The 57,671-nt window shown below is 73.5% G+C and carries 53 protein-coding genes (1 of these 53 running past the window's edge); 9 read left to right on the top strand and 44 right to left on the bottom strand.

The window, feature by feature from the left end; all coding sequences use genetic code 11:
• The 11 genes from carB to DNL40_RS10315 form a co-directional block, all read right to left on the bottom strand.
• Nucleotides 1-2,361 carry the 5' portion of a carbamoyl-phosphate synthase large subunit gene (gene carB / locus DNL40_RS10365; protein ID WP_111251187.1) on the bottom strand. 981 nt of this gene lie to the left of the window's left edge, so the window shows 2,361 of its 3,342 coding nt (coding positions 1-2,361); it begins with the start codon at nt 2,359-2,361; its stop codon lies beyond the left edge, outside the window.
• Entirely contained in the window at nt 2,361-3,626 is a 1,266-nt protein-coding gene (carA, locus tag DNL40_RS10360) for a glutamine-hydrolyzing carbamoyl-phosphate synthase small subunit (RefSeq protein ID WP_111251186.1), read from the bottom strand. The genes carB and carA overlap by 1 nt, the downstream gene beginning before the upstream one ends.
• Complete coding sequence (locus tag DNL40_RS10355) at nt 3,623-4,222, bottom strand: PH-like domain-containing protein (protein WP_111251185.1); 600 nt, start codon at nt 4,220-4,222, stop codon at nt 3,623-3,625. The genes carA and DNL40_RS10355 overlap by 4 nt, the downstream gene beginning before the upstream one ends.
• Entirely contained in the window at nt 4,219-5,559 is a 1,341-nt protein-coding gene (locus DNL40_RS10350) for a dihydroorotase (protein ID WP_111251184.1), read from the bottom strand. The genes DNL40_RS10355 and DNL40_RS10350 overlap by 4 nt, the downstream gene beginning before the upstream one ends.
• Entirely contained in the window at nt 5,556-6,560 is a 1,005-nt protein-coding gene (locus DNL40_RS10345) for an aspartate carbamoyltransferase catalytic subunit (RefSeq protein ID WP_111251183.1), read from the bottom strand. The genes DNL40_RS10350 and DNL40_RS10345 overlap by 4 nt, the downstream gene beginning before the upstream one ends.
• On the bottom strand, nt 6,557-7,138 hold the full coding sequence (gene pyrR, locus DNL40_RS10340) for a bifunctional pyr operon transcriptional regulator/uracil phosphoribosyltransferase PyrR (RefSeq protein WP_111251182.1): 582 nt from the start codon (nt 7,136-7,138) through the stop codon (nt 6,557-6,559). The genes DNL40_RS10345 and pyrR overlap by 4 nt, the downstream gene beginning before the upstream one ends.
• 220 nt (nt 7,139-7,358) lie before the next feature.
• The gene (gene nusB, locus DNL40_RS10335; RefSeq protein ID WP_111251181.1) at nt 7,359-7,775 is read right to left on the bottom strand and encodes a transcription antitermination factor NusB; all 417 of its coding nucleotides are present in this window, start codon (nt 7,773-7,775) and stop codon (nt 7,359-7,361) included.
• A gap of 1 nt (nt 7,776) precedes the next feature.
• Nucleotides 7,777-8,340: an elongation factor P gene (gene efp, locus DNL40_RS10330; protein WP_111251180.1), complete on the bottom strand. Its 564-nt coding sequence runs from the start codon at nt 8,338-8,340 to the stop codon at nt 7,777-7,779.
• 81 nt (nt 8,341-8,421) lie between these two features.
• Nucleotides 8,422-8,805: a hypothetical protein gene (locus DNL40_RS10325; protein WP_245885835.1), complete on the bottom strand. Its 384-nt coding sequence runs from the start codon at nt 8,803-8,805 to the stop codon at nt 8,422-8,424.
• Nucleotides 8,802-9,464, bottom strand: a complete 663-nt coding sequence (locus DNL40_RS10320) for a SatD family protein (protein WP_111251179.1) — start codon at nt 9,462-9,464, stop codon at nt 8,802-8,804. The genes DNL40_RS10325 and DNL40_RS10320 overlap by 4 nt, the downstream gene beginning before the upstream one ends.
• 60 nt (nt 9,465-9,524) lie before the next feature.
• Nucleotides 9,525-9,983 carry a type II 3-dehydroquinate dehydratase gene (locus DNL40_RS10315; RefSeq protein ID WP_111251178.1) on the bottom strand — a complete coding sequence of 153 codons (459 nt, stop codon included), beginning with the start codon at nt 9,981-9,983 and terminating at the stop codon, nt 9,525-9,527.
• Between the two features lie 107 nt (nt 9,984-10,090).
• On the opposite strand from DNL40_RS10315, the gene DNL40_RS10310 reads away from it, so the two are divergent.
• Entirely contained in the window at nt 10,091-11,566 is a 1,476-nt protein-coding gene (locus tag DNL40_RS10310; RefSeq protein ID WP_245885834.1) for an MFS transporter, read from the top strand.
• A 66-nt stretch (nt 11,567-11,632) separates the two neighbouring features.
• Here DNL40_RS10310 and DNL40_RS10305 read toward each other — a convergent pair whose 3' ends face one another.
• Nucleotides 11,633-12,961, bottom strand: coding sequence for an alpha-hydroxy-acid oxidizing protein (locus DNL40_RS10305; RefSeq protein WP_245885833.1), 1,329 nt, complete (start codon nt 12,959-12,961; stop codon nt 11,633-11,635).
• Nucleotides 12,962-13,010: 49 nt separating this feature from the next.
• On the opposite strand from DNL40_RS10305, the gene DNL40_RS10300 reads away from it, so the two are divergent.
• Entirely contained in the window at nt 13,011-14,120 is a 1,110-nt protein-coding gene (locus tag DNL40_RS10300; protein WP_179951034.1) for an alpha/beta hydrolase, read from the top strand.
• On the top strand, nt 14,117-14,929 hold the full coding sequence (locus DNL40_RS10295; RefSeq protein WP_111251176.1) for a glycerophosphodiester phosphodiesterase family protein: 813 nt from the start codon (nt 14,117-14,119) through the stop codon (nt 14,927-14,929). Before DNL40_RS10300 ends, DNL40_RS10295 begins: the two co-directional genes overlap by 4 nt.
• A 49-nt stretch (nt 14,930-14,978) precedes the next feature.
• On the opposite strand, the gene DNL40_RS16605 is transcribed toward DNL40_RS10295, so the two are convergent.
• The 13 genes from DNL40_RS16605 to DNL40_RS10230 form a co-directional block, all read right to left on the bottom strand.
• Nucleotides 14,979-15,827 (bottom strand): excalibur calcium-binding domain-containing protein, encoded by an 849-nt coding sequence (locus DNL40_RS16605; RefSeq protein ID WP_146252071.1) that lies wholly within the window; start codon nt 15,825-15,827, stop codon nt 14,979-14,981.
• A gap of 157 nt (nt 15,828-15,984) precedes the next feature.
• Nucleotides 15,985-17,145: a 3-dehydroquinate synthase gene (gene aroB, locus DNL40_RS10285; RefSeq protein WP_111251175.1), complete on the bottom strand. Its 1,161-nt coding sequence runs from the start codon at nt 17,143-17,145 to the stop codon at nt 15,985-15,987.
• Entirely contained in the window at nt 17,142-17,660 is a 519-nt protein-coding gene (locus DNL40_RS10280; protein WP_179951033.1) for a shikimate kinase, read from the bottom strand. Before DNL40_RS10280 ends, aroB begins: the two co-directional genes overlap by 4 nt.
• A gap of 38 nt (nt 17,661-17,698) precedes the next feature.
• On the bottom strand, nt 17,699-18,916 hold the full coding sequence (aroC, locus tag DNL40_RS10275; protein ID WP_111251173.1) for a chorismate synthase: 1,218 nt from the start codon (nt 18,914-18,916) through the stop codon (nt 17,699-17,701).
• A gap of 82 nt (nt 18,917-18,998) precedes the next feature.
• Nucleotides 18,999-19,862 (bottom strand): shikimate dehydrogenase, encoded by an 864-nt coding sequence (locus DNL40_RS10270; protein WP_111251172.1) that lies wholly within the window; start codon nt 19,860-19,862, stop codon nt 18,999-19,001.
• 3 nt (nt 19,863-19,865) lie between these two features.
• Nucleotides 19,866-21,008 carry an endolytic transglycosylase MltG gene (mltG, locus tag DNL40_RS10265; protein WP_111251171.1) on the bottom strand — a complete coding sequence of 381 codons (1,143 nt, stop codon included), beginning with the start codon at nt 21,006-21,008 and terminating at the stop codon, nt 19,866-19,868.
• A 31-nt stretch (nt 21,009-21,039) separates the two neighbouring features.
• Nucleotides 21,040-21,561 (bottom strand): Holliday junction resolvase RuvX, encoded by a 522-nt coding sequence (gene ruvX, locus DNL40_RS10260; RefSeq protein ID WP_111251170.1) that lies wholly within the window; start codon nt 21,559-21,561, stop codon nt 21,040-21,042.
• Between the two features lie 7 nt (nt 21,562-21,568).
• Nucleotides 21,569-24,283: an alanine--tRNA ligase gene (gene alaS, locus DNL40_RS10255; protein WP_111251169.1), complete on the bottom strand. Its 2,715-nt coding sequence runs from the start codon at nt 24,281-24,283 to the stop codon at nt 21,569-21,571.
• Between the two features lie 212 nt (nt 24,284-24,495).
• Nucleotides 24,496-24,855 (bottom strand): hypothetical protein, encoded by a 360-nt coding sequence (locus tag DNL40_RS10250; RefSeq protein WP_111251168.1) that lies wholly within the window; start codon nt 24,853-24,855, stop codon nt 24,496-24,498.
• Nucleotides 24,855-25,235, bottom strand: a complete 381-nt coding sequence (locus tag DNL40_RS10245) for a DUF948 domain-containing protein (protein ID WP_111251167.1) — start codon at nt 25,233-25,235, stop codon at nt 24,855-24,857. The genes DNL40_RS10250 and DNL40_RS10245 overlap by 1 nt, the downstream gene beginning before the upstream one ends.
• 153 nt (nt 25,236-25,388) lie before the next feature.
• The gene (gene rpsD, locus DNL40_RS10240) at nt 25,389-26,015 is read right to left on the bottom strand and encodes a 30S ribosomal protein S4 (protein WP_111251166.1); all 627 of its coding nucleotides are present in this window, start codon (nt 26,013-26,015) and stop codon (nt 25,389-25,391) included.
• 225 nt (nt 26,016-26,240) lie between these two features.
• The gene (locus tag DNL40_RS10235; RefSeq protein WP_111251165.1) at nt 26,241-27,632 is read right to left on the bottom strand and encodes a replication-associated recombination protein A; all 1,392 of its coding nucleotides are present in this window, start codon (nt 27,630-27,632) and stop codon (nt 26,241-26,243) included.
• 156 nt (nt 27,633-27,788) lie between these two features.
• Nucleotides 27,789-29,864, bottom strand: a complete 2,076-nt coding sequence (locus DNL40_RS10230; protein WP_111251164.1) for a glycoside hydrolase — start codon at nt 29,862-29,864, stop codon at nt 27,789-27,791.
• A 156-nt stretch (nt 29,865-30,020) separates the two neighbouring features.
• On the opposite strand from DNL40_RS10230, the gene DNL40_RS10225 reads away from it, so the two are divergent.
• Complete coding sequence (locus tag DNL40_RS10225) at nt 30,021-30,671, top strand: nucleoside/nucleotide kinase family protein (RefSeq protein ID WP_111251163.1); 651 nt, start codon at nt 30,021-30,023, stop codon at nt 30,669-30,671.
• A gap of 3 nt (nt 30,672-30,674) precedes the next feature.
• On the opposite strand, the gene DNL40_RS10220 is transcribed toward DNL40_RS10225, so the two are convergent.
• The gene (locus tag DNL40_RS10220) at nt 30,675-31,574 is read right to left on the bottom strand and encodes a GNAT family N-acetyltransferase (RefSeq protein ID WP_111251162.1); all 900 of its coding nucleotides are present in this window, start codon (nt 31,572-31,574) and stop codon (nt 30,675-30,677) included.
• On the bottom strand, nt 31,571-33,349 hold the full coding sequence (gene aspS, locus DNL40_RS10215; protein ID WP_111251161.1) for an aspartate--tRNA ligase: 1,779 nt from the start codon (nt 33,347-33,349) through the stop codon (nt 31,571-31,573). The genes DNL40_RS10220 and aspS overlap by 4 nt, the downstream gene beginning before the upstream one ends.
• A gap of 100 nt (nt 33,350-33,449) precedes the next feature.
• Between aspS and DNL40_RS10210 the strand changes: the two genes are divergently transcribed.
• Complete coding sequence (locus DNL40_RS10210) at nt 33,450-33,917, top strand: PPOX class F420-dependent oxidoreductase (RefSeq protein WP_111251160.1); 468 nt, start codon at nt 33,450-33,452, stop codon at nt 33,915-33,917.
• A gap of 29 nt (nt 33,918-33,946) precedes the next feature.
• Here the strand turns inward: DNL40_RS10210 and DNL40_RS10205 are convergent, their stop codons facing one another.
• From DNL40_RS10205 to DNL40_RS10190, 4 genes are all read right to left on the bottom strand, one after another.
• Nucleotides 33,947-35,080, bottom strand: a complete 1,134-nt coding sequence (locus tag DNL40_RS10205) for an Rv2578c family radical SAM protein (protein WP_111251159.1) — start codon at nt 35,078-35,080, stop codon at nt 33,947-33,949.
• Complete coding sequence (locus tag DNL40_RS16445) at nt 35,077-35,664, bottom strand: hypothetical protein (RefSeq protein WP_111251158.1); 588 nt, start codon at nt 35,662-35,664, stop codon at nt 35,077-35,079. The genes DNL40_RS10205 and DNL40_RS16445 overlap by 4 nt, the downstream gene beginning before the upstream one ends.
• Nucleotides 35,665-35,795: 131 nt before the next feature.
• Nucleotides 35,796-37,178: a histidine--tRNA ligase gene (gene hisS / locus DNL40_RS10195; protein ID WP_111251157.1), complete on the bottom strand. Its 1,383-nt coding sequence runs from the start codon at nt 37,176-37,178 to the stop codon at nt 35,796-35,798.
• Between the two features lie 42 nt (nt 37,179-37,220).
• The gene (locus DNL40_RS10190; protein WP_111251156.1) at nt 37,221-37,907 is read right to left on the bottom strand and encodes an MBL fold metallo-hydrolase; all 687 of its coding nucleotides are present in this window, start codon (nt 37,905-37,907) and stop codon (nt 37,221-37,223) included.
• 159 nt (nt 37,908-38,066) lie between these two features.
• Here DNL40_RS10190 and DNL40_RS10185 point away from each other — a divergent pair, with 159 nt between their 5' ends.
• The 4 genes from DNL40_RS10185 to ligD all read left to right on the top strand — a co-directional run bounded on the left by DNL40_RS10185 (nt 38,067) and on the right by ligD (nt 42,534).
• A complete protein-coding gene (locus tag DNL40_RS10185; protein ID WP_111251155.1) occupies nt 38,067-38,870 on the top strand; it encodes a peptidylprolyl isomerase in 804 nt (267 codons plus the stop codon).
• Nucleotides 38,867-40,714, top strand: coding sequence for a DUF349 domain-containing protein (locus DNL40_RS10180; protein ID WP_111251154.1), 1,848 nt, complete (start codon nt 38,867-38,869; stop codon nt 40,712-40,714). Before DNL40_RS10185 ends, DNL40_RS10180 begins: the two co-directional genes overlap by 4 nt.
• A gap of 116 nt (nt 40,715-40,830) precedes the next feature.
• A complete protein-coding gene (locus DNL40_RS10175; protein WP_111251153.1) occupies nt 40,831-41,436 on the top strand; it encodes a hypothetical protein in 606 nt (201 codons plus the stop codon).
• Nucleotides 41,437-41,454: 18 nt separating this feature from the next.
• Nucleotides 41,455-42,534: a non-homologous end-joining DNA ligase gene (ligD, locus tag DNL40_RS10170; RefSeq protein WP_111251152.1), complete on the top strand. Its 1,080-nt coding sequence runs from the start codon at nt 41,455-41,457 to the stop codon at nt 42,532-42,534.
• Between the two features lie 24 nt (nt 42,535-42,558).
• Here the strand turns inward: ligD and DNL40_RS10165 are convergent, their stop codons facing one another.
• The 13 genes from DNL40_RS10165 to DNL40_RS10105 all read right to left on the bottom strand — a co-directional run.
• Nucleotides 42,559-43,722, bottom strand: coding sequence for an ATP-dependent DNA ligase (locus tag DNL40_RS10165; protein ID WP_245885832.1), 1,164 nt, complete (start codon nt 43,720-43,722; stop codon nt 42,559-42,561).
• 81 nt (nt 43,723-43,803) lie between these two features.
• Nucleotides 43,804-46,173: a RelA/SpoT family protein gene (locus DNL40_RS10160; RefSeq protein WP_111251150.1), complete on the bottom strand. Its 2,370-nt coding sequence runs from the start codon at nt 46,171-46,173 to the stop codon at nt 43,804-43,806.
• Nucleotides 46,174-46,261: 88 nt separating this feature from the next.
• Nucleotides 46,262-46,855 carry an adenine phosphoribosyltransferase gene (locus DNL40_RS10155; RefSeq protein ID WP_111251149.1) on the bottom strand — a complete coding sequence of 198 codons (594 nt, stop codon included), beginning with the start codon at nt 46,853-46,855 and terminating at the stop codon, nt 46,262-46,264.
• Nucleotides 46,852-47,940, bottom strand: coding sequence for a protein translocase subunit SecF (gene secF, locus DNL40_RS10150; RefSeq protein WP_111251148.1), 1,089 nt, complete (start codon nt 47,938-47,940; stop codon nt 46,852-46,854). The genes DNL40_RS10155 and secF overlap by 4 nt, the downstream gene beginning before the upstream one ends.
• Nucleotides 47,940-50,033, bottom strand: a complete 2,094-nt coding sequence (secD, locus tag DNL40_RS10145; RefSeq protein ID WP_342766645.1) for a protein translocase subunit SecD — start codon at nt 50,031-50,033, stop codon at nt 47,940-47,942. The genes secF and secD overlap by 1 nt, the downstream gene beginning before the upstream one ends.
• Before the next feature lie 82 nt (nt 50,034-50,115).
• On the bottom strand, nt 50,116-50,535 hold the full coding sequence (gene yajC, locus DNL40_RS10140; protein WP_245885846.1) for a preprotein translocase subunit YajC: 420 nt from the start codon (nt 50,533-50,535) through the stop codon (nt 50,116-50,118).
• Nucleotides 50,536-50,618: 83 nt separating this feature from the next.
• Nucleotides 50,619-51,734, bottom strand: a complete 1,116-nt coding sequence (ruvB, locus tag DNL40_RS10135) for a Holliday junction branch migration DNA helicase RuvB (RefSeq protein WP_111251146.1) — start codon at nt 51,732-51,734, stop codon at nt 50,619-50,621.
• A complete protein-coding gene (gene ruvA / locus DNL40_RS10130; protein WP_111251145.1) occupies nt 51,727-52,350 on the bottom strand; it encodes a Holliday junction branch migration protein RuvA in 624 nt (207 codons plus the stop codon). The genes ruvB and ruvA overlap by 8 nt, the downstream gene beginning before the upstream one ends.
• Before the next feature lie 116 nt (nt 52,351-52,466).
• Nucleotides 52,467-53,039, bottom strand: coding sequence for a crossover junction endodeoxyribonuclease RuvC (ruvC, locus tag DNL40_RS10125; protein WP_111251144.1), 573 nt, complete (start codon nt 53,037-53,039; stop codon nt 52,467-52,469).
• 227 nt (nt 53,040-53,266) lie between these two features.
• Nucleotides 53,267-54,025, bottom strand: a complete 759-nt coding sequence (locus tag DNL40_RS10120; RefSeq protein WP_111251143.1) for a YebC/PmpR family DNA-binding transcriptional regulator — start codon at nt 54,023-54,025, stop codon at nt 53,267-53,269.
• 26 nt (nt 54,026-54,051) lie between these two features.
• Nucleotides 54,052-54,690, bottom strand: a complete 639-nt coding sequence (pdxT, locus tag DNL40_RS10115; RefSeq protein WP_111251142.1) for a pyridoxal 5'-phosphate synthase glutaminase subunit PdxT — start codon at nt 54,688-54,690, stop codon at nt 54,052-54,054.
• 38 nt (nt 54,691-54,728) lie between these two features.
• Nucleotides 54,729-55,370: a DUF11 domain-containing protein gene (locus DNL40_RS10110; protein ID WP_111251141.1), complete on the bottom strand. Its 642-nt coding sequence runs from the start codon at nt 55,368-55,370 to the stop codon at nt 54,729-54,731.
• The coding region (locus DNL40_RS10105; RefSeq protein WP_111251140.1) for a DUF11 domain-containing protein at nt 55,367-57,671 on the bottom strand (2,305 nt) is incomplete at its 5' end. The genes DNL40_RS10105 and DNL40_RS10110, both read right to left, overlap by 4 nt.

Below are 57,671 nucleotides of genomic sequence, written 5' to 3'. Positions count from 1 at the left end.
GCCGCCCAGGAACAGGTCCTGCCCGTCGTACAGGGCGTCGACGTCGATCTCGATCGCGTCGTCGAGGAACCGGTCGATGAGCAGCGGCGCGGCCAGCGTGGTGCTGCCGCTCGATGCGGCGGCGTCCGCCAGCGCCCGCTCCACGTACGTGGTCAGCTGCTCCCGGTCGTAGACGATCTCCATCCCGCGGCCGCCGAGCACGTACGACGGGCGCACGAGCACCGGGTAGCCGATGCGGTCGGCGACGTCGACGGCCTGCCCCAGGCTGCGGGCCGTGCCGAACGCCGGGGCGGGCAGGCCCGCCTCGACGAGGACCTCGCCGAACAGGCCGCGGTCCTCGGCAGCGTCGATCGCGTCCGGGCTGGTGCCCAGCACGGGCAGACCCGCCTCCTGGAGGCGCTTGGCCAGCGACAGCGGCGTCTGCCCGCCGAGCTGGACGATGATGCCCTTGACCGGGCCCGCGGCCAGCTCGGCCTGGTAGACCTCGAGCACGTCCTCGAACGTCAGCGGCTCGAAGTAGAGGCGGTCGGAGGTGTCGTAGTCGGTCGAGACGGTCTCCGGGTTGCAGTTGACCATCACGGTCTCGTACTTCTCGGCCAGCGTGAGCGTGGCGTGCACGCACGAGTAGTCGAACTCGATGCCCTGGCCGATGCGGTTGGGACCCGAGCCCAGGATGATGACCGCCTCGCGCTCGCGCGGGGCCACCTCCGTCTCGCTGTCGTAGGACGAGTAGTGGTACGGGGTCTTCGCCGCGAACTCCGCCGCGCACGTGTCGACAGTCTTGAAGACCGGCCGGATGCCCAGCGCATGACGGATCTCGCGCACGCTCTGCTCACCCGTGGGACCCATGCCGCGCAGCCGCGCGACCTGCGCGTCCGACAGGCCGTGGCGCTTCGCGCGGCGCAGCACGTCCTCGGTCAGCGTGCCGGCGTCCGCGACCTCGGCGGCCACCTCGTTCATGAGCTGGATCTGGTCGAGGAACCACGGGTCGATGCCGGTCGCCTCGAAGACCTGCTCGATCGTGGCTCCGGCCCGCAGGGCCTGCTGGACGCCCACCATGCGCTTCTCGGTGGGGCGCCGGATCGTCTCGAGCAGCTCGTCGAGCTCGGCCCCGGCGACGGGCTGGCCGTCCCAGTGGAACTGCACGCCCGCCTTGTCGATGCTCCGCAGGGCCTTGCCGAGCGCCTCGGTGAAGTTGCGGCCTAGCGCCATCGCCTCGCCCACCGACTTCATGGTGGTGGTCAGCGTGTCGTCCGCCGCCGGGAACTTCTCGAACGCGAAGCGCGGCACCTTGACCACGACGTAGTCGAGGGTGGGCTCGAAGCTCGCCGGAGTGACCTGCGTGATGTCGTTCGGGATCTCGTCCAGCGTGTAGCCGACGGCGAGCTTGGCCGCGATCTTCGCGATCGGGAAGCCCGTGGCCTTGGAGGCCAGCGCCGACGAGCGCGAGACGCGCGGGTTCATCTCGATCACGATGATCCGCCCCGTGTCCGGGTTGACGGCGAACTGGATGTTGCAGCCGCCGGTGTCCACGCCGACCTCACGGATCACCGCGATGCCGATGTCGCGCAGCTTCTGGTACTCGCGGTCCGTGAGCGTCATGGCCGGCGCCACGGTGACCGAGTCGCCGGTGTGCACGCCGACCGGGTCGACGTTCTCGATCGAGCAGACGACCACGACGTTGTCGTTCTTGTCGCGCATCAGCTCGAGCTCGTACTCCTTCCAGCCGAGGATCGACTCCTCCAGGAGCACCTCGGTGGTCGGGGAGTAGTGCAGGCCCTGGCCCACGATGCGGCGCAGGTCCGTCTCGTCGTAGGCGAAGCCCGAGCCCAGGCCGCCCATCGTGAACGACGGGCGCACCACCATCGGGTAGCCCAGGTCCTCGGCGGCGGCGACGGCCTCCTCGACCGTGTGCACGATGACGGAGCGGGCGGACTCGCCGCCGCACTTCTCGACGACGTCCTTGAAGCGCTGGCGGTCCTCACCCTTCTGGATGGCAGGGATGTTGGCGCCGATCAGCTCGACGTCGTACTTCTCCAGCACGCCCGCCTCGTCCAGCGCGATGGCCGCGTTGAGCGCCGTCTGACCACCCAGGGTGGGCAGCAGCGCGTCGGGGCGCTCCTTGGCGATGATGCTCGTCAGCACCTCGGTGGTGATCGGCTCGACGTAGGTGGCGTCGGCGAACTCCGGGTCCGTCATGATCGTCGCCGGGTTGGAGTTGACGAGGACGACCCGCAGGCCCTCCTCCTTCAGCACCCGGCAGGCCTGCGTGCCCGAGTAGTCGAACTCGGCGGCCTGCCCGATGACGATGGGGCCCGAGCCGATGACGAGGACGGAGCGGATGTCGGTACGGCGGGGCATCAGTTCTCCTTCGAGGCCGTGACGGCCGGCTCGGTGAAGGCACCGGCCGGGACCCTCACGGGCGTGCGCGTGCTCATGAGCTCGACGAAACGGTCGAACAGGTAGGCCGAGTCGTGCGGACCGGCCGCGGCCTCCGGGTGGTACTGGACGGAGAACGCCGGGATGTCGAGGCACGTCAGGCCCTCGACCACCTGGTCGTTGAGGCCCACGTGCGCCACGACCACGCGGCCGTAGCGCACGTCGTCGGTGCGCTCGGCGTCGTAGGGCGCGGTGCTGACCGCATCCACCGGGGCGTCGACGGCGAACCCGTGGTTGTGCGCCGTGACCTCCACCTTGCCGGTGGTGCGGTCGAGCACGGGCTGGTTGATGCCGCGGTGGCCGTAGCCCAGCTTGTAGGTGCCGTACCCCAGGGCCCGGCCCAGGAGCTGGTTGCCGAAGCAGATGCCGAAGAAGGGGATGCCGGCGTCCAGCACGCGGCGCAGCAGCTCCACCTCGTGGGTCGCCGCGGCGGGGTCGCCCGGGCCGTTCGAGAAGAACACGCCGACCGCCCCCTCGGCCGGCAGCGCGGCCACCACGTCCTCGAACGTCGAGGACTGGGGCAGCACGTGCACCCGCACCCCGCGCTCGGCGAGACGGGCGGGCGTCATGGCCTTGATGCCGAGGTCCACGGCCACGACGGTGGCCACGGGCTCCTTGCCGGCCCACTCGCCCTGCGGCTCCACCGTGTACGCCGTGGTCGTCGACACCTCGCGGGCGAGGTCGGCGCCGGCCATCAGCGGGGCCTGGCGCACCCGCTCGACCAGGTCGGCCACCGGCAGCTCGCGGCCCGAGGCGTCCAGCAGGTCGTCGCCGGAGAAGATGCCGGCGCGCATCACGCCGAGCTCGCGCAGGTGCCGGGTGAGGAACCGGGTGTCGACGTCGCTGATACCCACGACGCCCTGGGCCGCGAGCTCCTCGTCGAGGGTGCGCGAGGACCGCCAGGAGGACACGCGGCGTGCGGGGTCGCGCACCACCCAGCCGGAGACCCAGATCTTGCCCGACTCCGGGTCCTCGTCGTTGACGCCCGTGTTGCCGATGTGCGGGGCCGTCATGACGACGATCTGGCGGTGGTACGAGGGGTCGGTCAGCGTCTCCTGGTACCCGGTCATGCCGGTCGAGAAGACGATCTCGCCGAGGGTGGTCCCGCGGGCGCCGTAGGCGCGGCCGCGGGCGGCGGTGCCGTCCTCGAGGACGAGGACCGCCGGTGCTGGCTGGGTTCCGGTCACGGGTTCTCCTTGGTGGGCACGTCGGCGGGGGCGTCGGGCTCGGCGGGATGCTCGCCGGCCTCCAGCTCGTCGGGCCAGGTCGGGGCGATCAGGTGGCGGACCGCGTCGACGAGGCGCGAGCGGTCGGCGGGGTATCGGGTGCGCAGGCCGGTGTCGAGGTCCACGGCGCGCACGTGGCCGTCCGAGGGGGCGAGCCAGGTGAGGACGACCAGGCCGTCCGCCCCGACGTACTTGCCCGCCATGCCGGGGGCCAGGCCGGCGTCGCGCAGGGCGGTGGCCGGCAGGAAGAGGTTGTCGGCGCCGGCGCGCTGGACGAGCACGCCCGCGTCGTGGACGCTCACCGTGGCCGAGGCACGGTCGCCCAGGCCGTGAGCCCCGACGCGGGCCAGCCAGTCGCCGGCCAGCGTCGTGGAGACGTAGGTGGCCTCGAGCGGGCCGAGGCGCAGGGCGCCCAGGTCGGACGGCGCCGCGGGAGGCGCGGGCACGAGGCGTCCGGTGCGCCGGGCGAGCCGTCGTCGACCGGTGAGGATGACGAGCAGGAGCAGGATGCCGAGCAGCACCCAGATCCCGACGGCGACAGGCATGGGGAGGTTCATGCGACCACCTCCGAGGTGGGGTCGACGGGCACGCCGTCGAGGACGGTGGCACGCCCGCGCAGGAACGTGGCCACGACGCGGCCCGGCAGCTGCGTGCCCTGGAAGGGGGTGTTGGACGAGGCGGTGACCTGGGCGGCGCCGTCGACCGTCCGTGACGCGGTCGGGTCGACCAGCACGAGGTTGGCGGGCTCGCCCTCCTCGACGGGACGCCCGTGGGCGCCGTCGATCCGGCCGATGCGGGCGGGGTTCGTCGACATCACGCGCGCGACGTCGGCCCACGTCATGCGGCCGGTGTCGACCATCGTCTGCTGGACGACGCTCAGCGCGGTCTCCAGACCGGTCATCCCGAAGGCCGCGGCGCCCCACTCGCAGTCCTTGTCCTCGCGGGTGTGCGGGGCGTGGTCGGTGGCCACGATGTCGATGGTGCCGTCGGCCAGGCCCTCGCGGACGGCCTCGACGTCCTTGGCCGTCCGCAGCGGCGGGTTCACCTTGAACACCGGGTCGTAGCCGCGGGCGAGCTCGTCGGTCAGCACCAGGTGGTGCGGGGTGACCTCGGCCGTGACGTCGATCCCCCGGGCCTTGGCCCAACGCACGATCTCCACCGACCCGGCCGTCGAGAGGTGGCACACGTGCAGCCGCGAGCCCACGTGCTCGGCCAGCAGCACGTCGCGGGCGATGATCGCCTCCTCGGCGACGGCAGGCCACCCGGCCAGGCCGATCTCCGCGGAGACCACGCCCTCGTTCATCTGGGCGCCCTCGGTCAGCCGCGGCTCCTGCGCGTGCTGGGCCACCACGCCGTCGAACGCCTTGACGTACTCCAGCGCGCGGCGCATGAGGATCGGGTCGTGGACGCACCTGCCGTCGTCGGAGAAGACGCGCACGCGGGCCTTGGAGTCGGCCATCGCGCCGAGCTCCGCCAGCCGTTCGCCGTCGAGACCGACGGTGACGGCGCCCACGGGGTGGACGTCGACCCAGCCGGCCTCCTGCCCCAGGCGCCAGACCTGCTCGACGACGCCGGCGGTGTCGGCCACCGGTGACGTGTTGGCCATGGCGTGCACCGCGGTGAAGCCGCCGGCTGCCGCGGCACGCGTGCCCGACAGGACCGTCTCGGCGTCCTCGCGCCCCGGCTCTCGCAGGTGCGTGTGCAGGTCCACGAGGCCGGGCAGCAGCACGTGCCCCTCGCCCTCGACGACGGCGGCGCCGTCCGGCACGCTCGCCGTCCCGGGTGCGGCGACCTGCCGGACCACGCCGTCGGCGAGCACGACGTCGGCGGGCTCGCCGCCCAGCGGACGGACGGACCGCAGCACCCAGGCCCCGGTCGTAGCGGTGGGTGTCACTGAACGCTCCCCTCGGCCGAGGTCCCGGCCAGCAGCAGGTACAGGGCGGCCATGCGCACGGCGACGCCGTTCGCGACCTGCTCCACGATGACGGAACCGGGCGAGTCGGCGGCCTCGGCAGAGATCTCCAGGCCGCGGTTCATCGGCCCGGGGTGCATGACGATCGAGTGGGACGGGAGCATCGCCAGCCGGCGGGCGTCGAGCCCGTAGCGGCGCGTGTACTCCAGCGGGCTCGGGAAGAACGCCCCCGCCCCCCCGGACATCCGCTCACGCTGCACCCGCAGCATCATGACGGCGTCCGGCTGGCGGCGCGCGAGCGTCTCGTCCAGGTCGTAGGACGTGGTGCACGGCCACGTCTCGACGCCGACCGGCAGGAGCGTGGGCGGGGCCACGAGCTCCACGTCGGCGCCCAGCGTCCGCAGCAGGTGCACGTTCGAGCGCGCGACCCGCGAGTGCAGCACGTCGCCCACGATCGCGACCTTGACGCCCGCGAGATCGGAGCCGACGCCGTCGTCGGGCGCGCCGCCGACGCGTCCCACGAGGTGGCGGCGCATCGTGAACGCGTCGAGCAGCGCCTGCGTGGGGTGCTGGTGCGTGCCGTCGCCCGCGTTGAGCACCGCCACGTGGTCGTCCCCGCCGCCCAGCCAGCCCGAGTACGCGAGCTGGTGGGGCGCACCGGACGCCCAGTGCCGCACGACGACGGCGTCCGCACCCATGGCGTGCAGGGTGAGCGCCGTGTCCTTGAGGGACTCGCCCTTGGACACGCTGGAGCCCTTGGCGGAGAAGTTGATGACGTCTGCGCTCAGGCGCTTGGCCGCCGTCTCGAACGAGATCCTGGTGCGCGTCGAGTCCTCGAAGAACAGGTTGACGACCGTGCGGCCCCGCAGGGTGGGCAGCTTCTTGATCTCCCGCGACTGCGTGGCAGCCATCTGGGCGGCGGTGTCGAGGACCGTCACCGCCTCGTCCTTGCTGAGGTCCTGGGTCGACAGCAGGTGCTTCACCGGGCGCTCCCCTCGTCCGCGCCGCGGCCCGCGATGACGACGGCGTCCTGCCCGTCCACCTCGTGCAGGCGCACGCTCACCCGCTCCTCGGTGGAGGTGGGCAGGTTCTTGCCCACGAAGTCGGGGCGGATCGGCAGCTCGCGGTGGCCGCGGTCCACCAGGCAGGCCAGGCGCACCGCGCGGGGGCGGCCCAGGTCGCTGATCGCGTCGAGCGCGGCACGGATGGTGCGGCCGGAGTACAGGACGTCGTCCACCAGCACGACGATCTTGTCGTCGATACCGGCCGGCGGCAGCGTCGTCGGGCCGACGGCACGCGTCGGGTTCCGGCGCAGGTCGTCGCGGTACATGGTGACGTCGAGGTCACCCAGCGCGACGGCAGGGTCGAACGCCGGGTCGATGGCCGCCAGCCGCTCGGCGAGCCGGTGGGCCAGCGTGACGCCGCGGGTGGGGATGCCCAGGAGGACGACGTCGGCGGCTCCCTTGGAGCGCTCGACCACCTCGTGGGCGATGCGGGTCAGAGCCCGCTGGATCTCCTCGGCACCGAGGACGGTGGTGAGGCTGGGCACGCCAGAGCTCACGGGACCTCCTTCTCCGCCTCACAGGACGGTGTTAAAGGGTGTCTTACGGCGCTCAGCGTAACCCGGCACCGCGCGTGCCCCGGACGAGCGGCCACCATGCGGGCGCGGCGTGGGTCACACCGGCGGCCGTGCAGCCCGGGCCCCTCACCCCGCGTGCGGCACCCGCGGACAGCACGACGGGGGCCTCCCAGACACCTGGGAGGCCCCCGTCAGCGCTCTCTCACGCCAGCAGCGTCGGCTTGACCTCGACGATCCGGCCCAGCAGTCCGTTGACGAACGACGGCGAGTCGTCCGTCGACAGGTCCGCGGCCAGGTCCACCGCCTCGTCGATCGCCACCGCGTCCGGGACCTCGTCGTTGAAGAGGATCTCCCAGGCGCCCACGCGCAGCAGCGCACGGTCCACGGCCGGCATGCGCTCGAGCGTCCACCCGTGCGAGTAGGTCTCCAGCAGCTCGTCGATGCGCTCGCGCTCCGCGGTGACGCCCTCCACGAGGTCGGCCGAGTACTGCGGCACGGCAGCCTCCGTCTGAGGCTTCTCGATCCGCTCCCGCAGCAGCGTCAGCGGGTCGATCCCGCGCTGCTCGGACTCGAAGAGGATGTCGACGGCGCGCTTGCGCGCCTTGGTGCGTGCACCCACGTCAGTCGTTCACACGGCCCAGGTAGGAGCCGTCGCGCGTGTCGACCTTGACCTTGGTGCCCTGCTCGAGGAACAGCGGCACCTGGATCTGGGCGCCGGTCTCGAGCGTGGCGGGCTTGGTGCCACCCGTGGAGCGGTCGCCCTGCAGGCCCGGCTCCGTGTAGGTGATCTCGAGCACCACGGAGGCGGGCAGCTCGATGTAGAGCGGCTGGCCGTCGTTGGAGGCCACCATGACGTTCATGCCCTCGAGCAGGTAGTCCTTGGCGTCGCCCACGGTCGCAGCCGGGATGGTGATCTGGTCGTACGTGTCGTTGTCCATGAACACGTAGTCCGCGCCGTCCATGTACAGGTACTGGAAGTCACGGCGGTCGACGTTGGCCGTCTCGACCTTGATGCCCGCGTTGAAGGTCTTGTCGACGACCTTGCCCGACAGGACGTTCTTCATCTTGGTGCGGACGAACGCGCCACCCTTGCCCGGCTTGACGTGCTGGAACTCGATGATCGTCCAGAGCTGACCGTCGATGCGGAGCACGGTGCCGTTCTTGATGTCGTTGGAGGTAGCCACGTTCTTCCCTGTGTTCGGCGACGAGAGAGCTGCAGTACAGAAAGCTGCGGGGCCGCAAAGAGCCCGTGCAAGTCTAGCGGCTCAGGGAAGCACGAGGAGCAGCACGGCGCGTCCGGCCAGCCCGACGGCGCCCGCCCAGATCAGGGAGGCCAGCGTGCCCACGACGAACCGCTCTCCCGCGTGGGGGTGGTCGCGCAGCTCGTGCAGGCGCCCGAGGCCCTTGACCGCCACCGCGAGCGCGATGCCCTCCGGGTAGCCCGCCAGCAGGGCCATCGCCACCCCGGCCCGCTCGAGCAGGCCGATCCACGTGCCGCCCGCCAGCACCCGGGCCGCCTCCGCACGCACCTCGGGCTCCTTCTCGGTGCGGCGCAGCACCCAGGGCACCACGAGCGTGCCGCCACCGACGCTGACCGTCAGCGTCACCACCCACACGAGCACCGCGAGGGCCACCACCCCACCGTTCACGCGTCCTCCGCTCCCTCGTCCCCGGCGGCCGGACCCCGGGCGGGTCCGGGCTGCGCCAGCTCGTGCAGCAGCCGGGCGACCACGGGTCGCACGGCCTCCTCCTCGGCCCACAGCGCCGTGCGCAGCCGCTGGCTGACCGCCTGCTCGCTGACGCCGAGCGTGCTGGCCACGGCCTTGCGCGTGCCTGCCGCGGCGAGGGTATCGACCGCCTCCCACCCGGCGTCGGACCGCCGCACCACCACGGCACCCAGCAGGCGCAGGAGGGCCTCGACCTCGTCCGCGCGGGCGGCGTCGTCGGCCTCGACGGCGACCGGCACCCCGCCGCGCCCCTTGGCCCGCTCGACGGCCTCGCGGGCGTGCACGAACGCGGGGCCGGAGGCGTCGCGAGAGACGGGCGGGAGCGGCTCCACCACGGCGCCGGCTCCCACGCCGACCGACCAGCCGCCGTCGCGCAGCAGCTCGAGCACGAGGCCGACCGCGAGCGCCGCGCCGTCAGGGGTGGCGTGGAGGACGCCTTGGACCTCGTCGCCGACGGTGCGGTCGAAGGGGGTGGCGAGGCCGGGGTGGTCGCTGGTGCGCCGGTGGAGGCGTGGCAGGAGGTGGGGCACGTGGTCGCCGCGTCCTGTGCTGTCGCGCTGGTCGACGGTGAGGACGATCATGGATTCAAGGCTAGAGCCTTGTTTGAGGGATATCAAGTCTTGAGGCTTGATGTACGCCAGTCAGGGGTGGAGCCTTGCGGCCACGGCGGTCAGCGCGAGCCGGTAGGAGTCGAACCCGAACCCCGCGACAGTCCCCGTGGCGATCCCCGAGACCACCGAGTAGTGGCGGAAGGACTCTCGCGTGTGCGGGTTGGACAGGTGCACCTCGACGAGAAGGAGCCCCGAGGTGGGGACCTGGGCGGCCGCGTCCCGCAGGGCGTAGCTGTAGTGGGTGAACGCCGCAGGGTTGAGCACCACGTGGCTGCGGGTGTCCACGGCCTCGTGCAACCAGCCCACGAGCTGCGACTCGTCGTCGGTCTGCCGAGCCTCCACGGCCAGCCCCAGCTCGCTCCCCCACCGGCTCACCGCCGCGTTCAGGTCGTCGAGGTCCGCGTGGCCGTAGATCTCCGGCTCCCGCACACCGAGCCGGGCGAGGTTGGGCCCGTTGAGGACGAGGACGCGTGGGGCGGTGCCGGTCATGGCGGGGAGCCTATCCGCCACGGGGAGCCCCGGCCGGGAACCGAGGGTTCACCGGGAGTTCAGCCTTCGTCCTTCTGGTACGGCACGTTCGTGCCTAGAGTGCCCACGTGCCTGCCACGATGCCGCCGGACGACCAGTCGTCGCCCCAGCCGACCCTGCCCGCGACGCCCACGCCCGAGCCGGCGCTCAACGCCGCCCTCAGCGCGGCGGCCGCCGGGCCTCCCCCGGCCACCGCCCCCGCGGCCGGACGCCTGGGCGGCCCCGGCCGGCACGTCCTGGCGTGGTCGGCGTGGGACTGGGGCTCCGCCGCCTTCAACGCCGTCGTCACCACGTTCGTCTTCACCACGTGGCTCTCCTCCTCCGCGTTCGTCGAGGCGGGCGAGATCGAGGCCGACGTCGTGGCACGCAACACCGCCTGGATCGGCTGGGCGCTCGCGGCCGCGGGCCTGGTGATCGCGCTGCTGGCGCCCGCGCTGGGGGCGCTCGCCGACTCCCGGGGCCGGCGCAAGCCGTGGCTCGCGGCGAACACCGCCGGCGTGGTCGCGGCCATGGTCGCGATGTTCTGGGTGCAGCCCGTCCCCGGGTCCCTCGCGGACGCCGTGATCCTCGGGGCGGTGCTGCTCGCCGTGGGGAACGTGTTCTTCGAGCTGGCGTCGGTGGCCTACAACGCGCTGCTGCTGCAGATCTCGACCCCGCGCACCATAGGCCGCGTCTCGGGCATCGGCTGGGGCGCAGGCTACGTGGGCGGCATCGTGCTGCTGCTCGTGCTGTTCGTCGGGTTCATCGACCCGGAGGTGGGCTGGTTCGGCGTGACCGGCGAGGACGGGATGAACATCCGCGTCTCGGTGCTGGTCTCGGCGCTGTGGTTCGGCCTGTTCGCGCTGCCCGTGCTGCTGATGGTGCCGGACGCCCCCGCCAAGACCGGCGGTGGCGTGAGCTTCCTGGGGGCGTACCGCAAGCTCTTCGCCGACGTCGCCTACCTGTGGCGCACCCAGCGCTCCACCCTGTGGTACCTGGTGGCCAGCGCCGTCTACCGCGACGGCCTCGCCGGGGTCTTCACGTTCGGCGGCATCCTCGCCGTGGCCGTGTTCGGGTTCACCAGCTCCGAGGTGATCGTGTTCGCCATCGCCGCCAACGTGGTCGCCGGCCTGTCGACCATCGCGGGCGGCTGGCTCGACGACCGCATCGGCCCGCGCCGCGTCGTCATCGCCGCCCTGGTAGGCCTGCTCGTGGCCGGGCTGGCGGTGTTCTTCCTGCACGACCGCGGGCAGACGGTGTTCTGGATCTTCGGCCTCGCGCTGTCGGCGTTCGTCGGCCCGGCGCAGTCCGCCTCCCGCGGCCTGCTGGCCCGCCTGGCCGCGCCGGGGCACGAGACGGAGGCGTTCGGCCTGTACGCCACGACGGGGCGCGCGGCGAGCTTCCTCGCCCAGGCCGCCTACTCCGTGTTCGTCGTGGCCCTCGGCGCGGCGTACTGGGGGATCCTCGGCATCCTGCTCGTCATCGCCGTCGGGCTCGTGCTGCTCCTGCTGGTGCGGTTCCCCGCCGGCAGCGGCGTGGACGGCCGTCGCGACCTGGCCGCCTGAGCCACCATGCGCGCAGGGGCCTCACGCCGGTGACGGCGTGGGGCCCCTGCGCCTTCTGCGCTCCGGTCAGCGCCCGCCCTGCGCCGTCGACCGGTCCCCGCAGGGGCCGTGCGAGGCCAGGTGCTGGGGCCCGATCTCGCTCACCGTGGCCACGCCCGCGAGCGCCATGGTGATGTCGAGCTCGGCCATCACGTGCTGCACGACGGCGCGCACGCCGTCGGCGCCCGCCAGCGCGAGGCCGTAGACCCAGGGGCGGCCGAGGAGGACGGCGTCCGCGCCGAGGGCGAGCGCGACGAAGGCGTCGGCGCCGGTGCGGACTCCCGAGTCGAACAGGACGGGCGCCTGCGGGGCGGCGGCCCGCGCGGCGGCGACGACGTCGGGCAGGACGTCGAGGGACGCGACGGCGTTGTCGATCTGGCGTCCGCCGTGGTTGGACACGACGAGGCCGTCGGCGCCGGCGTCCAGGGCGCGGCGGGCGTCGTCGGGGTGCTGGACACCCTTGACGAGGATCGGCAGGTCCGTGCGCCCTCGCAGCCACGCGAGGTCGTCCCAGGTGAGAGTGGAGCGGGAGAAGACGTCGAGGAAGGTCTCGACGTCACCGCGGGTGGCGCCGCGGCGGCGCATGCTCAGCAGGGAGCGGACGGCCGCGAGCGTGGGGCGCTGGTCCGGCACGTCGTCGACGGTGCTGGCCGGGCCGGCAGCCCTGGCCTCGACCAGGCGGCGGAACGCCGGGTCGGAGGTGTACTGGGCGATGCCGACCCCGCGGGCGAACGGCAGGTAGCCCAGGTCGAGGTCGCGGGTGCGCCAGCCGAGCACGTGGGTGTCCAGGGTGACGACGATCGCCTCGGCGCCGGCGGCCTCGGCCCGTTCGACGAACGAGGCGACGACGGAGTCGTCGGAGGACCAGTAGAGCTGGAACCAGCGCGGGCTGTGCCCGAGGTCGCGGGCGGTCTCCTCCATGGGGGTCGAGGCCTGCGACGAGATGATCATGGGCACGCCGAGGTCGCGGGCCGCCGCCGCGACGGGCGGCTCGGCCCTGCCCGGGCCGCCCCGGACGGCGAGCTCCAGCGCCCCCACGGGAGCCAGCAGGAGCGGTGCGGGCAGCTCGCGACCCAGCAAGGTCGTCGTCAGCGAGCGCCGGCCGACGTCGACCATCTGCCGCGGCACGACGCGGTGCCGGGCAAAGGCCTCGGCGTTGGCTGCCAGGGTGCGCTCTGTGCCGGCCCCGCCGGCGACGTACGCCCACCCCTGGGTGCTCATGCGGCGGCGTGCCGCCTCTTCCAGGCGGGCCGGGGTGACGGGGACGACGGGCCGGTGCCCGTACACCCCGGCGCGGTAGACGGCGCTCTGCACGGCGCGGCCGACGTTGGTCACGGTGGAGGTGAGGTCCGTCACGCGCCGATCGTGCCACACCAGCCCTGGCACAGCGGCATACGATCCGGGCATGGCCGACACGCTGAGCGTCACCGACGCGTCCGCGCTGGGATCACCTCGCACCACGGTGCCCGGGTCCGGGGCAGGCACCCTGCGGTGGGAGCCGGACACCCTCCTGGGCGCAGGGTTCGAGCAGGCGCGGCTGGGGGACGCCACGCTGGTGCGCCTGGCTCCCGGCCGGGGCCAGGCTGCCGCCGTCGGCACGGGCACCGGTGCTGAGCCCGGCAGCCGGGACGTCCGGGTGCGCGGGGCCGTGCTGCACGTCCACGGCTACAATGATTATTTCTTCCAGGCCCACCTGGCGCACGCGTTCGCCGACGCGGGCTACCTGTTCTACGCCGTCGACCTGCGCGGGGCCGGCCGGTCGCTGCGGCCGGACCAGGTGCCGCACTACGTCACGGACATGCGTGAGCAGGCCACCGACGTCGCACGGGCCGCACGCACGCTGCGGACCCTGCACCCGGACCTGCCGCTGGTGGTGCACGCGCACTCCACCGGCGGGCTCACCACAGCGCTGTGGGCGCACGCGCACCGGCACGCCACCGGACCCGTGGCCGGGCCGGACGCACTGGTGCTGAACTCGCCGTTCCTCGACCTGCCCGGCACCTCGTTCGAGCGGGGCATCGGCACCCGCCTGCTCGACACGATGGGCCCCCTGCGGCCGCTGGCGCTCATGACGGAGGGACCCTCGTGGTACGCCACCGGGCAGCTCGCCGCCAACGGCGGGCGCTGGGAGTTCGACACCACCCTCAAGCGGCCCGAGGGGCTGCCCGTGCGGGTCGGATGGATGCGAGCGGTGCGGCGCGCCCACGCCCGGGTCGCCCGCGGCCTCGCGATCGCGTGCCCTGTGCTGGTGGCGCTGTCGGCCACCTCCAGCCCCGACGCACCCGACAACCCGCTCCTGGACTCGACCGACACCGTGCTCGACGTCGAGCAGATCGCCGCCGTGGCCCCCCGTCTGGGCCGGGACGTCACCGTGGTGCGCATCGACGGCGGGGTGCACGACCTGGCGCTGTCCGCCGACGGTCCCCGCGCCGAGTACCTGGAGACCGTCGAGCGGTGGCTCGGCACCACGCTGCCCGCCCCCGCGCCGCACGGCGACACCGAGGAGGCCCGGTGACGCACCCCTACTTCGACACCACGCTGCCCGACGGCCGGCGCGGCGTCGCCGCCCTCGCACACCGTGGGTTCGCCCGCCCAGGCGGCGTCGACTCCGGCCTCGAGAACTCCCTGGCGGCGTTCCAGGCCGCGGTCGACCTCGGGTTCCGCTACGTGGAGACCGACTCGCACGGCACCGCCGACGGCGTCGCCGTCGCCCTGCACGACGCCGCCCTCGACCGCACCACCGACGCCCGCGGCCTCGTCGCCGAGCTCCCCTGGGACGTGGTGCGCCGTGCCAGGATCGGCGGCGTCGAGCCCGTGCCCGCCCTCGAAGACGTGCTCGGCACCTGGCCGGCCCTGCGGGTCAACATCGACGTCAAGGCCGACTCGGGCATCGAGCCCACCGCCCGCGCCATCGAACGCACCGGCGCGCACGACCGGGTCTGCGTGACGTCGTTCTCCGTCGCACGACGGCGCGCCACCCTGGCCCGCCTCTCGGTGCCCGTGGCCACCAGCGCCGGGCGTACCGAGGTGGTCGGGTTCCTCGCCGGAGCGCGCCTGCGCACCGACCCGCTCGCCCGCGCAGCGCTGCGCCACGTCGACGCGCTGCAGGTACCGGTCGCCGAGCAGGTGGGGCCCCTACGGCTCACCGTCGTCGACGCCCGCACCGTCGCCGCCGCCCACCGGGCCGGGCGTCACGTCCACGTGTGGACGGTCAACGACGAGGCCGAGATGGTCCGGCTCGTCGACCTCGGGGTCGACGGCATCGTCACCGACCGCGCCGACCTCCTGCGTCAGGTGCTCCAGCAGCGCAGCCGGTGGGCCTGACGACGCTCGGGGCCACCAGCCCTTGCCGGTGACCCCGAACGCTCCCCCCCTACTCGCAGCCGATCCCGTCCCCGTCACGGTCCAGCGCCGGGCGGTACCCCGGCTCCCCGCGCAGCACCGGTGCGGCTCCCGCCGCCCGCGCCGCAGCGCAGTTCTGGTAGAAGACGTTCCCGCTCGACGGCGGAGCCGGCTCCGCTGCCGGCGCAGGAGCCGGAGCAGGTGCGGGCGCCGGGGCCGCGTCGGACGAACCGCCCGAGCCCGAGGAACGGCTGCCGCCCGAGGCGGACGCCTGCCGCACCGCGGCCTCGCGCGCCGCCACCTCCGCGGTCCGGGAGTCCAGCTCCGCCTGACGCCCGTCGAGCTCCGACTGCCGCGCATCGAGCGACGCCTGCACACCCGCCAGGTCGCTCTCGCGCTGCGCCGCGGCAGCCTCCGACGTCCGCAGCCGCTCGTCACGACTCTTCAGATCGGCCTCGGCCGCCACCACGGCCGCCTCGCGCTCGGTCAGCTCGGCGCTCGCTGCCTCCAGCCGCGCCCGCTCCTCGGCGAGCTCGGCCCGCTCGACCTCCAGGGCCGAACGGTCCTCCTGCACCGCGGCGGCCTGCTGCTGGACGCCGTCGTCTGCCGCGGCGACGCCCGTGGCGGCACCCGCTCCGAAGACGGCAGCTGCCGCGACGGCCGCCACCGCCCACCGCAGCGCACGCCCAGGACGACGCGCCCGCGGCTCCGACCCCGGCTCAGCGGCAGGGCCCACGATCACGTCGTCGTCGGCCTCGACCCACAGCTCCCAGCCCTCCGGAGGCTCCGGCCACGACGGGTCCGGCTCCCAGCCAGGCCCCGGCTCCCAGCCCTCCGGGGGTTTCGGCCACCCGGGCGGAACATTGAGCACACGCGTCATCGCACGTCCCTACGAGGTATTGCCGGCGGCGGCCGCCGACGATGGGTGATGTCGCCCATCACCTCAGCACGCGCACAGCTCTCGCACGAGCACCTGCCAGGGTTTCACCCGGGTGACTCCGCAAAGGGTCCCGCGAGAGGTCGCGCTACGGGGACAGCTACAGGGACAGCTGCACGGGCACACCGGGTCCACCCGTGGGCGGCTCCTTGGAGATCTCCGCGTACGCGGCCGCGAGCAGGGTCGGGTCCGGTCCCTCCAGGCGCGTGGGGCGCGCGACGTCGTCGAGCACCACGAAGCGCAGCAGGTCGCCGCGCGACTTCTTGTCCCGGCGCATGGCCGTCAAGAGCTGCTCCCACCGGTCGCCCCGGTAGGACACCGGCAGCCCGAGGGCCGTCAGGATCGAGCGGTGGCGGTCCACCACCGCGTCGTCCAGCTTGCCTCCCAGGCGGGCCAGCTCGGCGGCGAACACCATGCCCACCGCCACCGCCGCACCGTGGCGCCACTGGTAGCGCTCGGTGAGCTCGACCGCGTGCCCCAGGGTGTGGCCGTAGTTGAGGATCTCTCGCAGCCCCTGCTCCGTCAGGTCTTCCCCGACGACGCGGGCCTTGACCGCCACCGAGCGCTCCACCAGCTCCGCGAGCACCGCCCACGTCTCCGGCGCAGCCTGCGCACCCTTCCAGCCCCGCAGGTCCTCGGCATGCTCCTCGACCAGGTCCAGGATGCGCGGATCGGCGATGAAGCCCGTCTTGACCACCTCGGCCAGACCCGCCACCAGGTCCCAGCGGTCCAGGGACTCCAGCGCCGCGAGGTCGCACAGCACGCCCGCCGGCGGGTGGAACGCCCCCACGAGGTTCTTGCCCTCCGCCGTGTTGATGCCGGTCTTGCCGCCCACGGCCGCGTCCACCATCGCCAGGAGCGTGGTGGGTACGTGCACCACCTTGATGCCGCGCAGCCACGTGGCCGCGACGAACCCGGCCAGGTCCGTGGTGGCGCCGCCCCCGACCGAGACGATCGCGTCCGACCGCGTGAAGTCCGCCTGGCCCAGCACCTGCCAGCAGAACGCCGCCACCTGGGCCGTCTTCTGCTCCTCGGCGTCCGGCAGCTCGACGGCGAACGCCTCGTACCCGCTGCGTGCCAGGTCCTCCCGGACGGCCTCGCCCGTGGCCTCCAGGGATGCCGGGTGCATCACCAGCACCCGGCGCACGTCCCGGCCGAGCATCGTGGGCAGCTCGCCCAGCAGGTGACGCCCGATCACGACGTCGTAGGGGGCGGGCCCCTGGACGGTCACCCGGGCGTTGGGCTCCTCGGCGGTGGTCATGCGGACAGCTCCTTCTCGATCGTCGCGGCGACGTCGGCCGGGTCCCGGCCGTCGGTCACCACCCGGGTGGTGGACACGCGCTCGTACACCGGGCGGCGTGCCTCCATGAGCGCCTGCCACTGCGCCCGGGGGTTGCCCAGCAGCAAGGGACGCGAACGGTTGAAGCCCACGCGCGGTGCCGCATGGGCGAGGGACACGTCGAGGAAGACGACGGCGCCGCCGCCCGCCGCGTACGCGGCGAGGGCGCTCTGGGTGCCTTCGTCCAGCACCGCCCCGCCTCCCAGGGCGAGCACGCCGGGGTGGTCCCCGAGCGCCGTCGCCACCGCCTCGCGCTCCAGAGCGCGGAAGGCGGGCTCACCGTCGTCCACGAAGATCTCCGCGACCGTCTTGCCGGCCCGCTCCTCGACGTCCGCGTCCGTGTCCCGGAACGGGACGCCCCGCCGCTCGGCGAGCAGACGGCCCACGGTGGACTTCCCGCTCCCAGGAGGACCCACGAGCACGGCCAGCGGCGCCACGCCGCCGTCACCCTCGGCAGCCCCCCTCCCCGCCGCTGTCACTGCAGCAGCTCCGGCACCGACGCGAGGTACGCCTCGACGTTGCGCCGCACCTCGGCCACGGAGTCGCCACCGAACTTCTCCAGCACCGCCTCCGCCAGGACGAGGGCCACCATCGCCTCGGCCACCACCGCAGCCGGCGGCACCGCGCACACGTCCGAGCGCTGGTGGTGCGCCGTGGCGGGCTCGCCCGTGGCCGTGTCCACCGTGCGCAGCGCTCGCGGCACCGTCGAGATCGGCTTCATCGCCGCACGCACCCGCACCACCTCACCGTTGGACATGCCGCCCTCGATGCCGCCGGCACGGTTGGTGACCCGCTCGATGCGACCGTCGTCCCCCCGAACGATCTCGTCGTGCGCCACCGACCCCCGGCGCCGCGCCGTGCGGAACCCGTCACCGACCTCGACACCCTTGATCGCCTGGATCCCCATCAGCGCCGCGGCCAGACGCGCGTCCAGGCGTCGGTCGCCGTGCACGTAGGTGCCCAGCCCCGACGGCACCCCGTACGCCAGCACCTCGACCACGCCACCGAGGGTGTCGCCCTCCTTGTGGGCGTCGTCGATCTCCGCGACCATGGCCGCGCTCGTCGCCTCGTCGGCGCACCGCACCGGGTCGGCGTCCAGACGGGCCACGTCCTCCGGGACGGGCGGCTGCGCACCCTCGGGCACCTCGACCGCACCGATCGCGACGACGTGCGACACCAGCCGGACCCCGACCGCCTGCTCCAGGAACCTCGCGACGGCCACGCCCAGCGCGACGCGCGTCGCCGTCTCGCGGGCGCTCGCACGCTCCAGCACCGGACGAGCGTCGGCGAAGCCGTACTTGCGCATCCCCACCAGGTCGGCGTGCCCCGGGCGCGGGCGGGTCAACGGCCGGTTGCGCGCCACCTCGCGCGCGTCGCCCGTACCCGCGTCGACCTGTAGCGCCTCGGGCGGCACCGGGTCCGCCGACATCACGTCGACCCACTTGGGCCACTCCGTGTTGGCGATCTCGATCGCGAGCGGACCGCCCTGGGTGATGCCGTGCCTCAACCCGCCGAGCACGCGCACCTCGTCCTGCTCGAACTTCATCCGCGCGCCACGGCCATAGCCCAGGCGCCGCCGGGCGAGGGCCGCCTGGATGTCCGCGGTCGTGAGCTCCACCCCGGCGGGCAGGCCCTCCATCACCCCCACGAGCGACGGACCGTGCGACTCCCCTGAGGTCAACCAGCGCAGCATGTGCGCGATTCTCCCACGCGCCCGTGGCCGCCCGCCCCGCCGTCTCGCCCCACGGCCGCAGCTGCCGGCGCGTGCACCAAGGTCAGCGCGCTGCGGCGAGGGCGCCTGTCAACGCTGCGTCCATCGCGTCCAGCGGGGCGACACGCCCCGTCATGAGTCGCACCTGCTCCGCCGCCTGGTGCAGGAGCATCCGCTCCCCCCCGACGACCGCGCCGCCCAGCTCGGCCCAGGCCCGCGAGAGCACCGTGGGGCGCGGGTCGTACACGACGTCGAGCAGCACCCCACCCACGGCGCCGACCCGGTCGGCCAGGCCCGCGGCGAGCGGGTCCGCCGCGTGGGCCGGCATCGTCGACACCACCACGTCCGCCCGTGAGACCGCACCTGCGGCCGCGAACGCGTCGAGCACCTCGAACCTCGGGGTCACGCCCAGGCGCTGCGCGGCCTCCTGGAGCGCGGTCGTCCGCGCGAGCGAACGCACCAGCACCCGCGGCGTGGTGCACCCGAGCTCGGCCAGCGCGGCGACCGCGGAGGCCGCCGTCGCGCCGGCGCCGAGCACCACCGCTGAGGCCGCGGGAGCACCGCTCAGCCCCTCCCGGAGAGCCGCCACCAGCCCGTGCACGTCCGTGTTGTAGCCGGCCAGAGAGACACCGCACGCCGCGGGTCGCAGCACCACCGTGTTCACCGCACCTGTCGCCGAGGCCACGGCGTCGATCTCCCCCAGCAGCGGGATCACCGTCTGCTTGAGCGGCATCGTCAGGCTCAGGCCGGCCCAGGTCAGGTCGAGGTCCGCGAGGAACGGCTGCAGCGCCTCCGCCGGAGTGTCGATCGCGGTGTACTCCCAGCCCTCCAGGGCCAGGGCGTCGTACGCGGCGCGGTGCAGCACCGGCGACAACGAGTGCGCGACGGGGTGACCGAGCACCGCTGCTCGGCGGGTGGCCGTGGGCATCCCTCAGCCGCCGTTCTCGGCCTGCCACCGACGAAGCTCGGCGACGTACTGCAGATGCTCCTCGTACGTCGTGGCGAACTTCGTCTCACCCGTGTCCAGGTTGACCGCCACCCAGAACAGCCAGTCGCCCTCCGCGGGGTTGACCACGGCCTCGACGGACGCGGCCCCCGGGTTGGCGATCGGCGTCGGCGGCAGCCCGCCGTGCCGGTAGGTGTTGTACGGGTTGTCCGGGTCCTGCGTGTCCGCGCGGGTCAGTGCCGTCCCCGACTTGCCGAGGCCGTATGCGACGGCGGCGTCGATCTCGAGCCGCTGCCCCCGCTCCAGCCGGTTCTCGATGGCACGCGCCATCTTCGGGCGGTCCGGGGCGTACTTGGCCTCACGCTCCACCAGCGACGCCTTGTTGAGCACGATCTCGCGCTGGTCGGGCGCCACGCCCAGGCCGTCGAGCTCCGCGACGGTGCGCGCGACCATCGCCGACAGGAGCGACGTCGCATCGTCGCCGGGCTGCACCGTGTACGTCGCGGGGAAGAGCCAGCCCTCGACGTTGCCCTGGGCCTCCGCCGGCAGGCCGATCGAGGCCGGGTCCGCGATCGCGGCGTCGAGCTCGTCGCGCGTGATCGTGGTGACCGAGGCGACCCGCTCGAGCACCTGCTCGGCGGTGAATCCCTCCGGGATCGTCACCCTGGTCTCGATCCGCTCGTTCTTCACCAGCGCCGCGACGGCGTCGGACGCCCGCATCTGCGTGAGGAGCTGATAGGTACCAGGCTGGATCTGCGACGCCTGAGGGTTCTGGCTGAACGCCGAGGTGAAAGCGCCCACGGAGGCCACCACGTCCGACTCCACGAGCACGTGCCCCATCCGGGTACCCGTCGCACCGGCCGGGATCACCACCTCGACCGGGTCGCCGCCCGGGCCGGGATAGTCCTGCGCCTGGTTCGAGAACGGGTTCGACACGAGGCCCGATACCCGGTCCCACGAGGCCCAGGCGACGGCGCTCACGAGGGCGAGGCAGGCCACGACGACGATGACGGCACGACGGCGGCGACGGCGACGACGCTTGGCCGCAGCCCGCGCCCGGGCAGCTGAGCGACGCCCGCCAGGCACCGGTTGCGGCTGGACGGCGGGGTGCTCGAAGAGGTCGGTCACGCGCGGGCTTCCTGTCCGTGTCGACGGTCTGCTAGGTGCCTGCCGGTTCGACGACCTCGCCGGCACGCGTGCCCGCGGCTCGCTCGGCGTCGAGTGCAGATTGCAGAATGATAACGGCTGCTGCCTGGTCGATCACCGACCGGTGGCTCTTCGTCCGGCGTCCCGCAGCGCGGAGCTGACCGTGGGCGCTGACCGTCGTCATCCGCTCGTCGACCAACCGTACCGGTACCGGGGCCAGCGCAGCAGCAAGCCTCCCGGCGAACGCCCTCGCATCGGCCGTGGCCGCTCCCTCGGCCCCCGAGAGGTGCCTCGGCAGGCCCACGTACACGACGGCCGCGAACCGCTCCTCGACCTCGGCCGCGATGCGGGCGACGTCGGCGCTGCGGACGCTCGTCGCGTCCAGCACGCGCGGCACCGTCTCCACCGGGGTGGCCACCAGGCCGTCCGGGTCGGACGCCGCCAGACCGATGCGCGCCTTGCCGACGTCCACGCCCAGGCGGGCGCCACGGGGAACTCCCGCAGCGCCCGCCTCGGGTGCCTGCTCGAACGTCACGACGACCTCAGCCGGCGATCCCGGCGCGCACGCCGTCGACCACGCCGTCGAGCGCGGCGGGCAGCGCCGTCGTGTCCGTGCCGCCGCCCTGCGCGAGGTCCGGCTTGCCTCCGCCACCGCCGCCGAGCACCCCGGCCGCGGCCTTGACGAAGTCTCCGGCCCGGAGGCCGGCCTCACGCGCCGGGGCGTTGGTGGCCACGACGACGAGGGGACGGCCGTTCGCCACGCCGCCCACGGCCACGAGCGCCGCGTCTCCGTCGCCGAGACGCCCGCGGACGTCGAGGGCGAGGGCTCGCAGGTCGTCCGCCGAGGCGACCTCGCCGGCATCGTGCGTCACCACGCGGACGTCGCCCACGCGCGGCGCCTCGGAAGCGAGCCGGCCGGCCGCCGCGAGCAGCTGGCCCTGGCGCAGCGCCGCCAGCTCCTTCTCCGTCTCCTTGAGGCGGCTCAGGAGCGAGCCCACACGGTCCGCGAGCTCCTCCGGACGTGCGCCGAGCAGGCCGGTGAGCTGACCCACCAAGGCGTGCTCCTTGGCCTGGAAGCCGTACGCCCCGTCGCCCACGAGAGCGTCGACACGACGCACACCGGAGCCGATCGAGGACTCCCCCAGCAGCGCGACGCGCCCGATCTCGCCGGAGGCCTTGACGTGCGTGCCACCGCACAGCTCGCGCGACCAGTCGCCGCCGATGGACACCACCCGGACGATGTCGCCGTACTTCTCGCCGAACAACGCCATCGCACCGAGCTCGCGCGCCTCGGAGATCGGCATGAGCTGGTCGGTGACGTCGAGGTTCTCCGCGAGACGCACGTTGACGCGCTCCTCGATCTCCTGCAGCGCCGAGCCGGGGACGGCGGACGGCGAGCGGAAGTCGAAGCGCACCCGGCTGGGCGCGTTCTCCGAGCCGGCCTGCGTCCTGTCCTCGCCCACGAGCTCGTGCAGCGCCTTGTGGATCATGTGCGTCGCCGAGTGCGCGCGGCTGATCGCCACGCGGCGGTCGACGTCGATGGTGGCGGTACCGGGGTCTCCCAGCGCCACCGTGCCCTCGACCAGGCGGCCGCGGTGCACGTTGAGGCCCTTGATCGGGCGCTGCACGTCGTCGATCTCGATCGTGGCGCCGCCGTCGAGCACGATCGTGCCCTGGTCGGCCAGCTGGCCACCGGACTCGGCGTAGAACGGGGTCCGGTCCAGGACCACCTCGACGTCCGCGGGGGCGGTCGCCGCGGGGGCGGGCACGCCGTCGACCAGCAGGCCGACCACGTTCACGGCCGAGTCGGTGTGCGTGTAGCCCAGGAACTCGACCGGGGCGGACAGGTCGGCGGCGATCGACTCGTACGCGCGCAGGTCGGCGTGACCCGTCTTCTTGGCGAGCGCGTCGGCGCGCGCACGCTGCTTCTGCTCCGCCATGAGAGTGCGGAAGGCCTTCTCGTCCACCTGGACGCCCTGCTCGGCAGCCATCTCGAGGGTGAGGTCGATGGGGAACCCGTAGGTGTCGTGCAGCTGGAACGCCTCCGCGCCCGACAGCACCGGCGTGCCGGAGCCCGCGGACCCCTTCGCCTTCGACACGGCCGTGTCGAGGATCGTGGTGCCCTGCACGAGCGTGCGGCGGAACGCGTCCTCCTCGCCGTACGCGACGTCGCTGATCCGGCCGAAGTCCGTCTCGAGCTCCGGGTACGACGCCTTCATCGCGTCCTTCGAGACGGGCAGCAGCACCGGGAGCGCCTCCGCGTCGTACCCGAGCAGGCGAACGGCACGCACGGCACGGCGCAGCAGCCGGCGCAGCACATAGCCGCGGCCCTCGTTGGACGGGCGCACGCCGTCGCCGATGACCATGAGGGACGAACGCACGTGGTCGGCAACCACGCGCATCCGCACGTCGTCCTCGGCGTCGGCGCCGTAGCGCTTGCCCGTGAGCTCCTCGACGGCGGAGATCACGGGGAAGACCTCGTCGATCTCGTACATGTTCTGCTTGCCCTGCAGCAGGTACGCGATCCGCTCGAGGCCGGCGCCCGTGTCGATGCTCTTGTGGTCCAGCTCGCCCAGCAGCGGGTAGTCCTTGCCGGAGCCCTCGCCCCGCACGAACTGGTCGAAGACGAGGTTCCAGATCTCGATGTACCGGTCCTCGCTGCGCTCGTCACCCGGCCACTCGGCGAGGGTGCCACCGGGGGCGTCAGGGCCGTACTGCGGGCCGCGGTCGTAGTGCCACTCGGCGCACGGACCGGCGGGGCCGGGCTGGCCGGTGTCCCAGAAGATCTCCGAGCGCGGCAGGCGCACGATGTGCTTCGGGTCGAACCCGATGCCCTTGGTGAGCGCGTCGTACGACTCGTCGTCCTGGTCCCAGATGGTGACCCAGAGACGGTCGCCGTCGAACCCGTAGCCGCCCTTGCCCTGCTCGGTGGTCAGCAGCTCCCAGGCGAAGTCGATGGCCTCGCGCTTGAAGTAGTCCCCGAAGGAGAAGTTGCCGTTCATCTGGAAGAACGTGCCGTGGCGCGTGGTGCGGCCCACATTCTCGATGTCGTTGGTGCGGATGCACTTCTGGACAGAGGCGGCACGCGGCCACGGGGCGGGCTCGGTGCCCAGGATGTAGGGGATGAACGGCACCATGCCGGCGATGGTGAACAGGATCGAGGGGTCCGGCGAGACGAGGGGCACGCTCGGGACGAGCTCGTGGTCCTTGGAACCGAAGTAGTCGAGCCAACGCTGGCGGATGTCGGCGGTGCGCATGGTGTCCTTCGAGAGTCAGTGGGGTGCTCGAGCCATTGTCGCGCGTGCAGCGCGGTGCTCGGGACGCAGAGGGGCAGAGCGGCGGGCTCGCCGCAGGCGCCCGACGTCGTCGGGCGTGGGGCGGACGACGACGCACGGGGCCGCACGAGCGGCGCCCGCGCAAGCCGTCCGTCGCCGGTCAGGACGAGGGGACTGTCAGGGCCGGCAACCGGTCAGAACGAGTAGCCGAGCTCGGCCTCGTCGTCGTCCACGGGGCCGCCCGCGGCACGGCTCGGCTGACCGAGCCCGCCGCGGGCGCCGGTAGCTCGCGCGGCACGCGTCTGCTCGGGGTCGGGCTGGCCGTCGGCCAGCAGCGCGGCCGTCAGCTCCGCCTCGCGGCGCGCACGCGCCTGCGTGAACTGGACGCGGAACTCCTGGACGAAGCTGTCGGCACGCTCACCGAGATCCTGGGCAGCCTGCTCGGCCCGCTCCGCGACGGAGGCGGGCATGTACTGCTGCACCACCTTGCGGCCGCGGCGGTACACCACGACGGTCACGGCCACGCCCACGCCGACCCAGAAGAGGCGGCGCATCAGCGCCCGCCCTTGCCCGCCGAGCCGGCCTTGCGGCTCGCACCCGCGAACGCCTGGCGCACGCCGTACGAGAAGGCGGCGACCTTGACGAGCGGGCGGCCCAGCGTCGCGGCGTACAACCCGGCCAGGGCGGAGACGTTCTCGCTCACCTCGGCCGCCGACGTCGTGATCGTGTCCACCTTGCCCAGCTGGGCGTTGGCCCCCGCCACCGTGCCGGCGGCCTCGTCGAGGATCGGCACCGAGTGCTCGGTGACCTCCCGGATGCTGCGCGTCGCCTCGTCGAGCACCCGGCCCAGCTTCACCAGCGGCACGGCCAGGAGGCCGACCAGCAGCACGAAGGCGATGGCGGCGATGAGGCCGGCCACGTCTCCCACGTTCATGGGTAGTTCCCCTCTCTGGCGTACGTACGCGCTGGACCGCTCGGGACGCCGGGCACCACCGAGCGAGCGACGCACGTCACCCTATCCCGAGATACGACGACGCCCCGCCGTCCTGCGGTGCAGGTCGGCGGGGCGTCGTGAGATCGCGTGTCGTCAGCGCGCGTAGAACTCGACGACCAGCTGGACCTCGCAGGTCACCGGGACCTCGGCGCGCGCGGGGCGACGCGTGAGGACGGCGGTGAGCTTCTCCAGCGAGACGTCCAGGTAGCCCGGGACGGCCGGCAGCACGTCGCGGTGCGCGCCGGCGGCGGCGACCTGGAACGGCGTGGTCGTCTGCGACTTGGGCTTGACCTGGAGGGTCTGGCCCGGCTTCACGCGGAACGACGGGCGGTCCACGATCTTGCCGTCGACGAGGATGTGGCGGTGCGTCACGGCCTGGCGCGCCTGCAGGATGGTGCGGGCGAAGCCGGCGCGCAGCACGAGCGCGTCGAGGCGGGTCTCGAGATCCTCGACCATGACCTCACCGGTCAGGCCGGGCTGCTTGCGGGCGTTCTCGTAGACCTTGACGAGCTGCTTCTCGCGCAGCGCGTACTGGGCGCGCAGACGCTGCTTCTCGCGCAGACGGACCGCGTAGTCCGACTCGGTGCGGCGGCGGGCGCGGCCGTGCTCACCGGGCGGGTAGGGGCGCTTCTCGAAGTGCTTGACGGCCTTGGGGGTGAGGGCGATGCCCAGGGCGCGGCTCAGGCGGACCTGGCGGCGCGAACGGGTCACAGAGGTCACTGTGCTTCCTGTCCTGTGGTGGTGGATGAGGTCACACCCGGGGCGCGGTTCCTCCGTGGAGTGGCCGTGCCGGGTGCGGGACCAGCCGATGGACCGTGAGGTCTCCGGGCCGAGGTCCCAGGAGCTGCCGGAGCGCATCCGCGAAACGACAACCGCAACATCGTACCCCATCTGGGCCGGCCAGCCCGCATGCGCAGACCCGGCGGCCGCACACCTCGGGCGCCGTCAGCGGCGGTCGAGGATCTCCCGGACACGCGCGAGCCGCTCGGCCACCTGCCGCTCGTACCCGCGGTCGCTCGGCGTGTAGTAGCGGCGCCCGTCGAGCTCGTCGGGCAGGTACTGCTGCGGCGCGATCGCGTGCGGGGCGTCGTGCGAGTACTGGTAGCCCTTGCCGTGCCCGATCTTCTCGGCCCCCGCATAGTGCGCGTCGCGCAGGTGCAGGGGCACGACGCCGATGCGCCCGGCCCGCACGTCCTCCAGCGCGGCGCCGATGCCGAGGTAGGCGGCGTTCGACTTCGGGGCGGTGGCCAGGTGGACGACCGCCTCCGCCAGCACGATGCGCCCCTCCGGCATGCCGATGAGCTGCACCGCCTGCGCGGCCGCGACCGCCGTCTGCAGGGCGGACGGGTCCGCCATCCCGACGTCCTCGGCGGCCGAGATGACCAGGCGCCGCGCGATGAAGCGGGGGTCCTCCCCTGCCGCGACCATGCGGGCCAGGTAGTGCAGCGCGGCGTCCACGTCGGACCCGCGGATCGACTTGATGAACGCGCTGACGACGTCGTAGTGCTGGTCGCCGTCGCGGTCGTAGCGCACCGCGGCGACGTCGACCGCCCGCTCCACGGTGGCGAGGTCCACGACGACGGCCTCCGCGCCGTCGTGCCCGCCCTCCTTCGCCTCGGAGAGCGCCGTGCCTGCCGCTGCCTCCAGCACGGTCAGAGCCTTGCGCGCGTCGCCCCCGGCCATACGGACGAGCTGCTCCTCGGCGTCCTCGTCGAGGCTGACCGCGCCGGCGAGGCCGCGCTCGTCGGTCACGGCGCGGCGCACCAGGGCACGCACGTGCTCACCGGTGAGCGGGCGCAGCGTGAGCAGGAGCGACCGGGACAGGAGCGGGGAGTTCACCGAGAACGACGGGTTCTCGGTGGTGGCGGCGACGAGCGTGACCCAGCGGTTCTCGACGGAAGGCAGCAGGGCGTCCTGCTGCGACTTGGAGAACCGGTGGACCTCGTCGATGAAGAGGACCGTCTCCTCGCCACCCGTGGCCAGGCGCCGGCGAGCGTCCTCCACCACCTGCCGCACGTCCTTGACCCCCGCGGTGACCGCGGAGAGCTCGACGAAGCGCCGGCCCGAGACCGTGGCGACGAGATAGGCGAGCGTCGTCTTGCCCGTGCCGGGCGGGCCCCAGAGGATCACCGAGCCCGGCGCCGCGCGCCTGGCGGCGTCGTCGACCGGCTCCACGAGCCGCCGCAGCGGCGAGCCGGGCGCCAGCAGGTGCTCCTGGCCCGCCACCTCGTCGAGGGCGGCCGGGCGCATGCGCACCGCGAGCGGCGCGCCAGGACCGGGGCGCTCGACCACCGGCGTGCCGTGCTCGCCGGTGGTGATCGCGTCGAAGAGGTCCATGCCACCAGCCTACGTAGCCGCGCCGACACCCCCGCGGCACAGCGGGTGGGCATCGTGGCACCGGACGCGCGCACCGCCGTGCCCGGCCGCCGCAGCGACGGCCGGGCACGGTCCGGCAGGGTCAGGCAGGGTCGGGCGCGGTCAGCACGACCGGCGTCAGTCGCTGAACCGCAGCTCGGCGACGTCCACCGGGCCGCGCGCCACCAGGTACAGGTCCTGGAACCCGTTGGCCGCCCCGGGGCTGGTGTCGACCCAGGCGCTCACGGTGCGCCACGTCTCCCCGCCGCCCGGCGGCACGTCGAGCGAGGCGACGACCGCGCCGTCGGGCCCCGCCACGCGCAGCTCGAGCACGGCCGCCGCACCCGCCCGCACGTCGACGTGCGCACGGAGCTGGCCCTTCTGCTCCGCGAAGCCGGCCGCGCTGCCGTCGGCGAAGTTGACGTTCCGCCACCCCAGCCACGCGCCGTCGCCCATGCGGGCCGCGGCACGCCCGTCGACCGGCCCCACCTCCACCTCCGAGGACCGGGTATCGGTCTGCGGGGCCGGGTACGTCGAGAAGACGTCCTTGCGGTCCGCGAGCGCCGGCGGGGCGAGCCGCTGGGGCACGAAGGTGGTCACGCTGCCGGCCCGCAGGGTGGTGGTGAACTCGCGGTCGCGGGTGGGCAGCGGGTCGAGCCGTGCCATGTTCTCGCTGGCCGAGGTGCGGAAGGGCACGACGGCGGAGGCGGGGCCCTTGCCGGAGGCGACCGCAGAGACGCACTCGCCCTGGTTGCGGAAGGTGGGGAAGGTGAAGTGGCGCCAGCCTCCGGCCTTGCAGTCGTCCTTGCTCTCGGGAGGGAGGGGGAACCCTCCGTCGAGGTCGAAGGTGACGTCGGTGTCCTGGGTGCCGTGGTTGATCGCGACGACGGCGAACCCGCCCGTCTCCTCGTCCTTGTACGCGGTGACGGTGACGCCGTCGGCGGGGTGCTTGTCGGCGTCGATCATGACGGAGCCGGGCTGCACGAAGCGGCTGTACTGCCCGATCGTGTAGTACCGCTTGAAGACGCGGTACTGGCCGTTCTCGGTGGGGTTGCCGCTCTGCGGGGTCCCCGTGTTGACGAGGCGGACCAGGTCCGAGCCGTCGGCGCCGTTGTTCGCGACGGGCCACCACCAGAAGTAGGCGCTCAGGCGGGTCTCGTCGAAGAGGTTGGCGATCAGCTCGGCGTATCGCAGACCGTCGGTGATGGTGTTGTTGACGAAGAGGCGGTCGCGGGGGGAGCCCTGGTTCATGTACTCGGTCTGCCAGACGCTCTTGCCCAGCGCGTGCGACGTGGCGAAGGCTCCGGGGGCGGCGCGGGTGCCGCCGTCGAGGAGCCCGGAGTAGGCGTGCGCGGCGACGACGTCGACGTACCGGTCGGCCTCGGGGTCGGTGAGCGTGGGCAGCACCCAGCGCTCGTCGAACCCGACGGCCTCGCCGAGCACGATCTGGGCGTCGACCCCGCGGCGCTCGAAGGTGGGGCCGAGGTGGTCGCGGACGAAGTCGCGCAGCTCCTGCGGGCTCCACTCGCTGCTGGAGTAGCTGGTGCTGAGGTCTGGCTCGTTGCTGGGCGAGACGTGGGTGATGCGGATGCCGAACTCGCGCTCGTAGCCGAGCACGTACTCGGCGAGGTAGTCGGCGAACGCCTGGTGCATGTCGGGGCGGATCTTGTTGGGGGGCGTGCCGGTGCCGGTGGCGGCCACGCTGCCGTTCTGCTTCATCCAGGCGGGCGGGCTCCAGACGCTGGCGAGGATGGTGTCCACGCCTCGTGCCTGTGCCTGCTGCATGAGCCACACCTGGTGGGCGTCGAAGTCGTCCTTGCGCTCGGGCCAGTCGGGCTGGTCCCACACGAAGACGCCGGGCTCGGGCTCGATGGTCTCGGACGGTCCGTCGTACTCGGTGTCGCCCCAGGTGCCGATGCCGCCGTCGCCGACCATGACCCGGACGATGTCGAGGTCGATGCCGGCCTCCTCGGTGAGCACCATGTCGAGCAGCTCGGACGTGAGGGGTTCTCCGACGCGCTGGATGCCACCGGCCTTGTGGAACGCGAAGGCGCCGCCGAACCCGTCGATGGTCTGCCGTTCGCCCTGCCAGTCGACCACGACCTTGGGTGGCCGGTGCTCCTGGGCGGTGCCGGGCGGGCCGGCCGCCAGGGTGAGCGCGAGCGCCCCTGCGAGGGTCGCTGCCGCTGTGGTGGTCCTTGTCCGTGGTCGCATCGTCGCGTCTCCCGGTCTCGTGCTGGCGCGGCTCCGGGACGTCGTCGTCGGCCGGCGCCGCGTGGGCGGCTCCGTCGTCGCCCGCACACACCCTGGTCCACCGCGGCCGGTTCTGCAACCGTTTGCACCACGGGGGACGGGGGTACCGTCGGCGTCGTGACCGTCCAGCGCCTCACGACCACCGACCTCGTCGCGCGTGCCACCGCCCTCGCCGCACGCGGCACCCGCACGATCCTCGGGATCGCGGGACCGCCCGGTGCCGGCAAGTCCACCCTGGCCGAGGCCCTGGTGGCCGCGCTGGGGCCGGACCGCGCCGTCGTCGTCGGGATGGACGGGTTCCACCTCGCGCAGGCCGTGCTGGACGATCTGCGCCGCGCCGACCGCAAGGGTGCGATCGACACGTTCGACGACGGCGGGTACGCGGCCCTCGTGGAGCGGATCGCCGTGCAGCGCCCGGGCGACGACCCGGTCTACGCTCCCGTCTTCCGCCGCGAGATCGAGGAACCGGTGGCGGCCGGGGTGGCCGTGCCGGGCTCGGTGCCGCTCGTCATCACCGAGGGCAACTACCTCCTCGCCCCCACCGGCGCCTGGCCGCGGGCGCGCACCCGGATGACCGAGGTCTGGTACCTCGCTCCTGCCGACGCCCTGCGCCTCGAACGGCTCACCGCCCGGCACACCGCGTTCGGTCGCACACCCGAGCAGGCGCACGCGTGGGCGCACGGCACCGACCAGGCCAACGCCGAGCTCGTCGCCGCCACCCGAGAGGCTGCAGACCTGGTCGTGGAGTGGACCGGCGACCCGGCGTGAGGGTCAGCGGGTGCTCTCGAACTCCTGACCGAGCGTGAACCCGACCCGTCGGTAGGTTCGCCGCGCCGCCTCGTTGCTGGCGTACATGCCCAGCGTGACCACGGGTGCCTCCGCGAGACCGGCCCGGACGGCCACCGCCGTCGTCGCGGCAGCGACGCCTCGCCCGCGCAGGGCAGGGTCGGTGCCGATCGAGCCGAGCACCCAGGCTCGCCCCGGCACCCGCCGGCTCGCCCCGACGACCCCGCGCAGCACGCCGTCACCGTCGCGCCAGCCCCACCAGCGCGAGCGCGGCTCGTCCAGCGCCAGCTCGCCGTGAGGGTTCGCGGCGGCCAGGACCGCTGCGGCCTCGGCCCGGCCCGTCTCCCCGACCAGCTCCTCCACGCGGTCCTCACCGGGCTGCGGCGCCGGGTGGTGGTCGATGGACATCCAGTCCCACTCCCCACCGGCAGGGACGTCGAACGGCGACGGCACGACGACGCCCTCCTGGGCAGCCAGGCGCGCCAGCACGGCCCGGGTGCCCCGCGGGGCCGTCGAGCGCACGACCTCGCCCAGGGTCCGCCCGGCCGCCTCGAGCTCCGCCCGTGCGCGCAGGACGAGGCGCGCGGCCCCCTCCGCCGACCCGACGGCGAACAGGCTCACGCCCGCCGGGTCGGTCTCCACCGAGTACGGGCGGTACCCGTCGGACCGCTCGCGCCAGCGCAGCCGCGCGAGCAGCGCCCCGCCCTCGTGCGGTCCGGCGTCGTCGAACCACACGTCGGTGGCGTCCCAGCCGTCGTGGCTGGCCTCGGCCGCGACCACCGGGTGCGTGGCCCAGCGCTCAGGGAGCGCCACGCCTGCGACCAGCAGGCGGGCGCTCCCCCGCTCCCCCGCCGGGCCGTGCCCGGCGTCGAGGGTGGTGGTCACTCCGCGTCGTCGCCCTTCTCGGGAACGGCGTCGACGCCGGCCTCCTTGCGCTGCTCGGGCGTGATCGGCGCCGGCGCCTCGGTCAGCGGGTCGAACCCGCCGCCCGACTTCGGGAACGCGATGACGTCACGGATCGACGGCGACTTCGTCAGCAGGGACACGATGCGGTCCCAGCCGAACGCGATGCCGCCGTGCGGCGGGGCGCCGAACTGGAAGGCGTCGAGCAGGAAGCCGAACTTCTCCTGCGCCTCGGCCGGGCCGATACCCATGACGTCGAAGACCCGCTCCTGCACGTCGCGGCGGTGGATACGGATCGAGCCGCCGCCGATCTCGTTGCCGTTGCACACGATGTCGTAGGCGTAGGCCAGGGCGTTGCCCGGGTCCTCCTCGAACCGGTCCACCCACTCCGGGGTGGGCGAGGTGAACGCGTGGTGCACGGCCGTCCAGGCGGAGTGCCCGAGGTCGACGTCGTCGTCCTCGCCGGTCGGCTTGAACAGCGGCGCGTCCACGACCCACACGAACGCCCAGGCGTCCTCGTCGATCTGGCCGGTACGCCTGGCGATCTCCTGGCGGGCCGCACCCAGCAGCGCGCGCGAGTCCGACGTCTTGCCGGCCGCGAAGAACACCGCGTCGCCCGGCTGTGCACCCGTGGCGGCGGCGAGGCCCTCACGCTCGGCGTCGGAGAGGTTCTTGGCCACCGGGCCGCCGAGCGTGCCGTCCTCGGCGAACGTCACGTACGCCAGCCCCTTGGCGCCGCGCTGCTTGGCCCACTCCTGCCAGGCGTCGAACTGGCGGCGCGGCTGCGAGGCCCCGCCCGCCATGACCACAGCCCCCACGTACTCGGCCTGGAACACGCGGAACGGCGTGTCCTTGAAGTACTCCGTCAGCTCCACCAGGGGGTTGCCGAAGCGCAGGTCCGGCTTGTCCGAGCCGTACAGACGCATCGCCTCGTGGTACGTCATGCGCGGGATCGGCGTCGGGATCGTGACCCCGATCAGCTCCCACAGCGACACCAGGATCTTCTCGGCCAGGGCGATCACGTCGTCCTGGTCCACGAAGCTCATCTCGACGTCGAGCTGCGTGAACTCCGGCTGGCGGTCCGCACGGAAGTCCTCGTCGCGGTAGCACCGGGCGATCTGGTAGTAGCGCTCCAGGCCGCCCACCATGATGAGCTGCTTGAACAGCTGCGGGGACTGCGGCAGCGCGTACCACGAGCCCGGGCTCAGGCGCGCCGGCACCAGGAAGTCGCGCGCACCCTCGGGCGTCGAGCGCGTCAGCGTGGGCGTCTCCACCTCGACGAAGTCCTCGGCGTCGAGCACGCGGCGCGCCGCCTGGTTCGCCTTGGCACGCAGACGCAGCGCGTTCGCCGTCTGCGGGCGGCGCATGTCGAGGTAGCGGTGCTTGAGGCGCGCCTCCTCGCCGATCGTCTCGGTGTCCGCGAGCGCCGTGGAGACCTGGAAGGGCAGGGGGGCCGACTCGTTGAGGGTGACGACGTCGGTGGCGATGACCTCGATCTCGCCGGTGGCGAGGTTGGGGTTGGCGTTGCCCTCGGGGCGGCGGGAGACCTCGCCGGTGACCTGGAGGACGAACTCGCTGCGCAGCGGGTGGGCGACGGACTCGTCGCGGACGACGACCTGGGCGATGCCGGAGGCGTCCCGCAGGTCGATGAAGGCGACGCCTCCGTGATCGCGCCGGCGGTCGACCCAGCCCGTGAGGGTGACGGTCTGACCGATGTGCTCGGCCCGCAGTGAGCCGGCCGTGTGGGTGCGCAGCACGGAGGAGGTCCTTCCTGAGGATGACGGTGTCGGGACCTGGGAGACCAGGTGCCCGTGCGATTCTACGTGCTGGACCGTCGTCGACAGCCAGGAGATACCCGTGCCGCGCACCATCGCCACCAACACCACCGTGGACCGTGAGGGCCTGCTCGCGACGCTGCGGGATCGACGCGACGGCATCCTCATCACGCGACGGTCGGACGGCGGGCCGCAGGCGAGCCCGGTGACGTTCGCGGTCGACGGCGAGGGCAGGGTGGTGGTCTCGACGTACCCGGAGCGGGCCAAGGTGGTGAACCTGCGCCGGGACCCGCGGGCGTCGCTGCTGGCGCTGGGCCGGGAGTTCAACGGGTCGTGGGTGCAGGTGGACGGCACGGCGGAGGTGATCGACTCCCCGGAGTCGGTGGAGCCGCTGGTGGAGTACTACCGAGCGGCGGCCGGGGAGCACCCGGACTGGGACGAGTACCGCGAGGCGATGGTGAAGCAGGGCAAGTCCGTGGTGCGGCTGACGATCGAGCGGTGGGGCCCGGTGGCCACGGGCGGGTTCCCGGCGCGCCTGGCCGACGGCTGAGCCGCAGAGGCCGCGCAGCGCCTTCCGGGTCAGAACAGGACCTGCTCGATCCCGCCGCCCGCCAGCCGCAGGTCTCCCCCGTCGGCGGGCATGCCCGCTACCGCACCCCGCACCATCGAGCCGGACGGGTAGTCACCCTCGTCGTGCGAGGCCCGCACGTCGTCGTGGTGACGGCCTGTCGCCCCGGAGCGGGCCCGGTGGCCGGACGACGCGAAGCCGCGCTCCTCCAGGAGCGGGCGCACCCGCTCCCACAGCCACTGCCGGTAGGCCGTGATCGCGTAGGTGCCGCGCGGGAACACACGCTCGTACCCGGCGAGGAGGTGCGGGTGCTCGCGCCCGAGCCACTGCAGGTACCACTCGCGCGTGCCGGGCTTGAGATGCAGGGGCAGCACGGTCACCCCGGTCGCGCCCGCGTCGGCGACGGCGTCGAGCAGGCGCCGCAGGTGGTCCCGGGAGTCGGTGAGCCACGGCAGCACCGGGGCCACCATGACACCGCAGGGAAGGCCGGCCTCCCGGATCGCACGCACGAGGTCGAGGCGGGCCTGGGGCGCCGGGGTCCCTGGCTCCACCGCCTGCTGCAGCTCCTTGTCCACGAACGCGATCGACACCCCGAGGCCGACCTCGACCCGGCCGGCCGCCTCGGCGATCAGCGGCAGGTCGCGTCGCAGCAGCGTGCCCTTGGTGAGGATCGAGAACGGCGTACCGGAGTCCGCGAGCGCCGTGACGATCCCGGGCATGAGGCGGTAGCGCCCTTCGGCCCGCTGGTAGGGGTCGGTGTTGGTGCCGAGGGCCACGGGCTCGCGCTGCCAGGACGGCTTGGCGAGCTCGGTGCGCAGCACGTCGGCGACGTTGACCTTGACGACGACCTCGGAGTCGAAGTCCTTGCCGGCGTCGAGGTCGAGGTACTGGTGGGTGGGCCGGGCGAAGCAGTAGGTGCAGGCGTGGGAGCAGCCGCGGTAGGGGTTGATCGTCCACCGGAAGGGCATCTTGCTCATCGCGGGGACCTTGCTGAGCGCGCTCTTGGCGGTGACCTCGTGGAAGGTGATCCCGGCGAACTCGGGGGTGCGCACGGACCGGAGCAGGCCCGCGCGTTCGAGCCCGGGCCGGTCCAGGCCGGGCAGGGTCCCCTCGTCAGCCGTGACGGATTGCGCGTCCCATCTCACGCCGCCATTCGAACACGCGTTCGATCGAACGTCAACGAGGCGCCTCTCTCCGCGGGGGCTGCGGCTGCCGCGTAGGCCTTGAGGTCACCCTCGAAGAGCACCTCCCCCGGAACGCCCAGCAGCGTCTGCGGGTGCACGAGCCGCCGGGGGACGCCCAGGTCGCACACCCCCGCCCGGTGCAGCACGTGGTAGACGAACTCCGAGCAGAAGAAGCGCGTGTCGTCCTCGCTCCCCCGGCCCACCAGGGCGCTGACGAGACCGGCGGTGTTGTACCGGTAGGCGTGGCTGTCGAGCAGGAACTGCGCCAGCTGGCCGCACACCGCCTCGCGCTGGGCGGGGGTGACCGGCACCGCCAGCACGACGCCGGGAAGCTCCCGCGCGCGCCCGTAGACGTCGTCGTCGAGCCGCTCGCGCTTGAAGCAGCCCACGAAGGGGTTGCCCGCGCGCCGACGGCCGAAGCTGAACATCAGGCCGAGGCCGGGGTCGAGCGCCAGCGCGGCGTGGGTGTACTCGTCACCGGTCACCGCGCCGATCAGGCGGGAGAGGACGGTGTCGCTGCGGGAGAGGACGACGTAGACGTGCACGGGTCCGAGCGTAGGGGTTCCCGGGGCGCGTCCGGCCTGCTCGGAGCAGGTTTCAGGGCACGTCCGGGGTCAGGCCGTGCGACTCTCAGGGGGAACCCCGAGCGCCCGCTCCGGACGCCGGGGACGCCGCGTCACTCCCCTGCCGGCACCACGCGCGGCCACAGGTCCTCCGCAGGCGGCGCCCACGTCGTGGCGTCGGCGTCCACCTGGTCACCCGAACGGATGTCCTTGACCTGGTCGGCGCCTCGCACGCCGTCGTCGCCGACGACGCCGGGGAACCACACGAAGGGGATGCCGCGGCGGTCGGCGAACTGGATCTGCTTGCCGAACTTCGCCGCCCGGGGCGCGACGTCGGCGGGGATGCCGCGGGCCCGCAGGGCGGTGGCGACGGCGTCGGAGGCCGCGCGATCCTCCTCGGTGACGACGGCGACCAGCACCGCCGTCGGCACGCCGCGGGTGGCGCGCACCAGGCCTGCCGACAGCAGCCGGGAGACGAGGCGTGAGACACCGATCGACAGGCCCACCCCCGGGTAGGTGTTCTTGCCGTCGCTGGCGAGGGTGTCGTAGCGCCCGCCGGAGCAGATCGACCCCAGCTGCTCGTGCCCCACGAGCACGGTCTCGTAGACGGAGCCGGTGTAGTAGTCCAGGCCGCGGGCGATCTTGAGGTCCGCCACGACGACGCCCGGTGCACGCTCCGCAGCAGCCTCCACGAGAGCGGCGAGCTCGGCCAGGCCCGTCTCGAGCAGCTCGGTCACCGCGCCGTAGGACGTCGCCAGCTCCCGGACCCTGTCGATCACCGCGAGGTCGGAGCCGGAGATCGCCGCGAGCTCCAGGCACGCCTCGGCCTGCTCCGGGGTGGCGCCCTGCTCGTCCACCAGGAGCTGGGCGACGGCGTCGGGCCCGATCTTGTCCAGCTTGTCCACCTGGCGCAGCACGCCCTCGACGTCGTCGAGGCCGACGCCGCGGTAGAAGCCCTCGGCCACCTTGCGGTTGTTGACCAGCACGCGCACGGGGGGCAGGCCGATCTCGGCGAGCGAGCCGAGCGCCTGCGCCATGACCAGCGGCAGCTCGACCTCGTAGTGGTACGGCAGCTCGCCCGCGCCGACCACGTCGACGTCCGCCTGGACGAACTCGCGGAAGCGGCCGTCCTGCGGCCGCTCGCCCCGCCACACCTTCTGGATCTGGTAGCGCTTGAAGGGGAAGGCGAGCCGGCCGGCGTTCTCCAGGACGTAGCGCGCGAACGGCACGGTCAGGTCGAAGTGCAGGCCCAGCTGCTTCTCCGAACCCCTCTCCGCCTCCTCCGGCTCCGCCTGCAGGCGGCGCAGCACGTAGACCTCCTTGGAGGTCTCTCCCTTGCGCAGGAGCTGCTCCAGCGGCTCCACGGCACGCGTCTCGATCCCGGCGAACCCGTGCAGCTCGAACGTGCGGCGCAGCGTGTCCAGGACGTGCTGCTCCACGACGCGACCGTCAGGGAGCCATTCGGGGAAACCGGAGAGCGGGGCGATACGAGCCATGAGCGCGATTGTCCCAGATCGCCGGAGCCGGTCGCCGCCGGGCTATCCCAGGAACGGGTTGGTGGCGAGCTCCTGGCCCACCGTCGTCGTCGGGCCGTGCCCCGGGACCACGGCGAGCGCCGGGTCCAGGCGGGCGACGACGTCGTGCAGCGTGGCGCGCATGGTGGCGGGGTCTCCGCCGGGCAGGTCGGTGCGGCCGACGGAGCCGGCGAAGAGGACGTCGCCGGCGAGCACGACCTCGTCGGTGAGGAACAGGGTGGAGCCCTCGGTGTGGCCGGGAGCGTGCTGGACGCGCAGGCGCACGTCACCGGCCACGAGGGTGCCGGCGCCGTCGTCGCCGGCCGCGTCGAACGGGACGACGGCGGGCGCGCGGTAGTCCTCGGGGCGCAGCCCCATGCCGGCCAGGGCCTGGCGGAGCGCGCCGCCGACGCCGGGCAGGGCGGGGTCGAGGCCGAGCGTGCCGAACGGGTCGGCGACGCGGTAGGCGTCGGCGGCGTGGACCCGCAGGGGGACGTCGTAGCGCTCGCACAGCTCGGCGGCGTCCCACGTGTGGTCGACGTGGCCGTGGGTGGCGAGGACGGCGCGCACGGTCCACCCGTGCTCCTGGACCAGCAGCGCCACCTGGGCGGCGACGCCCGCACCGGCGTCGACCACCACGCAGTCGTCCCCCTCGACCACCACGCAGCAGCTCGTGGCGAAGACGGGCGCGACGACGACGTGGATCTGCACCCGGGCACGCTAGCCCAGATCTCGGGCACCGGCGGGCAGAGGGGCCAGAGGGGCCGGGGCGGTGTGACGCGCACCTCGGTGCCTACACTGTGCTCCGCACGCGTGCGCGTGCGGAGCTCGGTCGCGTCCGCGACCGACCGCGAGGCGGGAGGAGCGAGGGTGGCGCCCAGCAAGCGCGAGCGCGAGTACGCGCGCAAGCGACAGGCCAAGTGGGAGGAGCGACGGGCGAGGGCGCGAGCCAGGCGCCAGCGCACCGCGGCGATCGTGGCCGGGGCCGTCGTGGTCGCCCTCGTGGGTGCCTTCCTCGTGGTGGGCCTGGTCAACAGCGGTCAGCCGCAGGGGGCCGACGCGGCCACGGCCGCTCCCACGCCCGCGCAGACCTCCTGGCAGTGCCCGCCCGGGTCGACGTCGGACCGCACCGGCGGCGGCCTGCCGGACCCGGCCTCCGCCGAGGGCCGCACCTGGACGGCCACGCTCGACCTGTGCGCCGGCGACGACGAGGAGCAGGTCACGCTCGAGCTCGACGGGGCGGCCGCGCCGCAGGCCGTGGCCAGCTTCGTGGCCCTCGCGCAGGCCGGCTACTTCGACGGCACGGGCTGCCACCGCCTCACCACGGCCGGGATCTACGTGCTGCAGTGCGGCGACCCGACGATGACCGGGACCGGTGGGCCCGGGTACTCGTACGGCCCCATCGAGAACGCCCCCGCCGACGACGTCTACCCCGCGGGCACCCTCGCGATGGCGCGTCAGGGCGGCAACGGCGAGTCGATGGGCTCCCAGTTCTTCCTGGTGTACCAGGATTCCACCATCCCGTCCGACGCTGCGGGCGGGTACACCGTGTTCGGACGGGTCACGTCCGGCCTGGAGGTTCTCCAGGCAGTCGCTGACGCGGGCGTTGCGGACGGGGCCTCTGACGGCTCCCCCGCCATCCCCGTCACCATCGAAGGAGTTGAGACCAAGTGAGCGATCCCACCGCCGGCTCGAACGGCCCCACGGACGCCGAGGGCGTCGCCGGAGAGGTCGCGGAGGCTCAGACGGCCGAGACTCCTGCCGAGGCCACCGAGGCCACCGAGGCTGCCCCGGTCGCTGAGGGCACCGCTGAGGCAACCGAGGCCCCCGCGGGCGAGGACGCCGTCCCGACGACCGACGAGGCTGCCGCCGAGCAGACCGGCGACGAGACCGCCTCCGAGCCGGACGCGCAGGCGCCGGCCGAGACGACGCCGACCGAGGCGACCGAGACGACCGAGGCGGCCGACGAGGAGAGCCCCGCCGAGGCAACGACCGCCGGCCCCGCGGACCACGTGGCCCCCGCAGAGGCCGAGACCTCCGAGAGCGCGACCGGGGCAGGGCCGGAGGCTGGGGCCGAGACCGCCGGAGCCTCGGCGCAGCCCGCAGCCCCGCGGCCCGCCGCGCCCAAGCCGACGGCGCTGCCGCGGCCGGGCGCGCGTCCCACGCCCACCGCTCTGCGTCGCCCGGCCGGCGGCGCTCAGGCCCCGACCGCGCCGGCGGCGCCCGTCGCTCCCGTGCCGCCGGCCCTGGACGCCGCGGCCGTCGCCGCCGCGGAGGAGTTCGGGCGGGTCGACGACGAGGGCAACGTGTTCGTGCGCGAGGCAGCCGGCGAGCGCGCCGTGGGCCAGTTCCCCGGCGTCTCCCCGTCGGAGGCCATGAGCCTGTACGTGCGCCGCTACCTCGACCTGGTCGCCAAGGTGGCCCTGTTCGAGACGCGCCTGGAGAGCGCCGACCTCTCGGTCAAGGAGATCGACCAGACGCTCGCCCGCCTCCGTGAGGAGACGGCCGAGCCGGCCGCGGTCGGTGACCTCGACTCGCTGCGCTCTCGGGTCGACGCGCTCGGCACCCGGGCGGCCGAGCGCCGCGCAGCGCTCGAGGAGGCCCGTGCTGCCGCCAAGGCCGAGGCCGTCGCCGCCCGCACCGCGATCGTCGAGGCCGCGGAGAAGATCGCCGCGACCGACCCGCAGCGCATGCAGTGGCGCCCGGCCGGCGAGGAGCTGCGCCGGCTCCTCGACCGCTGGAAGGAGGCGCAGCGCTCGGGCCCGCGCATCGACCGCGCCACGGAGGAGTCCCTCTGGAAGCGGTTCAGCCACGCCCGCACGGCGTTCGACCGCGAGCGACGCCACTACTTCGCCGACCTCGAGCAGCGCAACGCTGCGGCCAAGGCTGCCAAGGAGCAGCTCGTGGCCGAGGCGGAGGCGCTGTCGACCAGCACCGACTGGGGTGCGACCGCCGGTGCCTTCCGTGACCTCATGGCGCGATGGAAGGCCGCCGGGCGTGCCGCCCGCCGGGACGACGACGCCCTGTGGGCCCGGTTCCGGGCCGCGCAGGACGCGTTCTTCGCCGCGCGCGACGAGCAGAACGCTGCCGTGGACGCCGAGTACCGGGAGAACCTCGTGGTCAAGGAGCAGCTCCTGACCGAGGCCGAGGCCCTGGTGCCGGTCAAGGACCTCGCCGCTGCGAAGGCCGCCCTGCGCAGCATCCAGGAGCGCTGGGAGGAGGCGGGCAAGGTGCCCCGCGGCGACGTCCAGCGCGTCGAGGGGCGCTTGCGCGCCGTCGAGCAGGCCGTGCGCGACGCCGAGCAGGCGCGCTGGGTGCGCACCAACCCCGAGACCCGAGCCCGTGCGGAAGGCGCTGCCGCGCAGCTCGAGGCCGCGATCGAGGGTCTCGAGGCCGAGCTCGAGCAGGCTCGTGCCGCCGGGAACACCCGCAAGGCCGAGGACCTGGAGACGGCCCTGGCCGCCCGCCGGGCCTGGCTCGAGCAGGTCGTGCGTGCGGCCGAGGAGTCGCGGGGCTGACCTGCAGCGACCACCACGCCCCGACACCGTCCACAGACGGTGCCGGGGCGTGGTCGTCCACACGTGCTGCCCGGCGGCGCGACAACAGCCGCCGAGCGCCGGTTAGCGTCCCTGCCATGCACCCCACCCCGCTCTCCGCGCTGCTGCGACCGCCCCGCACCCCTGGTCCCGAGGCGGGGTCGGCCCTCCTGCGGCCCGACGACGTCGGCGGGCCCGGCGCATGGTCGGCGCTCGTGCGCGACGGGGTGCTGCGCCGCGTGCGCGAGGACGTCGCGGTGCCGGCCGCCGTGCCGCTCACCGCGGCCCTGCGCGCGGCCTCCCTCGCCCGCGCCGTCCCGCCGCGCACCGTGGTGATCGGCCCCACGGCGGCCTGGGTCCACGTCGGTGGCGAAGCCCCGGCCCGGCTCGACCTCGGGCACCAGCCGGGCACGCACCGGCCCGAGGTGTGGGCCTGGACCGACGTCCGCTCCGAGCCCGGGCTCGTCGCCGACTCCGCCCCGGTGGGTGGCGTGCTCGTCACGACGCCGGAGCGCACCGCCGTCGACGTGGCGCTGCGCGAGCCCGAAGGCACCGCCCTCCACCTCGTGCTCGCCCTCGCCGCGGCCGGGGCCGACCTCGACCGCGCCCTGCGGGCGCTCGAGGTGCGTACCCGGCTCGTGGGCCGGCCCCGGGCACGCCGGCTCCTGGCCGAGGCACGCGGACGACTCGCAGGGGTCGCGTGACGCCCCTACGGTGAGGCCATGGCAGCGTCAGCCGCGCCCGCCGTCGAGCTCGACGTCGCGGGCCGCACCGTGCGGGTCTCCAGCCCCGACCGTGTCGTGTTCCCCGAGCGCGGCATCACCAAGCTCCAGGTCGTGGAGTACTTCGTCTCCGTGGGAGACGGGATCCTCGGCGCTCTGCTGGACCGGCCCACGACGCTCGAGCGCTGGCCCAAGGGGTTCTTCGACGGAGCGGTCATGGCCACGCGCGCCGACAGCCGCGGCGACGCCTTCTACCAGAAGCGCCTCCCCCAGGGCGCACCCGACTACGTCGAGACCGCCACGATCGCGTTCCCCAGCGGGCGCACCGCCGACGAGGTGTGCCCCACCGAGCTGGCCGTCGTGGCCTGGGCCGCGAACCTCGGCACCCTCACGTTCCACCCGTGGCCGGTGCGACGCGACGACGTCGAGGCCGTCGACCAGCTCCGCATCGACCTCGACCCACAGCCGGGCACCGACTTCGACGACGCCGTCCGTGTGGCGCCCGTGCTCCGCGAGGTCCTCGGCGAGCTCGGGCTCACGGGCTACCCCAAGACGTCTGGGGGACGCGGGCTGCACGTGTTCGTCCCCCTCGAGGCCCGCTGGTCGTTCACGCAGGCGCGCCGCGCCACGATCGCCGTCGGCCGGGAGCTCGAGCGGCGCCTGCCGGGACGCGTCACCACACGCTGGTGGAAGGAGGAACGCGGCGAGGCCATCTTCGTCGACTACAACCAGATGGCCCGCGACCGCACCATCGCGTCCGCCTACTCCGTCCGTGCCAACCGCCGCGCCACCGTCTCCGCTCCCCTCTCCTGGGACGAGCTCGGCGACGTCCACCCGGACGACTTCGACGTGACCACGATGCCCGCGCGCCTGGCCGAGGTGGGAGACCTGTTCGCTCCGCTGCGCGCCGACCGTGACCCCGCCCACGACTGCTCCCTCGACGCGGCGCTCGAGCTGGCCGCCCGCGACGAGCACGACCACGGCCTCGGGGACCTGCCCTACCCTCCCGAGTACCCCAAGATGGCCGGCGAGCCCAAGCGCGTGCAGCCCAGCCGCGACAAGGACCGCAAGACCACCTGAGGCGCGCGGCCCGCGCCCGGCGCGTCAGGACGTACCGGGGGCACCGGGCAGGAGCGTCGCCAGGTCGTACCCCACCGGCTCCTCCAGCTGTGCGTACGTGCACGACGCCGGGTCGCGGTCCGGGCGCCACCGCTTGAGCTGCGCCGTGTGCCGGAACCGGGACCCCTCCATGTGGTCGTACCCGACCTCCAGCACCCGCTCCGCACGCAGCGGGACGTACGAGAGGTCCTTGCCCGCGCTCCACCGCGACTGTGCCCCCGGGCGCCGCTCCCCCGCGCCGTCGCCCGGTCCCCGGGCGCCCCTCGCCGGGTCCTCGTGGCCGGCCCACGGGTGGGTCTCGTGCTCGGGGGTCCCTGGTTCGACCACCAACGGTGCCAGCTCCTCGTACAGAGCGGCCCGGCGGGCAGCCGTGAACGACGACGCCACCCCGACGAACCGCAGCTGCCCCGGCGCGCCCGGGACGCCGTCGTAGATACCCAGCAGCAGCGACCCCACGAGCGGCCGCACCGCCGTCGACGTCTTGTGCAACCGGTAGCCCGCGAGCACCACGTCAGCGGTCCGGGCGTGCTTGACCTTGAGCATCGCGCGCTTGTTCGGCTGGTAGGGCGCGTCGAGCGGCTTGGCGACGACGCCGTCCAGGCCGGCACCCTCGAACTCGTCGAACCAGCGGCGCGCCACGGCGGCGTCCTGCGAGCGAGGCGTGGCGAACACCTGCGGACCGTCGAGACGCAGCGCGTCGAGGACGGTCAACCGGTCCGCCAGCGGCCGCTCCATGAGGTCGTCGTCACCGAGCGCGAGGACGTCGAACACCACGAGGCTGGCCGGGGTCGCTCCCGCCAGCGTCCGCACCCGGGACTCGGCCGGGTGGATCCGCTGGGACAGCGCGTCGAAGTCGAGACGGGACGGCCCACCACCGGGTCCAGGCACCGCCACGACGATCTCCCCGTCGACGACGCAACGCTCCGGGAGCGCCGCCCGCACCGCCTCCACCACCTCGGGGAAGTACCGCTGCATGGGCCGGCCCTGCCGCGAGTCCACGCGCACCTCGTCGCCGTCCCGGTGCACGATCGCGCGGAACCCGTCCCACTTGGGCTCGTACACCCACCCCGGCCCGTCGTCGGGCTGGGCCGGCACCTCCGGCACGGCCTTGGCGAGCATCGGCAGGACCGGCGTCTGAGGCAGCGTCACGCCTCCGATGCTGCCACGGCGCCCAGGTCTCGCCATGCGGGAGCGGGGCAAGGACCGCTGGCGGAGGCCGCCGGAAGTCCGTCAGGAGGCCGTGGAGGCCCCGCCGTGGGTGGGCAGGCTCGGCTGCTCCGCCGCCTTGGCACCGGTGATGCGGTAGACGTCGAACACGCCGTCGACCTTGCGCACCGCGCTGAGCACCTGGGCCAGGTGCGCCGGCTCGGCCATCTCGAACACGTACCGGGACATCGCGATCCGGTCCGACGTCGTGGACACCGTCGCCGAGAGGATGTTCACGTGGTTGTCCGACAGGACGCGCGTGATGTCCGAGAGGAGCCGCGAGCGGTCGAGCGCCTCGACCTGGATCTGCACGAGGAACGTGGTGCTCGCACCGGTCGTCCACGCGACGTCGACCAGTCGCTCGGGCTGGGCACGGAGCCCCTCGACGTTCGCGCAGTCGGCACGGTGGACGCTCACGCCCGCGCCACGCGTCACGAACCCGATGATCTCGTCGCCCGGCACCGGCGTGCAGCACTTGGCGAGCTTGACCCAGATGTCCTCGACACCCTTGACGACGACCCCCGGGTCGCCGCTGCGCACGCGCCGCGGCGTCGTCGTCGCGCCCGGCACGGCCACCTCGGCCGTGTCCTCCTCGGTGCCGTCGGCACCGCCGAGGGACTTCACGAGCAGGTCGGTCACGTGCTGCGCCGACACGTGCCCCTCGCCCACGGCCGCGTACAGCGCGGACACGTCGGCGTAGCGCAGCTCGGTGGCCAGGCCCACGAGGGCCTCGTGCGACAAGAGACGCTGGATCGGCAGGTTCTGCTTGCGCATCGCCTTGGTGATGGCGTCCTTGCCCTGCTCGATCGCCTCCTCGCGCCGCTCCTTGGTGAACCACTGGCGGATCTTGTTGCGGGCGCGCGCCGACTTCACGAAAGCGAGCCAGTCGCGGCTCGGCCCCGCCGACTCCGCCTTGGACGTGAGGATGTCGACGACGTCGCCGTTCTGCAGCGCCGAGTCGAGCGGCACGAGACGCCCGTTGACGCGCGCGCCCATCGTGCGGTGGCCCACCTCGGTGTGCACCGAGTAGGCGAAGTCGACGGGCGTGGCGCCCGCGGGCAGGCCCAGCACCTCACCCTTGGGCGTGAAGACGTAGACCTCCGCCCCGCCGATCTCGTAGCGCAGGGAGTCGAGGAACTCGCTCGGGTCCGCCGTCTCTCGCTGCCAGTCGACGAGCTGGCGCAACCAGGCCATGTCGTTCGCACGGGGGTCGGCGCCGGGGGCCGGACGGCCGCTGCGCGCGCTCTCCTTGTACTTCCAGTGCGCGGCGACACCGTACTCGGCACGCCGGTGCATGTCGTGCGTGCGGATCTGGATCTCGACCGGCTTGCCGCCCGGGCCCACCACCGTCGTGTGCAACGACTGGTACATGTTGAACTTGGGCATCGCGATGTAGTCCTTGAACCGGCCGGGGACCGGGTTCCAGCGCGCGTGCAGGGCCCCGAGGGCCGCGTAGCAGTCGCGCACCGTGTCCACGAGGACGCGCGTGCCCACCAGGTCGTAGATCTCCGCGAAGTCGTGCCCGCGGACGATCATCTTCTGGTAGATCGAGTAGTAGTGCTTGGGCCGGCCCGTGACGGTGGCCTTGATCTTGGCGCTGCGCAGGTCCGCGGTGATCTGCTCGCGCACCACCCCCAGGTACTCCTCGCGCGCCGGGGCACGCTCGGCCACCAGGTGGACGATCTCGTCGTACACCTTCGGGTAGAGGGCCTGGAAGGAGAGGTCCTCCAGCTCCCACTTGATCGTGTTCATGCCGAGGCGGTGAGCCAGCGGGGCGTAGATCTCGAGCGTCTCGCGCGCCTTGCGCTCCGCCGAGGCGCTCGGCACGTACTTCCAGGTGCGGGCGTTGTGCAACCGGTCGGCCAGCTTGATGACCAGCACGCGGATGTCCTTGGCCATCGCCACGACCATCTTGCGCACGGTCTCGGCCTGCGCCGCGTCGCCGTACTTGACCTTGTCGAGCTTGGTGACGCCGTCGACCAGGAGCGCGACGTCGTCACCGAAGTCGGCCCGCAGCTGCTCCAGCGAGTAGTCGGTGTCCTCGACGGTGTCGTGGAGCAGCGCAGCGGCGATCGTGGTGCCCTCGAAGCCCAGCTCCGCCAGGATCGTCGAGACGGCGACCGGGTGCGTGATGTACGGGTCGCCGCTCTTGCGCAGCTGGCCACGGTGGGCGCGCTCGGCGACGGCGTACGCCCGCTCGATCACCGACAGGTCCGACTTCGGGTGCGCGGCGCGCACCGCCTGCAGCAGCGGCTCGAGGGCCGGGCTGACGCCGCTGCCCCCACCCCGTACGCCCAGGCGCACGAGCCGGTTGCGCACGCGCACGCCCGTCCCTGGCCCGGATCCCCCGGCGCCCGGGCCGGAAGCGCGCGCGACCTTGGTCTCCTCGCTCATGCGCGCCTCCTTCCGCCAGCTGCCGGCCCCCTGACCGGCAGGTCTCGCGACCGCCGGCGACCGACACGATGCGCCGTGGTCCGCCAGTCTACGACTCGCCAGCCCCGTCCACGCGCAACAGCGTCTCCACGGTGCGGCCCGCGAGCCGCTCACGGCCCCCGAGGCCGCCGAGCTCCATGAGGAACGCGAGCGAGACGACCTCGCCCCCGCACCGCTCGACGAGCTCTGCCGCCGCCACGGCGGTGCCGCCGGTCGCCAGCACGTCGTCCACCAGGAGGACGCGCGCGCCGGGTCGCAGAGTCCCGGTGCGCAGCTCGATCGCCGCGGTGCCGTACTCGAGCTCGTAGTCCACCCGCTCGACGGGCGGCGGGAGCTTGCCGGCCTTGCGCAGCGGCAGGAACCCGACCCCGAGACGCGTGGCCAGCGGAGCCCCGAGCAGGAAGCCGCGAGCCTCCATCCCGGCCACCACGTCGACCTGGTGCCCGCCATCACCCTCGCACAGGCGGGCGAACGCCTCGACGACGTCGGCCAGCGCCGCACCGTCGGCCAGCAGCGGCGTGATGTCCCGGAAGACGATCGGCTCGTGCGGGTAGCCCGGGACGTCGCGGATGAGCGAACGGATCTCGGTCGCTCTCTCCGGTCCGAGACCGGAGAGAGCGACCAGCGAGATGTCGTCGGTCATCGGCGACGGCGGCGGGGCTGCGCCGCGTGACCCAGGTGCTGACCGGGCGTGAGCTGCACCGAACCGGCACCGGCCGCAGCCAGCACCTCCGGGTCCTCCTCGGCGCCGGCGCGGGCGGCGAGCACGCGCGCCGTGTGCTCGGCGATCTTGGGCTCGCGCTCGCGCAGGGCGACGTCCAGCGGGGTGGCGAGGAACAGGGACGACGCCGCACCGACCGCGATGCCCACGAAGAGCGACAGCGACAGGTCGCGGAGCGTGCCCGCACCCAGCAGCAGCGCACCCACGAACAGGATGCCGGCCACCGGCAGCAGCGCCACCACGGAGGTGTTGATCGACCGCACCAGCGTCTGGTTGACGGCCAGGTTCGCACGCTCGGCGTACGTGTTGCGCGTCTGCGAGAGCACGCCCTCGGCATTCTCGCGGACCTTGTCGAACACGACCATCTTGTCGTAGAGCGAGAAGCCCAGGATCGTCAGGAAGCCGATGATCGTGGACGGCGTGACCTCCCAGCCCACCAGCGCGTAGACACCGGCGGAGATGAGCAGGTCAGAGAGCATCGAGACGATGCCCGCGACCGACATCCGCCACGCACGGAAGTAGATCGCCATGAACGCGGCCGCCGCGATGACGAACACGATCACGCCCCACAGCGCGCGCATCGAGACACCGGACCCCCACGTCGGGCCGACCGTGGAGACGGTGATGTCCTCGTCGGGGTCGATCCCGTAGGCGCCGGCCAAGGACCGGCCCACCTCGGAGACCTGCTCGGGGGTCAGCGTGGTGGTCTGGATCCGCAGGGCGCTGGAGCCCAGCGTGGCCACGCGCGGCTCCTCGCCCGGAACGGCGTCCTGCACCGCCTGGACCGCCGGGCCCTGCTCGGTGCTGGACACGTTCTCCACGGCGATCTCGGTGCCACCACGGAAGTCGATGCCCAGCTCGAGGCCCTTGAACCCGAGGATGGCGATGGACGCGATCCCCAGCACGCCGACGATGGCGAACCACCGCTTGCGCTGGGCGACGATCGGGTAGGAGCGACGACCCGTGTACAGGTCGTTGCCCCACGCGGCGAAGCTGAACCTGGCCATCAGCGGCCCTCCTCGTTCTCGCCGTCGGTGGACGGCACGTCGGCGCCTGCGGACTGGGCAGCGGCCCTGCGCTCGGCGGCGCGACGTTCGGCGATGGTCAGGCGGCGCCCGCTGGCGTCGGTGACCGGCACTGCCGGGGTCGACGGCGGCGCACCCACCAGGACGGAACGGTCGACCGGCTCGCCTGCCGGCACCTCGCCCTCCGCCTCCGCGTTGACGTCGGCAGCGGTGGCGGCCGGCTCCGGCATCGCCACCCGGCCCGCACCCACGTAGCGCGGCTTGAACGCCGACATCGTGAGGCGCTCGCGCGACAGACCCGAGGCCACGTGGCCGTCCCGGAAGAACCGCATCTTGGCGATGAGCTCCATGACGGGGTGCGTGAACCAGACGACGACCGCGACGTCGATCACCGTGGTGAGACCGAGGGTGAAGGCGAAGCCCTGCACGCCGCCCACGGCGAGGTAGTACAGGATGATCGCGGAGATCAGGTTGACGGCCTTGGCCGCGTAGATCGTGCGGCGGGCACGCTGCCACCCGCGCTGGACCGCGAACTGCAGGGTGCGGCCGTTGCGCAGCTCGTCACGGATGCGCTCGAAGTACACGATGAACGAGTCGGCGGTGAAACCGATGGCCACGATCAGGCCGGCGACGCCGGGCAGCGAGAGCCGGTAGCCCATCCCCCAGCTCAGCAGGCTGATCGCGACGTACGTGATGATCCCCGCGACCACGAGCGACGCGACCGTCAGCAGGCCGAGCGCGCGGTACTGGAACAGGGAGTACACGACCACCAGCACCAGGCCGATGAGACCGGCGAGCATGCCGTTGCGCAGCTGCTCGGACCCGAGGGTCGCCGAGATCTCCTGCTGGCTCTGCACGTCGAACTGCAGCGGCAGGGCGCCGAAGCTGAGCTGGTTGGCGAGCGTGGCAGCCGAGTCGCGGTTGAACGAACCCGTGATCTGCGCGCGGCCGTCGTTGATCGGCGTGTTGATGCCCGGGGCGGAGACGACCAGGCCGTCCAGGACGATCGCGAACTGGTTGCGGGGGTCGCCCTGCCCGTAGCTGTACAGACGCTGCGAGGTCTGGGCGAACTGGCGCGCACCGGTCGAGTCGAGCTCGAGAGAGACGCCCCACTCGTTCGTGGTGACACCGTTCGGGCCCGGCATGAGGCCGGACGTCGCGTTGCGGATGTGGGTGCCCTCGACCTCGACCGGGCCGAGCACGAACTTGGTGGTGCCGTCCTGCGAGCAGGTCACCAGCACGCTGTTCGGGTCGTCACCGCCACCACCGACCAGGTTCTCCTGGTCGGTGCAGTCGAGCGCCTCGAACTGCGCCTGGACCTCGGGGGTGATCTGCGCCATGTCGCTCGGGTCCGCGGGGGGCGCGGCGTCCTCCGCCGGAGCGGTCGGGCTGGGCGTCGCGGTGTCGGCCGGGAGCCCGGCGGCGACGGCCGGAGCGGGGACGGGGCCGGCGGCCGACCGGCCGCCCGGGCTCGTGCCCTCCGGGACGTCCTGGGTGGCGCCGTCTGCCGGGGCCTCCTCCGCGGGGGCCTCCTCGGCCGGGGCCTCCTCCGCGGGGCCGGCCTCCTCCTCAGGAGCGGTACCACCCTCAGGGGCGGTCCCGTCCTCGGGCGCCGTGCCGTCCTCGGCGGAGGGCTCGGGCATCGGGATGCCCTGGGCGTACGTCAGCACGGGACGGAAGCGCATCTGCGCCGCCGTGCTCACCAGGTCGATCGTCGCCTGGCTGGGCCGGCCGGGGATCCCGACGACGATGTTCCCGCCACCCTGGCTGGCGATCTCCGCCTCGGAGACGCCCGAGGAGTCGATGCGCTGCCGGATGACGTTGATCGCCTCGTTGAGGTTCTCGCTCGTGACCTGGGAGCCGTCCGTCGTGGTCGGCGTCAGGATGATCTGGGTTCCACCCTGGAGGTCGAGAGCGAGGCCGGGGGCGTAGCTCGCGCCGTCAGGGTTGTCGTCGCTGCGACCGTCGAGGTACGTGCCGGCGGCGAGGCCGGCGAACGGCAGGAGCATCGTCAGGACCGCGAAGATGACGAGCGTGCGAACCGGCCGCGAGCGTCGCGTGCTGGAGTTGGCCAACTTCTGTCTTCTCTCGTGTGCGCGCCGCCGGGGTGGTCGACGCGGGAGGCGCCAGCCGGGAGGGTTCCCGGCCGGCGCATGATCACTTGCCGCTGTCGCCTTCGGCCTTGCGCTGCTGCTCGCGGTACTCGCGCTGGGCGGAGTCGAGACCCGAGAGGTCGTCCGGCACGTCGACGGCAGGGGCAGAGCCTGCGGGCGAGATCGTACCGGTCGAACCCGACTGCTCTGTGACGTCGGCCTCAGCCGGCTCGTCGGCAGGGGTGTCCACGCGCTTGGCGATCGCCGCGCGCAGCCAGCGGGTGCGCGAGCCGGCGGACTCGATCGTCACGACGTCCGACTCCTCGTCGACCTCGACGACGGTGCCGAACATGCCCGAGCCCGTCATGACCTCCTGGCCGGGCGCGAGCTCGGCGCGGAACTGCTGCGCCTCGCGCTGCTGCTTGCGCGTGCGCGACGACATGAAGAACATCAGGCCGAGCAGCACGACGATGAGGATGATCATTTCCACGGTGACTACGTCCTTGCGGTAGGGAGCCTCGATCAGGGCCGGCGAGGCCGGTCCAGTCTATTCGGTGGCCCAACGGGTCACAGGCCCTGGAGGTTCCCGCTCCCGCCCTCCGGGTCGGTCCCGGCGTCGTCGAACAGGGTGCCTGCGAGCGACCCCGGGGCTCCGGCCGGCGGCGTCAGGCCCAGGTGGGACCACGCCTGGGCGGTGGCCACCCGCCCGCGCGGCGTCCGGGCGACGAATCCCTCGCGCACCAGGAACGGCTCGGCGACGGTCTCGACGGTGTCCGGCTCCTCCCCCACGGTCATCGCCAGGGTGGACAGCCCCACGGGTCCGCCCGCGAAGCGCCGGCACAGCGCGTCCAGCACCGACCGGTCGAGCCGGTCGAGGCCCACCGGGTCCACCTCGTACACCTCGAGGGCCGCGCGAGCGGCGGTGAGGTCGAGCCGGCCGTCGCCGCGCACCTGCGCCCAGTCGCGGACCCGGCGCAGCAGCCGGTTGGCGATGCGGGGCGTGCCGCGCGAGCGCCCGGCGATCTCGTGCGCCGCCGCGTGGTGGATCTCCACGCCGAGCAGCCCCGCCGACCGCAGGATCACGCGCTCGAGCTCGGGCGCGTCGTAGAAGTCGAGGTGGCCGGTGAAGCCGAACCGGTCGCGCAGCGGCGCGGGCAGCAGGCCGGCCCGCGTCGTCGCGCCCACGACGGTGAACGGCGGCAGGGCGAGCGGGATGGCGCTCGCCCCCGCCCCCTTGCCCACCACGACGTCGACGCGGAAGTCCTCCATCGCGACGTACAGGAGCTCTTCGGCCGGGCGGGCCAGCCGGTGGATCTCGTCGATGAAGAGCACCTCGCCCTCCTCCAGGGAGGACAGGACGGCGGCCAGGTCGCCCGCGTGCTGGATGGCAGGACCGCTCGTGACCCGGAGCGACGTGCCGAGCTCCGACGCGATGATCATCGCCAGCGTCGTCTTGCCCAGCCCTGGTGGGCCGGAGAGCAGCACGTGGTCGGGCGCGGCGCCCCGGGCCAGCGCGGCCTGCAGCACCAGGGAGAGCTGGTCACGCACCACGGACTGGCCGACGAACTCCTCGAGCCGCTTGGGCCGCAGCGCCGCCTCGGCGGCCCGCTCCACGTCGTCGGCCGACGACGTCACCAGCCGCTCGCTGGTGAACTCGGGCTCCTCGTAGCGCCCGTCAGCCACGGCGCCCGCCCAGGGAGCGGAGCGCAGCGCGCAGGGTCGAGGCGACGTCGGCCTCGGCGACCGTCTCTGCGCCCGCGTCGGAGAGCACCGCGGCCACGGCCTCCTCGGCCACCTTGGCCGGGTAGCCGAGGCCCACGAGCGCCTCGACCACCTGGTCGCGCCGGTCCCCGGCGCGGACCGGGGCCGCCGCGCCGCCCGCAGCAGCGCCGTCGTCGGGAGCCGCGAGCTTCCCGGACAGCTCGAGCACGATCCGCTGGGCGCCCTTGGCGCCGATGCCCGGCACGCGCGTCAGCGCCTTGACGTCCTGGGTGTGCACCGCGCGCCGCAGCGCGTCGGGCGTGTGCACCGCCAGCAGGGCCAGCGCGATGCGGGGCCCGATGCCGGAGACCGACTGCACCGTCTCGAACACCTCGCGTTCCTCGGCGTCGGCGAACCCGTAGACCGTCATCGAGTCCTCCCGGACCACGAGCGTGGTGGCCAGGTGCGCCCGCTCCCCCACGCGCAGGCCGGCGAGCGTCGCGGGCGTGGCGTGCACGAGGTAGCCGACGCCGCCGACGTCGATCACGGCCCGGTCGAGCGAGACGTGCTCCACGACACCGGCGAGCGAGGCGATCACGCGGGGTTCCTCTTCCTTGGCAGTTCGGGCGGCAGTTCAGGCGGCGGCTCACGCAGCGGGCGTCGAACACCCGTACGAGCAGCGCCCAGCCTACCCAGGCCCGCCGACGGCGGCAGTCACCGACGCGCGCGAGGCGCCCGGCGGGCGGCGTGCTCGGCCGCCGCCCAGGCCCGCTGGGCCGGGGTCAGCTCGTGCCTGTCACCGCCCTGCAGGGCGCCCGCCGGCCGCCACAGGTGAGTGATGGCCAGTGCCAGCGCGTCGGCGGCGTCGGGCGGCTTCGGCGGCTCGTCGAGGTTCAGCAGCTGCTGCACCATCTTCTGCACCTGCTCCTTGCCCGCGCGGCCCGAGCCGGTGACGGCGGCCTTGACCTCGCTGGGCGTGTGCAGCGCCACGGGGACGCCCCGCCTGGCCGCTGCCACCATCGCCAGGCCCGCCACCTGGGCGGTGCCCATCACGGTGCCCACGTTGTGCTGCGCGAAGACCCGCTCGACCGCGACGACGTCGGGCACGTGCTCGTCGAACCACGCGTCGAGCCGCTCGGCCACGTGCAGCAGCCGCAGGTCCGGGCTCGTCGCAGGGTCCGTGCGGATCACCCCGACGGCGACGAGCGCAGCACGGCGACCGCGCAGCGAGTCGACCACGCCGACGCCGCAACGGGTCAGCCCCGGATCGACCCCCAGCACGCGCACGGCGGAAGCCTCTCACGCGCGCGCCGGCCGACCGGGCAGGCGCGCAGGCGGTGCTCGCGGGCCGAGCGCAAGGATCGGTCACGGAACGCACCGTGCTCCGTGCCGGGTCCCTGCGCTCGCCGGGCTGGTGCTCACCGGCGCCGACCCGCCGGTACGGCGACGGCCGGCCCGGGCACGTCGCCCTGGCCGGCCGTCGCCGTACCGCCGCCCGCGCGGGGCGCGGCCGCTCACTCCTCGTCGAGAGCCGCCATGACCTCGTCGGAGGCGTCGAAGTTCGCGTAGACGTTCTGCACGTCGTCGCTGTCCTCGAGGGCGTCGATGAGACGCATGATCTTGCGGGCACCCTCGACGTCCACCTCGACCTGCATGGACGGGTGGAAGATCGCGTCGGCCGAGTCGTACTCGATGCCGGCGTCCTGGATCGCCGTGCGGACCTTGACCAGGTCGGTCGCCTCGCACAGCACCTCGATGGTGTCGCCCTCGTCCGTGACCTCCTCGGCCCCGGCGTCGAGCGCGGCCAGCATCACGTCGTCCTCGGTGACGCCGTCGGCCTTGGGCACCACGACGAGGCCCTTGCGCGAGAACAGGTAGGACACGGAGCCCGGGTCGGCCAGGGTGCCGCCGTTGCGCGAGAACGCCAGGCGCACCTCGGAGGCGGCACGGTTCTTGTTGTCGGTGAGGCACTCCACCAGCACGGCGATGCCGTTGTTGCCGTAGCCCTCGTACATGATCGTCTGGTAGTCGACGGCGTCGGCGCCCTCGCCGGAGCCGCGCTTGACCGCGCGGTCGATGTTGTCGTTCGGGACCGACGACTTCTTCGCCTTCTGGATCGCGTCGAACAGCGTCGGGTTGCCGGCGGGGTCCCCGCCGCCCACCCGCGCCGCGACCTCGATGTTCTTGATGAGCTTCGCGAAGAGCTTGCCGCGCTTGGCGTCGATCGCGGCCTTCTTGTGCTTGGTCGTGGCCCACTTGGAGTGACCGGACATGGACTGGTTGTCTCCTTCGCGAATCTCTAGCCTGCGGCGACCATCCGCACGAACAGCGCGTGCACACGCGGGTCCCCGGTGATCTCCGGGTGGAACGCGGTCGCGAGCAGCCGCCCTTGACGTGCCGCGACGATCTTACCGGCGCCCGTGCCGACCGGGCTCCCGTCGACCGCCCGCAGAGGGATCCGGGCCAGCACCTCGACCCGGGGACCTGCCTCCTCGACCCAGGGCGCACGGATGAACACCGTGCGCACGGGGGCACCGCCGTCCTGGTCGCTGACGCCGGCGACCTCGAGGTCGGCCTCGAAGGAGTCCACCTGCCGCCCGAACGCGTTGCGGCGCACCGTCATGTCCATGCCTCCCACGGTGCGCTGCCCGTCGGCCGCGCCCTCGACGCGGTCGGCGAGCAGGATCATGCCGGCGCACGACCCGTACACGGGCAGTCCGGCGGCCACCGCCTCGCGCAGGGGATCCTCCAGGCCGAAGACGCCCAGCAGCTTGCCGATCGTGGTCGACTCGCCGCCGGGCAGCACCAGCCCGTCCACGGCGGCCAGCTCCGCAGGGCGCCGCACGGGCACCGCGCGGGCACCGGCTGCCTCGAGAGCGGCAGCGTGCTCGCGCACGTCGCCCTGGAGAGCGAGGACACCGACGGTAGGGCTGGTCACGGCTGCCGAGTCTAGGTCCCGGCGGCTCGCCCCCCGGGTCAGGCCGGGGTCAGGACCCGCTGCTGCGAGCGGCGGCGGTGCCACAGGTAGGCGCCGAGCGCGGCCACCGGTACCGCCGCGGCACCGGCCCACACCCAGGGCGAGACTCCGCCGTCCTGCTGGAGACGCTGCCACGCCGACGAGCAGCCGAGGGCGTCACCGCCCGCCGGCCCGTAGACGCATACGGTCGAGGAGAACTGCTCCGCCGACCCCGCGGGCGCGTCCGGCTGCTCCACGTGCACCAGCCGCCCGCTGTCCACGGCCTCCGCGGTGCCCGCACGGACGGTGTGGTGGATCGTCACCGTCTCGTCGGCCTGCAGGGGCACCTCCCAGGTGGTCTGGGTCGGACCAGCCGTGCCCTCCGGGTCGGCGGAGACGTGCTCGAACCCCGCCGGGAGGAGCTGCACCACCCGTGACGCGTCCAGCGCCTCGCCGTGGTTGGTCACCTCGATCGTGTAGACCACCTCGTCGCCGGGCGAGAGCGCCTGGTCCCGGTCGGGCGTCACCGCCACCGTCACGTCGCCGTCCGGCGCCGAGGCCCCGGCGGCGACCGCCGCCGCCGGGGTGGCAGCCACGAGAGCCGCGAGGACGAGGGTGCCACCTGCCGCCAGGGCGCGGCGGACGTGTCGGGTCACGGTCATGCGGAGTCCTTCCTACGTGCTCCGGCACGTCGCACCGCGACACCGGAGAGGGTCAGGGCCAAGGCTGCCAGCAGGATCCACCCGACGGCCGCACCTGTCACCGGCAAGCCGGGCCACGGCCAGCCGGGCCACCCGGACCCCGCCGGCGGAGCGCCGGCGCCGGGCGGCACCGGACCCGCGCCCGGGGGCACAGGGCCTCCCTCGCCCGGAGGCTCGGGTGTCTCGGCCGGAGGCGTCTCGCCGGGCGGTTGCGTGCCGGGCTCGGCCACCGTGCCGACGGCGGAGCCGGTGTTGTCGCCCGGCTCCGGGTCGGCCGTGGCCGCTGCGACGAGAGCCACGTTCTCGATCTGCTCCCCCGGAGCGGCGTCCGGCGAGACGAGCGCCGTGAGGGTCAGCTCGACGCTCTGCCCCGGGGCCACGGCGCCGACGTCGCAGGTCACCGTCTGCCCCTCGGCTCCGCAGCCCGGGCCGGCGGTCACGTACGAGAGCAGCGGCGGCAGCTCGTCGGTGACCACCACGCGCGCGGCCACGGACGGGCCCGCGTTGGTGACCGTGAGCGTGTACGCCGTCTCGGCCCCCGCCTCGAGGGTGTCGCTGCCGGTCTTGACGATCGCGAGGTCGGCCACCGGCTCGCCCACCGCGCCGGTGAGCGTGGCGGTCGCCTCGTTGTTGCCGGGCACCGGGTCGGGCGTGGCGGCCGCGGCGGTCGCCACGTTCACCACGTCCTCGCCCGTCCCGGTGTAGCCCGGGTCGAGCAGCACGGTGACCGAGAGCGTGACGCTCGCCGCCGCGCCGACGGTGCCCACCGTGCAGGTGAGCGTCGCGCCGTACTGGCCGGCAGGGGCCTCGCAGTCCTCGGAGGCGAGGAACGCGAGCTGTGCCGGCAGCGGGTCCGTCACGGTGACGCCCTGGGCGTCGGACGGGCCCGCGTTCGAGACCGTCAGGACCATCGGCACCTCCTGCCCGGGGGCCACCGGCCCGTCGAGCGGGAACTCCTTGGTGAGGGAGACGTCGGCGCTGGCGGCGGCCACCGTGCCGCCGGGCAGCCCGGCGGTCGCGGTGTTGTCCGAGCGGTCCAGGTCCTCGGTGTCGGCGTCGACGGTCGCGGTGTTCACCACGTCAGAGCCGTCGCCCAGGTAGCCCGGGTCGAGGCGGACCGTCAGGGTGTACGTCACCCCGGCGCCGACCGCCAGGCCGGCGAGCGGCCCGCACGTCACGGTGCCTCCACCCTCGCCCGCGGTCCCCGTGCACTGCTCGGAGGAGACGAACGCCAGCTCGGCGGGCAGCGTGTCGGTCACCACGACGCCTGCTGCTGCCGCGGGTCCCGCGTTGGTGACCGTCAGCAGGTAGTCGAACGTCTCGCCCGGGACGACGGGCTCCTCGCTCGCCGGAGCCTTGGTGATCGCCAGGTCGGCGAGCGGCTGCCCGGCCGGCACGGTGGCCTCGTCGGTGTTGTTCCCCAGGTCGGGGTCGGTCACCGGCGACGTCACCGTGGCGGTGTTGACCACGTCGGAGCCGTCCCCGACGTAGTCGGCCGCGAGCCGGACCGTCAGCGCGACGATCGAGAGGCGGCCCGGGTCGATGGAGCCGAGGTCGCAGGTGAGGGCCGGTTCCTCGAACACGCACCGGCGGTCGTTCGTCACGTACTCCAGCTCCGCGGGCAGCGTGTCGACGAGCTGCACATCCGTGGCGGTGGAGGGACCGGCGTTGCGCACGGTCAGGATGTACTCGAACGTGTCGCCCGGGCTGACGAGCTGCGCCTCGGTGGACTTCACCAGGGACAGGTCGGCGACCGGAGCGCCGACCTGGCCGCCCAGGTCGGCCGTGGCCATGTTGTTGATCGGGTTCGGGTCGACGGAGCCCGGCTCGGCCTGCGCCTGGTTGACGATGTCCGAGCCGTCGCCCGTGTACGCCGGGTGCACCCGCACGACGACGGTCAGGACGGCCGTGGCCCCGATCTCGAGGCTCGGCACCGGGGCGCAGCTCAGCGCACTGCCGTACAGCCCGGTGGTGCCGGTGCACTGCGCCGAGCCGACGAACGCGAGCTGGGCGGGAAGCGTGTCGACCACCCGGATGTCGTAGGCGGTGGACGGCCCGGTGTTGCTCAGCGTGAACCGCATCTCGACCGTCTCGCCCGGCGTCACCGTCTCTCCGTCGGGGACGACGAACTCCTTCTCGAGCGCGACGTCGGCGACCGGCGAGTCGAGCCGGTCGACGGGCAGCGCCGCGGTGGTCTGGTTGTTGGCGGGGTCGGGGTCGGCCGTCTCGGCCGTGACCGAGGCCGTGTTCACGATGTCGGCA

Origin of the sequence: Xylanimonas oleitrophica (genome assembly GCF_003244315.1) — a bacterium.
Taxonomy (GTDB): domain Bacteria; phylum Actinomycetota; class Actinomycetes; order Actinomycetales; family Cellulomonadaceae; genus Xylanimonas_A; species Xylanimonas_A oleitrophica.
The sequence above is the reverse complement of the archived record's forward strand: the minus strand, read 5'-3'. Positions and strand labels throughout refer to the sequence as shown.

Excerpts from the sequence above, each read along its gene's own strand:
- DNL40_RS10230 (WP_111251164.1), bottom strand. The coding sequence starts at position 29,864 with ATGCGACCACGGACAAGGACCACCACAGCGGCAGCGACCCTCGCAGGG.
- DNL40_RS10175 (WP_111251153.1), top strand. The coding sequence starts at position 40,831 with ATGCACCCCACCCCGCTCTCCGCGCTGCTGCGACCGCCCCGCACCCCT.
- aroB (WP_111251175.1), bottom strand. The coding sequence starts at position 17,145 with ATGACCACCGCCGAGGAGCCCAACGCCCGGGTGACCGTCCAGGGGCCC.
- DNL40_RS10320 (WP_111251179.1), bottom strand. The coding sequence starts at position 9,464 with ATGATCGTCCTCACCGTCGACCAGCGCGACAGCACAGGACGCGGCGAC.
- DNL40_RS10120 (WP_111251143.1), bottom strand. The coding sequence starts at position 54,025 with ATGTCCGGTCACTCCAAGTGGGCCACGACCAAGCACAAGAAGGCCGCG.
- DNL40_RS10270 (WP_111251172.1), bottom strand. The coding sequence starts at position 19,862 with ATGCCCACGGCCACCCGCCGAGCAGCGGTGCTCGGTCACCCCGTCGCG.
- alaS (WP_111251169.1), bottom strand. The coding sequence starts at position 24,283 with ATGCGCACCGCCGACATCCGCCAGCGTTGGCTCGACTACTTCGGTTCC.
- secF (WP_111251148.1), bottom strand. The coding sequence starts at position 47,940 with ATGGCCAGGTTCAGCTTCGCCGCGTGGGGCAACGACCTGTACACGGGT.
- DNL40_RS10315 (WP_111251178.1), bottom strand. The coding sequence starts at position 9,983 with ATGACCGGCACCGCCCCACGCGTCCTCGTCCTCAACGGGCCCAACCTC.
- DNL40_RS10250 (WP_111251168.1), bottom strand. The coding sequence starts at position 24,855 with ATGCGCCGCCTCTTCTGGGTCGGCGTGGGCGTGGCCGTGACCGTCGTG.
- aroC (WP_111251173.1), bottom strand. The coding sequence starts at position 18,916 with ATGCTGCGCTGGTTGACCTCAGGGGAGTCGCACGGTCCGTCGCTCGTG.
- DNL40_RS10160 (WP_111251150.1), bottom strand. The coding sequence starts at position 46,173 with ATGAGCGAGGAGACCAAGGTCGCGCGCGCTTCCGGCCCGGGCGCCGGG.
- DNL40_RS16605 (WP_146252071.1), bottom strand. The coding sequence starts at position 15,827 with ATGACGCGTGTGCTCAATGTTCCGCCCGGGTGGCCGAAACCCCCGGAG.
- DNL40_RS10155 (WP_111251149.1), bottom strand. The coding sequence starts at position 46,855 with ATGACCGACGACATCTCGCTGGTCGCTCTCTCCGGTCTCGGACCGGAG.
- DNL40_RS10235 (WP_111251165.1), bottom strand. The coding sequence starts at position 27,632 with ATGGACCTCTTCGACGCGATCACCACCGGCGAGCACGGCACGCCGGTG.
- ligD (WP_111251152.1), top strand. The coding sequence starts at position 41,455 with ATGGCAGCGTCAGCCGCGCCCGCCGTCGAGCTCGACGTCGCGGGCCGC.
- hisS (WP_111251157.1), bottom strand. The coding sequence starts at position 37,178 with ATGGCTCGTATCGCCCCGCTCTCCGGTTTCCCCGAATGGCTCCCTGAC.
- DNL40_RS10355 (WP_111251185.1), bottom strand. The coding sequence starts at position 4,222 with ATGAACCTCCCCATGCCTGTCGCCGTCGGGATCTGGGTGCTGCTCGGC.
- yajC (WP_245885846.1), bottom strand. The coding sequence starts at position 50,535 with ATGATCATCCTCATCGTCGTGCTGCTCGGCCTGATGTTCTTCATGTCG.
- DNL40_RS10300 (WP_179951034.1), top strand. The coding sequence starts at position 13,011 with ATGGCCGACACGCTGAGCGTCACCGACGCGTCCGCGCTGGGATCACCT.
- DNL40_RS10245 (WP_111251167.1), bottom strand. The coding sequence starts at position 25,235 with ATGAACGTGGGAGACGTGGCCGGCCTCATCGCCGCCATCGCCTTCGTG.
- DNL40_RS10110 (WP_111251141.1), bottom strand. The coding sequence starts at position 55,370 with ATGACCGTGACCCGACACGTCCGCCGCGCCCTGGCGGCAGGTGGCACC.